The organism is Pseudomonas sp. GW821-FHT09D08 (assembly GCF_059416305.1).
In genome coordinates this window covers 559,397-601,617 of record NZ_JBWKOX010000003.1, presented here as the reverse complement: position 1 = coordinate 601,617, position 42,221 = coordinate 559,397, and the positions used below count along the sequence as shown (strand labels likewise).

Sequence of the window (42,221 nt, the reverse complement as noted above, 5' to 3'; positions counted from 1 at the left end):
GTCATCGTCAAGATTAAATTCCGAAACCCCATTTGCGAAAGCAGATGGGGTTTTGTTTTGGGCGCTCGGAAAGTGCGAAGAGGCGCCTCGGGAGGGGCTTCAGCGCTAGAGTCCATGCCCATTGAAGGAAACAGGATCTCCGCTCGAGATGCTAGCAGTACTTTGGGTGGGTCCAAGGGTAACCAAGGGGCGTTTTAGTGTTCTCGCAAGGCCTGTGAGTGGGCCTGCTGGACTTTATGCTGGGGGTTGAGGGGGAGTCGCACTATCTCGCTCTCTGGGACTGTCGCGGCCTCAGAGCGCTTTTCTGCAGACGAAAAAAAAGACCTTGAATTTCAAGGTCTTTCTTTAAGATGGTGCCCCGAGGGAGACTCGAACTCCCACTCCTTTCGAAAACGGATTTTGAATCCGCCGCGTCTACCAATTCCGCCATCAGGGCTCAATGGCGGCGAAGTATAGAGATGAGATTACCGTTGGTCAATCACGTTTCATGGTCTATTTTCACTATTTCCGCTAAACTTCCCGGCCCTGCTAGACGAACCCCATCATGCGCGTTGCTGACTTTACTTTTGAACTCCCGGATTCGCTGATTGCTCGCCACCCTTTGGCCGAGCGTCGCGCCAGTCGACTGCTGACCCTGGACGGGGTCAGCGGTACCCTCGCACACCGTCAATTCACTGATTTGCTTGAGCATTTGCATCCGGGCGATCTGATGGTGTTCAACAATACCCGGGTTATCCCGGCACGGCTGTTTGGCCAGAAAGCATCCGGCGGCAAGTTGGAAATTCTGGTGGAACGAGTGTTGGACAGCCATCGTGTGCTGGCCCATGTACGCTCCAGCAAGTCGCCGAAACCGGGTTCGAGCATCCTCATCGAGGGTGGCGGTGAAGCCGAGATGGTGGCGCGTCATGATGCGCTGTTCGAACTCCGGTTCGCCGAAGAGGTTTTGCCGTTGCTGGAGCGTGTCGGCCATATGCCGTTGCCTCCTTATATCGACCGCCCGGACGAAGACTCGGACCGTGAGCGCTATCAAACGGTCTATTCCCAGCGCCTCGGTGCGGTTGCCGCGCCGACTGCCGGGCTGCATTTTGACCAGCTGCTGCTGGATGCGATTGCCGCCAAGGGCGTCGAGACAGCCTATGTGACCCTGCACGTGGGGGCCGGCACGTTTCAGCCGGTGCGTGTGGATAACATCGAAGACCACCATATGCACAGCGAATGGCTGGAAGTCAGCCAGGACGTCGTGGACGCAGTTAGCGCCTGCAAGGCGCGCGGCGGGCGGGTGGTTGCGGTGGGCACCACCAGCGTGCGCTCCCTTGAGAGCGCGGCGCGTGATGGCGTGCTCAAACCGTTCAGTGGCGACACCGATATCTTTATTTACCCAGGCCGGCCGTTCCATGTGGTCGACTGCCTGGTGACCAACTTCCATTTGCCGGAATCCACGCTGTTGATGCTGGTGTCGGCCTTCGCGGGTTATCCCGAAACAATGGCGGCGTACAAAGCAGCCATCGACAATGGATACCGTTTTTTCAGCTACGGTGATGCGATGTTTATCACCCGTAATCCGGCGCCGCGCGGCCCAGAGGAACAACTATGAGTCGTATGTCGTTTGAATTGCTCGCTACCGACGGCAAAGCCCGTCGCGGTCGCCTGACGTTTCCGCGCGGTACGGTAGAGACCCCGGCATTCATGCCCGTGGGCACCTACGGCACCGTCAAAGGCATGCTGCCGCGTGACATCGTCGCCACCGGCGCCGAGATCATCCTCGGCAACACCTTCCACCTGTGGCTGCGCCCAGGCACTGAAGTGATCAAGAAGCATGGCGACCTGCATGACTTCATGAAGTGGCAAGGTCCGATCCTCACGGACTCGGGTGGTTTCCAGGTGTTCAGCCTGGGTGCCATGCGCAAGATCAAGGAGGAGGGCGTCACTTTTGCCTCTCCAGTGGACGGTTCCAAGGTATTCATGGGCCCGGAAGAGTCCATGCAGGTGCAACGCGACCTGGGCTCGGACATCGTGATGATTTTCGACGAGTGCACGCCGTACCCGGCCGATGAAGACGTCGCGCGGATTTCCATGGAGCTATCCCTGCGTTGGGCCCAGCGTTCGAAGAATGCCCATGGCGACAACACCGCGGCGCTGTTTGGCATCGTCCAGGGCGGCATGCATGAAAGCCTGCGCAAACGCTCGCTGGAAGGCCTCGACAAGATCGGTTTTGACGGCCTGGCCATCGGCGGTTTGTCGGTGGGCGAACCCAAGCACGAGATGATCAAGGTACTGGACTACCTGCCAGGCCTGATGCCCGCTGACAAACCTCGTTACCTTATGGGCGTTGGCAAACCCGAAGATCTCGTAGAGGGTGTGCGCCGCGGTGTGGACATGTTCGATTGCGTGATGCCAACCCGTAATGCCCGCAATGGGCATCTGTTCATCGATACAGGCGTGCTCAAGATCCGTAACGCGTTCCATCGCCATGATGATTCGCCGCTGGATCCCACCTGTGATTGCTACACCTGCCAGAACTTCTCCCGTGCTTATCTGCACCATCTGGACAAATGCGGGGAAATGCTGGGTAGCATGTTGAATACCATCCACAATTTGCGTCACTACCAAGTCCTGATGGCTGGTTTGCGCGAGGCTATTCAACAGGGTACATTGGCCGCCTTCGTCGATGCCTTCTATGCCAAGCGCGGGCTCCCTGTGCCGCCCTTGGACTGAGTTTTCCGACCCTAAGATTCACTATTTGCAACTGGAGTGCTAAATGAGCTTTTTTATCTCTAACGCCATGGCTGACGCCGCTGCGCCTGCTGCTGCCGGCCCTATGGGCGGTGGTTTCGAGTGGATTTTCCTGGTCGGCTTCCTGGTCATCTTCTACCTGATGATCTGGCGTCCACAGGCCAAGCGTGCCAAAGAGCAGAAGAACCTGCTGGGCAGCCTGCAGAAAGGCGACGAAGTCGTGACCACCGGCGGTATCGCGGGCAAGATCACCAAGGTTTCCGATGCTTTCGTGGTTCTGGAAGTCTCCGACACCGTGGAAATGAAGTTCCAGAAGGGCGCCATCGCCGCCACGCTGCCAAAAGGCACGCTCAAAGCGATCTAAGTTCCAACCTTTACCAATCGACGGGGCGCGCAAGGCGCCCCGCGTTATAAGCGGGCGGCGTGATGCTGAACAAATACCCTCTGTGGAAATACGTACTGATCCTGGCGGTGCTGGCGATCGGTTTTATTTATTCCGCTCCCAATCTTTACCCTGATGACCCGGCGATCCAGATCACTGGCGCCAGCACTTCGCTGCAGGTCAACCAGGCTGACCTGGAACGCGCGAGCAAGGCACTGGCCGACGCGGGTATCCAGGTTAAAGCGGCAACATTGGCAGCTGGTGCGAAGGGCGGGTTGTTGCGCCTGACCAAGCAAGAAGACCAATTGCCGGCAAAAGATGTCGTACGCAAGGCCATGGGTGACGACTACGTCGTTGCGCTGAACCTGGCACAGACCACCCCACAGTGGTTGCGCAGCATTGGCGCGCACCCGATGAAGCTGGGTCTGGACTTGTCCGGCGGTGTGCACTTCCTGCTGGAAGTCGACATGGACAAAGCCCTCGACGCACGCCTGAAGGTCTATGAAGGCGATGTGAAGAGCCTGCTGCGCAAAGAGAAGTTGCGTTATCGCAGCCTGCCGCAGCTCAACGGTGCCATCCAGCTGGGCTTCTCTGACGAAGCTTCCCGTGAACAGGCCCGTGCGCTGATCCGCAAGAACTTCAATGATTTCGACATCGTACCGGCCGACCTGAATGGTCAGGCGGTACTGCGTCTGGCGATGAGCCCGGCCAAAATCGCGGAAATCCGCGAATACTCCATCAAGCAGAACTTGACCACGGTACGTAACCGCGTCAACGAGCTGGGTGTGGCCGAGCCGATTGTTCAGCGTCAGGGCGCCAACCGCATCGTGGTTGAGCTGCCGGGCGTGCAGGACACCGCTGAAGCCAAGCGCATCCTGGGTAAAACCGCCAACCTGGAGTTCCGTCTCGCGGCTGAGCCGGGTGCTTCCCGTGCAACTTCCGAAGAGTTCGAGTTCCGTGAAGGCAATCGTCCTCCGGCGCTGATCGAGCGTGGCTTGATCATCACCGGTGACCAGGTGACCGACGCCAAGGCCGGTTTCGGCGAGCACGGTACCCCTGAAGTGAACATCCGCCTGGATGGCCACGGCGGCGAACTGATGAGCCGCGCCACGCGCAGCAACGTTGGTCGCAGCATGGCGGTGATCTTCATCGAGCAGCGCCCGGTGACCACCTACACCAAGCAAATGGTCAACGGCGTCGAGAAAGACGTACCGGTGCAGACCTTCAAGGAAGAGAAGAAGATCATCAGCCTGGCGACCATCCAGTCGCCGCTGGGTGCTCAATTCCGCATCACCGGCCTGAACGGCCAGGGCGAATCCTCGGAGCTGGCCCTGTTGCTGCGTGCCGGTGGCCTGGCTGCGCCGATGTACTTCGCTGAAGAACGTACCATCGGTCCGAGCCTGGGTGCCGACAACATCACCAAGGGTATCGACGCGGCCTTGTGGGGCATGCTGTTCGTGTCGCTGTTCATCATCGCCATCTACCGCTTCTTTGGCATCATTGCCACCGTGGCCCTGGCGGGCAACATGGTGATGCTGCTGGCCCTGATGTCGCTGCTGGGCGCCACGCTGACCCTGCCAGGTATCGCCGGTATCGTACTCACCATGGGTATGGCGGTAGATGCCAACGTGCTGATCTTCTCGCGGATTCGTGAAGAGATCGCCGCCGGCATGACCGTACAGCGAGCAATCAACGAAGGCTTCGGCCGGGCATTTACCGCGATTCTCGACTCCAACCTGACCACATTGCTGGTTGGCGGGATCCTCTTTGCCATGGGCACCGGCCCGGTCAAAGGTTTTGCGGTAACCATGTCCCTCGGTATCTTTACCTCGATGTTCACGGCCATCATGGTGACCCGCGCAATGGTCAACCTGATCTTTGGCGGGCGTGACTTCAAGAAGTTGTGGATTTAAGGGGCTGCCATGTTACGTACAATCAACTTCATGGGCGTTCGCAACATTGCGTTCGGCGTCACCGTGCTCCTTACCGTTCTGGCGTTGTTCAGCTGGTTCCATAAGGGCCTGAACTACGGTCTGGACTTCACCGGCGGTACGCTCATCGAGCTGACCTACGAGAAGCCTGCCGACGTCACCCTGGTGCGCAGTGAGCTGGTCAAGGCCGGCTATCACGAAGCCATCGTGCAGAGCTTCGGTGCGACCACCGACCTGCTGGTGCGCATGCCTGGCGAAGACCCGCAACTGGGTCACCAGGTAGCCGAGGCCTTGCAGAAGGTGGGTGGCGACAACCCGGCGTCGGTCAAGCGCGTCGAGTTCGTGGGCCCGCAAGTGGGTGAAGAGCTGCGCGACCAGGGCGGCCTCGGCATGCTGATGGCGCTGGTCGGCATCATGATCTACCTGGCTTTCCGCTTTCAGTGGAAGTTCGGTGTCGGCGCCATTGTGTCGCTGATCCACGACGTGATCGTGACCGTGGGTATCCTGGCGTACTTCCAGGTCACCTTCGACCTGACCGTGCTGGCGGCCGTGCTGGCGATCATTGGTTACTCCCTCAATGACACCATCGTGGTATTCGACCGGGTCCGCGAGAACTTCCGCGTACTGCGCAAGGCGTCGCTGATCGAGAACATCAACATCTCCACCACCCAGACCCTGTTGCGGACCATGGCGACGTCGATCTCCACCTTGCTGGCGATCGCGGCGCTGATGATCTTCGGCGGCGACAACCTGTGGGGCTTCTCCCTGGCGCTGTTCATCGGCGTCCTGGCGGGCACCTACTCGTCGATCTACATCGCCAACGTGGTGCTGATCTGGCTGAACCTCAACAGCGAAGACCTGATCCCTCCTGCCGCCACTGGCAAGGAGGTCGACGACCGTCCTTGATGGGCGCTTGTTGATCTGCTGTTACGAAAAGGGCGCGAGTATTGAACTCGTGCCTTTTTTTTTGCTCCAAGGCTGGGTATAGCGCGGATCTTTCGGTCCGTTTGTGATGGTCAGGAGGTTCAACGTGAACAAGTCGTTACTGGTTGGTGCGGTATTGGGTGCTGTCGGTGTGACTGCCGGGGGTGCTGTTGCCACCTACAGCCTGGTAAAAAGCGGCCCTGAGTATGCGCAAGTGCTGGCGGTGCAGCCGGTGAAAACCCAGATTAAAACACCTCGCGAAGTCTGCAAGGACGTCGCAGTAACCCGGCAGAAGCCGGTGCAGGATCAACATCAGATCGTCGGTACCGTGGTGGGTGCACTGGCCGGTGGCCTGTTGGGTAACCAGGTCGGTGGCGGTAACGGCAAGAAGCTGGCCACTGTGGCAGGTGCGGTCGGTGGTGGTTACGCCGGTAACAAGGTTCAGGAAGGCATGCAGAACCGCGATACCTATACCACCACCCAGACTCGCTGTAACACCGTCAACGACATCAGCGACAAGGTCGTTGGCTATGACGTGCGTTACACCTTGGATGGCAAGGAAGGTTCGGTGCGCATGGATCGTGATCCGGGCGGCCAGATTCCAGTCGACAAGGAAGGGCGTCTCGTCCTGGGCCAGAACCAGCAGTAAGCCTTCTCCTGTATTTGATTTGTGGTGTTGTTGGTATTTAAGCCCACATCAAGCAAATCCCTGGCATAAAAAAAGCACCCCGCAGGGTGCTTTTTTTTGCTCGCTCGCTTAGCGCTTCAGCGATGCCGGCAGGTGCGGCTGGATCGCCGTCAGTACTGCCTTGAAGCATTTGGTGTTGCCGGCAACGACGTGGCCTTTTTCCAGGAAGTCATGACCGCCGGTGAAGTCGCTCACCAGGCCGCCGGCCTCTTGGATCAGCAGGGCGCCTGCAGCCATGTCCCACTCGGACAGGCCTGACTCCCAGAACGCATCAAAACGACCGGCAGCCACATAGGCCAGGTCCAGGCTGGCCGCGCCAGCGCGACGGATGCCGGCAGTCTGGCCAACCAGGGCGCGAAACATGCCCAGGTAGTTTTCCAGGTTGTCCATCTGGTCGTCACGGAACGGGAAGCCTGTACCCAGCAGGGCGCCGTCCAGGCTGGTGCGACCGCTGACGCGCAGGCGACGACCGTTCAGTTGGGCGCCACGGCCACGGCTGGCGGTGAATTCTTCCTGGCGAACAGGATCGAGTACTACAGCGTGTTCCAAGCGGCCACGGTATTTGCAAGCAATGCTGACGGCAAAGTGGGGGATGCCGCGCAGGAAGTTGGTGGTGCCATCCAGTGGGTCGATGATCCACAGGTAGTCTTCGCCTTCGCCGCTGCCTTTGTGCAGGCCGGTTTCCTCGCCGAGGATGCCGTGGGTAGGGTAGGCCTTGCGCAGCGCGTCGATGATCTTCTGTTCAGCGGCGCGATCCACCTCGGACACATAATCCTTGGCGTCTTTTTCGTCGACCTTGATGGTATCCAGGCGCTCGATGGAGCGGAAGATCAATTCACTGGCGCTGCGGGCGGCGCGCAGCGCGATATTCAGCATGGGCTGCATGGATGTGTCACCTAAGGTTGTTAAAGAAAGCCGAGCATTCTAGCAGAAACTTTCTTCAGGTGAAGGACGACGTTAGCTTTCATGGCATAACCTTAGGCTGTTCTGTAAGATTTGCTCCCCTTTCCCGTGTCCGAGAGCGCCTACCTTGCTGCAAAACATTCGTGTCGTCTTGGTCAATACCAGTCATCCCGGCAATATCGGCGGGGTGGCGCGAGCCATGAAAAACATGGGGCTGACGCGCCTGGTGCTGGTCGAGCCGCGCGTGTTCCCGCACCACGAGGCCGATGCCCGCGCATCCGGCGCCAATGACATCCTGGAAAAAGCCCAGGTGGTCGCCACTCTGGAAGACGCCTTGGTCGGCTGCAACCTGGTGCTTGGCACCAGTGCCCGTGACCGCCGCATCCCCTGGCCGCTGCTGGATCCGCGTGAGTGCGGTACCAAGGTGGTGGAAGAGGCGGCCGGCGGTGCTGAAATCGCCCTGGTGTTCGGCCGTGAAGACTCCGGCCTCACCAATGAAGAGCTGCAACGATGTCATTATCACGTGCACATTCCATCAGACCCTGAGTTCAGTTCGCTGAACCTCGGAGCAGCGGTGCAGGTGTTGAGTTACGAAGTGCGCATGGCCTGGCTGGCCGCTGAAGGCCAGCCGAGCAAGGTAGAGAAGGATGAAGTGGCGTCGACCAAGAGTGGCGAACTGGCCACCATGGACGAGCTGGAGCGGTTCTATGAGCACCTGGAGCAAACCCTGGTGGCCATCGAATTCCTCGATCCGGAAAAGCCTCGGCACTTGATGGCGCGCCTGCGCCGCCTGTACGGGCGCAGCTCGGTCAGTCGAGCAGAAATGAATATATTGCGTGGCATCCTCACGGAAACCCAGAAAGCGGCCCGTGGCGAGCTTCTTAAGCGGAAGGATTAAAAATGTTCGAGCGTTTGCGAGAAGATATCCAGAGTGTTTTCCACCGTGATCCGGCGGCGCGCAACGCCTTTGAAGTGCTGACCTGCTACCCGGGCATGCACGCGATCTGGATCCATCGCCTGTCCGGCGCCTTGTGGAATATGGGCTGGAAATGGCTGGCGCGGCTGGTGTCGAACTTCGGCCGCTGGTTGACCGGGATCGAGATTCATCCGGGTGCCAAGGTGGGGCGTCGCTTCTTTATCGATCACGGTATGGGCATCGTCATTGGTGAGACTGCCGAGATCGGTGATGACGTGACCCTCTACCAGGGCGTGACATTGGGCGGCACCAGTTGGAACAAGGGTAAGCGCCACCCGACGCTGGAGGATGGTGTGGTGGTGGGGGCGGGCGCGAAGGTGCTTGGTCCGTTCACCGTAGGGGCTGGCGCCAAAGTCGGCTCCAACGCCGTGGTAACCAAGGCGGTGCCGGCCGGTGCCACAGTGGTGGGTATTCCGGGGCGGATCATCGTCAAGCCGGAAGTGGGCGATGAGCAGGAAGCCAAGCGCAAGGCCATGGCCGAGAAAATCGGTTTCGATGCCTACGGTGTCAGTGAGGACATGCCCGACCCGGTGGCGCGCGCCATCGGCCAGTTGCTTGACCACCTGCAAGCGGTGGACGGCAAGCTGGACGGTATGTGTGGCGCGCTGAAGGAGTTGGGCAGCAGCTACTGTGCAAAAGACCTGCCTGAGCTGCGCGAAGAGGACTTTGCCGAGATCAAGAGTGAGCCCGCAACCAAGGCTGGCTGAGATCTCGCATTTGCTGCTAGGCCCATGATGGAGGGCGCTTGCCCCCCGATGGCCGTCTGTCAGTCATCCAATATATTGACTGATCCACCGCTATCGGGGGCAAGCTCCCTCCCACATTTGATCTCCATTGGTCTTGATATCGAGCCATCACCCCCGCTGCTGCTGTTCGTCCTCGCCCCATCCTGCTATGATTCGCGCGCCCTTTTTACGGGTAATCCTGACTAAAGTACTAGGTCTTATAGTTGACTTAAATACTCGGGAATCGCATACTTGCTCCCATTCTGAAACACCTTGGTACTTGTCCATGAGACTGACTACAAAAGGCCGATACGCGGTGACCGCCATGCTTGACTTGGCCTTGCACGCGCAAACTGGGCCGGTGTCCCTGGCCGATATCTCCGAGCGCCAAGGCATTTCCCTGTCCTACCTTGAGCAACTGTTCGCCAAGTTGCGCCGCAGCAATCTGGTCTCCAGTGTGCGTGGGCCGGGCGGCGGCTATCAGCTGTCCCGCGACATGCAGGGCATCCAGGTGGCCCAGGTGATCGACGCGGTCAACGAATCCGTCGACGCGACCAAGTGCCAGGGCCTGGGTGACTGCCACGCCGGCGATACCTGCCTGACGCACCACTTGTGGTGTGACTTGAGCCTGCAGATCCATGAGTTTTTGAGTGGTATCAGCTTGGCTGATCTTGTGACTCGCCGTGAGGTGCAAGAAGTAGCCCAGCGTCAGGACCAGCGCCGTTGCAACACCAAGGCGCCGCGTCTGGACAAGATCGAAGCGTCCGCCGTCGAGTGACAGCCGAAGAGCTAACGGCACGCCAGCCAGCCTGATTTAGGAGAAAGTCCATGAAATTGCCGATTTACCTTGATTACTCAGCGACCACCCCGGTTGATCCGCGTGTCGCGCAAAAGATGAGCGAGTGCCTGCTGGTCGACGGAAACTTCGGCAACCCGGCCTCCCGTTCCCACGTTTTCGGCTGGAAAGCCGAGGAAGCGGTCGAGAACGCTCGTCGCCAGGTTGCTGACCTGGTTGGCGCCGATCCGCGTGAAATCGTCTGGACCTCCGGTGCCACCGAGTCCGACAACCTGGCTATCAAGGGCGCGGCGCATTTCTACGCGACCAAAGGCAAGCACCTGATCACCACCAAGATTGAGCACAAGGCTGTCCTCGACACCATGCGCCAACTGGAGCGTGAAGGTTTCGAGGTCACTTACCTCGAGCCAACCACCGACGGTATCGTCACCCCGGCGATGATCGAAGCCGCGCTGCGTGAAGACACCATTCTGGTTTCCGTGATCCACGTGAACAACGAAATCGGCACCATCAACGACATCGCGGCCATCGGCGAGCTGACTCGCTCCAAAGGCATCCTGCTGCACGTCGACGCCGCTCAGTCCACCGGCAAGGTCGACATCGACCTGTCCAAGCTGAAAGTCGACCTGATGTCGTTTTCGGCCCACAAGACCTACGGCCCCAAAGGCATCGGCGCCCTGTACGTGAGCCGCAAACCACGCGTGCGCATCGAAGCCACCATGCACGGCGGCGGTCACGAGCGCGGCATGCGTTCGGGCACCCTGGCGACCCACCAGATCGTCGGCATGGGCGAAGCCTTCCGCGTCGCCAAGGAAGACATGGCAGCCGAAAACGTACGTATCAAGGCCTTGAGCGATCGCTTCTACAAGCAGGTCGAGAACCTTGAAGAGCTGTACATCAACGGCAGCATGACTGCCCGTGTACCGCACAACCTGAATTTGAGCTTCAACTATGTCGAAGGCGAGTCGCTGATCATGGCGCTCAAGGACCTGGCGGTTTCGTCCGGTTCGGCCTGCACCTCGGCTTCGCTTGAGCCTTCGTACGTACTGCGCGCCCTGGGCCGCAACGACGAACTGGCTCACAGCTCCATCCGCTTTACGTTCGGCCGTTTCACCACCGAAGAGCAAGTCGACTACGCCGCGCAGAAGGTCTGCGAAGCCGTCAACAAGCTGCGCGTCCTGTCGCCGCTGTGGGACATGTACAAAGACGGTGTCGATATTTCCAAGATCGAGTGGGCGGCACACTAACTATAGAAGCCGCCACCCCAGCTCTGTAGGAACGTGGCGGAAAACGCAGGCGTTTCTACAGGGTTCCAGAGCGGCCCTGATGAGTGAGGATTCAGTACCATGGCTTACAGCGAAAAGGTCATCGACCACTACGAAAACCCGCGCAACGTCGGCAAGATGAACGCGGAAGATCCTGATGTCGGCACCGGCATGGTCGGCGCTCCGGCGTGCGGCGATGTGATGCGCCTGCAGATCAAGGTCAACGACGCCGGCGTTATCGAAGACGCCAAGTTCAAGACTTACGGTTGCGGTTCGGCCATCGCCTCCAGCTCCCTGGCGACCGAATGGATGAAAGGCAAGACCCTGGATGAGGCTGTGACTATCAGCAATACCCAGCTGGCCGAAGAACTGGCCCTGCCGCCAGTGAAAATCCACTGCTCCGTGCTCGCTGAAGACGCCATCAAGGCGGCCGTTCGCGACTACAAGCAGAAGAAAGGCTTGATCTAAGCATTTGGCGACGAGTAAGGAGTCAACGATGGCTATCAGCATGACAGAAGCGGCTGCGCGGCACGTGCGACGCTCCCTGGATGGGCGCGGTAAAGGTGAGGGGATTCGTCTGGGTGTTCGCACCACGGGCTGCTCCGGCCTTGCCTATGTGCTGGAGTTCGTCGACGAGGTGGTCGATGAGGACCAGGTGTTCGAAAGTCACGGCGAGAAAGTGATCATCGACCCTAAAAGCCTGACCTACCTGGACGGCACCGAACTCGATTTCGTGAAGGAAGGGTTGAACGAAGGCTTCAAGTTCAACAACCCCAACGTACGCGGTGAATGTGGCTGCGGCGAAAGCTTCAACATCTGAGGCTATTCGTGGGTACTCCTTGTCATTTCGCTTTATTCGAGCTGCAGCCGAGTTTTCGGCTGGATCTCGAGCAGCTTGCCACGCGCTACCGAGAATTGGCGCGTGGGGTGCATCCGGACCGTTTTGCTGACGCCTCCGAGCGTGAGCAACGCCTGGCGCTGGAGCAGTCGGCCAGCCTCAACGAAGCCTATCAGACGCTCAAGAGCCCTCCTAAACGCGCGCGTTACTTGCTCGCGATGAACGGTGGCGAGTTGCCGCTGGAAGTGACCGTGCACGACCCGGACTTCCTGATGCAGCAGATGCAATGGCGTGAAGAACTCGAAGACCTGCAGGACGAAGCCGATGTGGCGGGTGTCGCGGTCTTCAAGCGTCGTCTGAAAGTTGCCCAGGATGAGCTCAACGAAAGCTTCGCAGCCTGTTGGGACGATGCAGCGCAACGTGAACAGGCCGAGCGCCTGATGCGGCGCATGCAGTTCCTCGACAAGCTCACCTACGAAGTGCGCCAGCTGGAAGAGCGCCTCGACGATTAACCCAGTGTGCTGCCCGTGATGCGCGCCTGATAGACAGATAAGACCTGATTACCATGGCTCTACTGCAAATCGCCGAACCCGGCCAAAGCCCTCAGCCGCACCAGCGTCGCCTGGCGGTGGGGATTGACCTGGGTACCACCAATTCCCTGGTTGCTGCCTTGCGCAGCGGCCTGTCCGAGCCGCTGCCCGATGCCGATGGCCAGGTGATCCTGCCGTCCGCCGTGCGTTATCACGCTGATCGCACCGAAGTCGGTGAGTCAGCCAGGTTGGCGGCGTCTACCGATCCTTTGAACACCGTGCTGTCGGTCAAGCGCTTGATGGGCCGTGGTCTGTCCGACGTCAAGCAATTGGGCGACCAGTTGCCGTACCGCTTTGTCGGTGGCGAATCCCATATGCCGTTCATCGACACCGTCCAGGGCCCGAAAAGCCCGGTGGAAGTGTCGGCGGATATCCTCAAGGTGCTGCGCCAGCGCGCGGAAACCACGTTGGGTGGCGAACTGGTCGGCGCGGTGATCACCGTCCCGGCGTATTTCGATGATGCCCAGCGCCAGGCCACCAAGGACGCGGCGAAACTCGCCGGCCTGAACGTGTTGCGCCTGCTCAACGAGCCGACCGCTGCGGCCGTGGCCTATGGCCTGGACCAGCATGCCGAAGGCTTGGTCGCTATTTACGACCTGGGTGGTGGCACTTTTGATATTTCGATCCTGCGCCTGACTGGCGGCGTGTTCGAAGTACTGGCTACCGGTGGCGATACAGCGCTGGGTGGCGATGACTTCGACCACGCCATCGCGGGTTGGATCATCAGCAGCGCCGGCTTGTCCGCTGACCTGGATCCGGGCGAGCAGCGTAACTTGCTGCAAACGGCCTGTGCCGCTAAAGAGGCGCTGACTGACGCTGCTTCTGTTGACGTTTCCTACGGCAGTTGGTGCGCCAAGCTGACTCGCGAAGCCTTCGATTTGTTGATCGAACCGATGATCGCCCGCAGCCTGAAAGCATGCCGTCGAGCCGTGCGTGACTCCGGCATCGAGTTGGAAGACGTCGGTGCCGTGGTCATGGTCGGCGGTTCAACCCGTGTGCCGCGGGTTCGCGAAGCCGTTGCCGAAGCCTTTGGTCGCCAGCCGCTGACGGAAATCGACCCGGACCAGGTGGTCGCCATCGGCGCCGCCATCCAGGCCGATACCCTGGCCGGCAACAAGCGTGATGGCGGCGAATTGCTGTTGCTCGACGTCATCCCGCTGTCCCTGGGGCTGGAGACCATGGGTGGCCTGATGGAGAAGGTGATTCCGCGCAACACCACCATCCCCGTCGCGCGCGCCCAGGACTTCACCACCTACAAAGATGGCCAGACGGCCATGATGATTCATGTACTGCAAGGTGAGCGCGAGCTGATCAGCGACTGCCGCTCCCTGGCCCGCTTTGAATTGCGCGGCATCCCGGCCATGGTCGCGGGTGCGGCGAAGATTCGCGTGACCTTCCAGGTCGACGCCGACGGCCTGCTCAGCGTCGCCGCGCGCGAACTGGCGTCCGGCGTTGAAGCCAGCATCCAGGTCAAGCCGTCCTACGGCCTGACTGACGGTGAAATCGCCAAGATGCTCAAGGATTCGTTCCAATACGCCGGCGACGACAAGGTCGCGCGCGTACTGCGCGAGCAACAAGTGGATGCCCAGCGCCTGCTCGAAGCGGTGCAGGGCGCCCTGGATGCCGACGGCGAGCGCCTGCTGGATGCCGAAGAGCGCATGGTCATCGACCTGCAGATGCAGGAACTGGCCGAACTGATGAAAGGCAACGATGGTTACGCCATCGAGCAACAGACCAAGCGCTTGTCGCAGGTCACTGACGCCTTTGCCGCCCGCCGCATGGATCAGACGGTGAAAGCCGCACTGGCCGGGCGCAACCTGAATGAAATCGAGGAATAATTAATGCCGCAGGTCATTTTTCTGCCACACGCCGAGCATTGCCCGGACGGTATGGTTGTTGAGGCTGAGACCGGCAAGTCCATCCTCGAAGTTGCCCATGACAACCACATCGAGATCGAAAGTGCCTGTGGTGGTGTGTGTGCCTGCACCACTTGCCATTGCATCATTCGCGAAGGCTTCAATAGCCTGGAAGAGGCCGATGAGTTGGAAGAAGATTTTCTTGACCGCGCCTGGGGCCTGGAAGCCACTTCTCGCCTAAGCTGTCAGGCCAGGGTCGGGACTGAAGACATCACCGTCGAAATTCCGAAATATTCGCTCAACCATGCGGCCGAAGCGCCGCACTGATTCAAGGAAGTGTCATGAGTCTTAAATGGGTTGATGTGCAAGAGATCGCTATCCTGTTGGCCGACGGCAACCCGGATATGGATCCCTATTCCCTGAATTTTGTTGCTTTGCGTGACATGGTCATGGCCTTGCCAGGCTTTGATGATGAGCGCGATCGCGGTGGCGAAAAGGTCCTGGAAGCTATCCAGACTGCCTGGAAAGAAGAACAGGACTGACGCCTCCCTTACGCAGTTAGGCAATACCCAAGAACCCGCGTATAATTCGCGGGTTTAATTTTTCGTAAATTACCGTTTCTGGAGTTACACCATGGCTGTTCAACGTACTTTCTCCATCATCAAGCCTGACGCTGTTGCAAAAAACGTCATCGGCGAGATCACCACTCGTTTCGAAAAAGCCGGCCTGAAGGTTGTAGCTTCGAAACTCAAGCAACTGTCCAAGGCTGAAGCTGAAGGCTTCTACGCTGAGCACAGCGCTCGTGGCTTCTTCGGCGATCTGGTTGCCTTCATGATCTCCGGTCCTGTTGTTGTTCAGGTTCTGGAAGGCGAAAACGCCATCGCTCTGAACCGTGAGCTGATGGGCGCTACCAACCCTAAAGAAGCCGCTGCCGGCACCATCCGTGCTGACTTCGCTGACTCCATCGACGCCAACGCTGTACACGGTTCGGACTCCGAAGCCGCTGCTGCTCGCGAAATCTCGTACTTCTTCGCAGCTACCGAAGTAACCACTCGCTAAGCATCGGCTTAAAGAGTGAGGGTGAATCCATGACGACATCGACTGTAAAAACCAACCTGCTGGGTCTGACTCAACAGGAAATGGAAAAATTCTTCGACTCAATCGGGGAGAAGCGTTTCCGTGCCGGTCAGGTAATGAAATGGATTCACCACTTTGGCGTCGACGATTTCGACGCCATGACGAACGTCAGCAAGGCCCTGCGCGACAAGCTCAAGGCTATTGCTGAAGTACGTGGCCCCGAAGTGGTCAGCGAGGACATCTCCAGCGACGGCACCCGTAAGTGGGTGGTGCGCGTAGCGTCCGGCAGCTGCGTCGAGACTGTGTACATTCCCCAGGGCAAGCGCGGCACCTTGTGCGTTTCGTCCCAGGCAGGCTGTGCCCTGGACTGCAGTTTCTGCTCCACCGGCAAGCAAGGCTTCAATAGCAACCTCACCGCCGCCGAAGTGATCGGCCAGGTGTGGATTGCCAACAAATCCTTTGGCAGCGTCCCGGCGACCGTCGACCGTGCCATCACCAACGTGGTGATGATGGGCATGGGTGAGCCGCTGCTGAACTTCGACAACGTCATCGCAGCCATGCACCTGATGATGGACGACCTGGGCTACGGCATCTCCAAGCGCCGTGTGACCCTGTCGACCTCCGGCGTGGTCCCGATGATCGATGAGCTGGCCAAGCACATCGACGTCTCCCTGGCGTTGTCGCTGCACGCACCCAATGACGCATTGCGTAACCAATTGGTGCCGATCAACAAGAAGTATCCGCTTAAGATGCTACTCGAATCCTGCCAGCGTTATATGGCGACCTTGGGCGAGAAGCGTGTGCTGACCATTGAGTACACCATGCTCAAGGATGTTAACGACAAGGTCGAACACGCGGTCGAGATGATTGAACTGCTCAAGAACACCCCGTGCAAGATCAACCTGATTCCGTTTAACCCGTTTCCACATTCTGGTTACGAGCGGCCAAGCAACAACGCCATTCGCCGTTTCCAGGATCAACTGCACCAGGCCGGCTACAACGTCACCGTGCGCACCACCCGTGGTGAAGACATCGACGCCGCCTGTGGTCAATTGGTCGGGCAAGTGATGGACCGTACCCGCCGCAGCGAGCGCTATATCGCCGTGCGTGAATTGAACGCCGCCGACGATCTGCCGCAAATTGCTGTGAATCGAATCTGAGAGAGGATCTCTATGCCCTTGCGCCTTGCGCTGCTTTTGCTGGTTACCGGCCTCGCCGCCGGTTGTGTTTCATCGGGCCATGACAGCCCTTTGCAAACCGGCAAGGGCCGTGACGAGGCGCGGGTTGCCTATGTGCAACTGGGGTTGGGTTACCTGCGACAAGGCATGAGCGAGCAGGCCAAGGTGCCGTTGAAAAAAGCCCTTGAACTGGATAGCGACGATGCCGACGCCAACGCTGCGCTGGCCCTGGTGTTCCACGCCCAGGCCGAGCCTGAACTGGCTGACCGGTACTTCAACAAAGCCCTGGCCGCACGGCCTGCCGATCCGAAACTGCTGAACAATTACGGCAGTTTCCTGTTCAAGCAAAAGCGTTATGAGCAGGCCGCCCTTTATTTCCAGCAAGCCAGTACCGATACCCTCTATCCTGAGCGCGCACGGGTGTTCGAGAACCTTGGGGTAACCTCGATGCGCCTCGGCCAGCGCGACAGCGCACGCCAGCAGCTGGAAAAAGCCCTGCACTTGAACGGCCATCAGCCACGAGCGCTGCTCGAAATGGCTGAGTTGTCCTACGAAGACAGGCATTATGTGCCGGCACGTGACTATTACGAGCGTTTTAGCCTGCTCAGCGGGCAAAATGCACGTAGTCTATTGCTCGGCGTGCGCCTGGCGACGGTTCATGAAGAACACGACACGGCCGCACGTTTTGGCCAGCAACTCGAACGACTCTATCCCGGTACGCCGGAATATCAGCAATACCTGTCGGAGCAATGATGAAAGCGGCGCACCCGGAAGTTGTAGCAGCTAATCGCGTAAACCCAGGCGACACCTTGCGTCAGGCCCGCGAAAGCAATGGTTGGTCGCTGGCGGAAGTGGCCCTCAAGCTCAATTTGACCACCACCTCCCTGGGCAACCTTGAGGCCGGCGCATTCGACAAGCTGCCTGGGCATACCTTCGCCCGTGGCTATATCCGCGCCTACGCCAAGTTGCTGGGCATCGACCAGGCCGTGTTGGTCCAGGAGTTCGACCAGTTCACCGGCACCGACTCCCAGGGCAGCAACGTGCATGGCCTGGGGCGCATCGAAGAACCGGTGCGGGTTTCCCACACAATCCTGCGTATTGTCAGCCTGTTGCTGCTGATCGCCGTGATCGGCGGCGGTTTCGTCTGGTGGCAAGACCAGACGTCCCAGCGCAGTAAGGACCTGACCAGCAACGCCATGGAGCACGTCGAAGTCGAAAGCGCCGACGGCACCACCCAGATTCATCCGCTGGATGAGCCGGAAGACCAGGCCGTAGCCCAAGGCCAGGCTGCCCCCGAAACCCCGGCCGCCGCTGAACCGTCCGAGCCGGAAAGTGCCCCGACCGCCGCCGTACCGGCCCCAGTGACACCGACCGCGCCAACTCACACGCCCGCGGCTCCGGTTGCCCAGGCTCATACACCGGCTGCTCCGGCCCCGGCGCCAGCGAGTACTACGGCGCCAACCGCTCCGGCAGCCCCGGCGATTTCACCACCCACCACCCCTGCGTTGATCGCCGGTGACGGGCGTGTACAAATTACCTTCGTCGCTGACTGCTGGACGCAAGTCACCGATGGCAACGGCAAAGTGCTGGTCAGTGGTCTCAAGCGTAAGGGCGATACGCTCGACCTGGGCGGCAAGCCTCCTTTGACGCTGCGTCTGGGCTTCGCCCGTGGCGCGCAAGTGGCCTACAACGGCCAGCCTGTAGACGTAGCGCCGTTCACCACTGGCGAGACCGCTCGCCTGAAGTTGGGACAATAGTCATGCACGGCGAATCTCCAATCAAACGTCGCGTATCGCGCAAGATCTGGGTCGGCTCGGTGCCGGTGGGTGGCGACGCCCCCATCGCGGTACAGAGCATGACCAACAGCGACACCAATGACGTTGCCGCTACCGTTGCCCAGATCAATCGCCTGGAAGCGGCCGGGGTAGACATCGTTCGGGTATCCGTCCCGGACATGGACGCTGCCGAGGCGTTCGGTCGCATCAAGCAGCTGGTCAAGGTGCCGCTGGTGGCCGACATTCACTTCGACTACAAGATCGCCCTGCGCGTGGCCGAGTTGGGTGTCGATTGCCTGCGTATCAACCCGGGCAACATCGGTCGTGAAGACCGTGTGCGCGCTGTGGTGGACGCTGCTCGTGATCGCGGGATCCCGATCCGCATCGGCGTCAACGCCGGTTCCCTGGAAAAAGACCTGCAAAAGAAGTACGGCGAGCCGACCCCGGCAGCGCTGGTCGAGTCTGCACTGCGTCACGTTGAACACCTCGAACGCCTGAACTTCCAGGACTTCAAGGTCAGCGTAAAGGCCTCCGACGTGTTCATGGCGGTGGAAGCCTACCGCCTGCTGGCCAAGGAAATCGTGCAGCCGTTGCACCTGGGGATCACCGAAGCCGGCGGTTTGCGCTCAGGCACAGTGAAATCTGCGGTGGGTCTCGGTATGCTGCTCGCCGAAGGGATTGGCGATACTATCCGCATCTCGTTGGCGGCAGACCCGGTAGAGGAAGTGAAAGTCGGCTACGACATTCTCAAATCCCTGCGTTTGCGTTCACGCGGTATCAACTTCATTGCCTGCCCGAGTTGCTCGCGGCAGAACTTCGACGTGGTGAAAACCATGAACGACCTTGAGTTGCGCCTCGAAGACCTGCTGGTGCCGCTGGATGTTGCAGTGATCGGTTGTGTGGTCAACGGCCCGGGTGAAGCCAAGGAAGCCCATGTGGGCTTGACCGGCGGTACACCGAACCTGATTTACATCGACGGTAAGCCGTCGCAGAAGTTAACGAATGACAATCTGGTGGATGAGCTGGAAAAGCTGATCCGCGAGAAAGCGGCCGAAAAGGTCGCGGCTGACGCAGCGCTGATCGCTCGCGGCTGATTGGACGAATTTAAGGATTTGATGTGAGCAAGTCTCTGCAAGCCATTCGTGGCATGAACGACATCCTGCCGGAGCAAACGCCGCTGTGGCGCTACTTCGAGGGGACTGTCGCGCGCCTGCTGGATAACTACGGTTACAAGCAGATCCGCATGCCGATCGTCGAGTTCACCGAGCTGTTCAAGCGCTCCATCGGTGAAGTGACCGACATCGTCGAAAAAGAGATGTACACCTTTGAAGACCGTAACGGCGACTCCCTGACCTTGCGTCCGGAAGGTACCGCCGCGTGCGTGCGCGCCGTGCTTGAGCATGGCCTCACCGGTGCTGGCCAGCCGCAGAAACTGTGGTACATCGGCCCGATGTTCCGTCACGAACGTCCACAGAAAGGCCGTTATCGCCAGTTTCATCAGATCGGCCTGGAAGTGTTCAACATCGACGGCCCGGACATCGACGCGGAGCTGATCGTGCTGACGTGGCGCCTATGGGGCCTGCTGGGCATCCGCGACGCGGTCAAGCTTGAGCTCAACAGCTTGGGCACCAGTGAATCCCGCGGCCGCTATAAAGTGGCCCTGGTCGAGTACCTGTCCGCCCATCTGGACAAGTTGGATGAAGACAGCCAGCGTCGTTTGAAGACCAACCCGTTGCGCGTCCTCGATACCAAGAACGCCGACACCCAGGCCGTGCTGGTCAATGCACCGAAAATGGCCGATTACCTGGACGACGAATCCCGCATTCACTTCGAAGGCCTCAAGGCTCGTCTGGACGCGGCCGGCATTCCGTTCGTGATCAATACCAAGCTGGTGCGTGGCCTCGATTACTACAGCAAGACCGTGTTCGAGTGGGTCACCGACAAGCTCGGCGCCCAGGGTACCGTGTGTGCGGGTGGCCGTTACGACGGCCTGGTCGAGCAGATGGGCGGCAAGCCGACCACCGGCGTAGGCTTCGCCATGGGGATCGAGCGGCTGATCCTGCTGCTGGAAACCCTGGAGAAGGTTCCGGAAGAAATCTCCCGTCAGGTGGACGTGTACCTGTGCGCCTTTGGCGAGGCCGCCGAACTGGCTGCCCTGGCCCTGAGCGAAAAAGTACGTGACCAGTTGCCCAACCTGCGCCTTCAGGTCAATGCCGGCGCAGGCAGCTTCAAGAGCCAGTTCAAGAAGGCCGACAAGAGCGGTGCGCTGTACGCACTGATCCTTGGCGATGACGAGCTGGCCCAGCAAGTGATAGGTTTCAAACCCCTGCGTGGCCAGGGCGAGCAACAGAACATTGCCTTTGATGCGCTCGCTGCGCACTTGGCCACCTGCGTCGTGCAGGGTTGAAGCTGTCGAACAGCCGAATTTAGCGATTAAGGAGTATTGGGGTGTCGAGTACTGATGATGAGCAGTTGGCCGAGTTCAAGGACTGGTGGCAGCGTAACGGCAAGCCCCTGGTTACTGGCGGTCTGCTGGCTTTAGTGGTGGTGTTCGGCTGGCAAGCCTGGACAAAGTATCAGGCCAACCAGTCCCAGGGCGCCTCGATCGTTTATCAGCAATTGCTGGAAACCACCCTGACGCCGGACGGCAAGCCCGACCCCGCGCAGGTTGCAGACCTGGCAGGCAAGCTGAAGAACGAATTCGGCGGCAGCACCTACGCCCAATACGGCAGCCTGTTCGTCGCGAAAGTCGCGGTCGATACCGGCAAGCTGGATGACGCCGCCGCAGAACTCAAGGCCATCGCCGACAAGCCGACCAACCCGACCCTGGGTGAAATCGCGCGTCAGCGCCTGGCCCAGGTATTGGCGGCACAGAACAAGGCTGACGAAGCACTCAAACTGCTCGACGGCGATGCGGACAAGGCATTTGTAGCCACTCGCGAAGAGCTCAAGGGCGACCTGTTGGTCCAATTGGGTCGTACCGACGAAGCCAATGCTGCGTACAAGAAAGCCAAGGCGGCGCTGTCTGATGAAGCGGCGGTCGGTGGCTTACAAATCAAGCTGGACGACTTGGCCAAAGGGGATGCATGACGTGATCCGTTGGAAACATGCAGCATTGCTGGCTCTGGCCGTTCTGGCCGCGGGTTGCAGCAGCAACAGTAAAAAAGAACTGCCTCCGGCCGAGCTGACCAGCTTCAAGGAAGAAGTCGTCCTGCAAAAGCAATGGAGCCGCTCCATCGGTGACGGCCAGGGCGAGACCTACAACATGCTGGTGCCGGCAATCGACGGTGACAACATTGTGGCCGCTGACGTGACCGGCGTGGTGATCTCCATGGATCGCATGAACGGCGACGTGAAGTGGAAGAAAGACCTCGAATTGCCTGTATCCGGCGCCGTAGGCGTGGGTTACGGCATGGTCATGCTCGGCACGCTCAAGGGCGAAGTCGTGGCGCTGGACTCCAGCACCGGTGAAGAGAAATGGCGCGCTCGCGTGACCAGTGAAGTCCTCGCACCGCCTGCCACCAACGGCGATATCGTCGTGGTGCAAACCCAGGATGACCGTGTGATCGGCCTGGACGCCAGCACCGGCGAACAGCGTTGGTTGTACGACAGCACCCCGGCGGTGCTGACCTTGCGCGGTACCAGTGGTCCGGTTGTGACCAACAATCTGGCCGTTGCAGGCCTGTCGACCGGTAAAGTAGTCGCCTTGGACACCAGGAACGGCGTGCCGGCCTGGGAAACCCGTGTGGCCATCCCCCAAGGTCGTTCCGAGCTGGATCGCGTAGTGGACATCGACGGTGGCTTGCTGCTGTCGGGTGAAACCCTCTACGTCGCCACTTACCAGGGCCGCGTTGCCGCGTTGGACCTGCAGAGCGGCCGTGTCAACTGGCAGCGTGATGCTTCCAGTTATGCGGGTGTCGCCCAAGGGTTTGGCAGCGTCTACGTAAGCCTGGCGTCCGGCACCGTTGAAAGTGTCGACGAGCGTTCCACCACTGCACTGTGGAGCAATGACTCCCTGGCCCGTCGTCAACTGTCGGCCCCGGAAGTGTTCTCCAGCTATGTAGCGGTCGGCGACTTCGAAGGCTACCTGCACCTGCTGAGCCAGGTGGATGGTCGTTTTGTAGGTCGTGAGCGTATCGACAGCGACGGCCTGCGTGCCCGTCCGCTGGTGGTGGGCAACATGCTTTATGTTTACGGCAACAGCGGCAAGCTGGAAGCCCTGACCATCAAGTAAAGGTTTGACTATGCTTGGGGTAAAACCCAGGCGGCCCCGCTTCGGCGGGGCATGCGGCATTTGAATATGCTGCCCCGAGCACCAGCCGCTGCCTTGCAGCGGCTTTTGTATTTTCTGAAATAACGAAGTGGAGAGCCGCATGGTTCCCGTAATCGCCCTGGTGGGCCGACCTAACGTCGGCAAGTCCACCTTGTTCAACCGCCTGACCAGGACTCGTGACGCCATCGTCGGCGACTTGTCCGGTCTGACCCGTGATCGCCAATACGGTGAGGCAAAGTGGCAAGGGCGCTCCTACATTATTGTCGACACCGGTGGTATCTCCGGTGATGAGCATGGCATGGACGAAAAGATGGCCGAGCAGTCCCTGCTGGCCATTGAAGAAGCCGATGTCGTGTTGTTCCTGGTGGACGCCCGCGCGGGCTACACCGCTGCCGACCAGATGATTGGCGAGCACCTGCGCAAGCGCAACAAGCGTTCCTATCTGGTCGCCAACAAGATCGACAACATCGACCCTGAGGCGGCCCGTGCCGAATTCAGCCCGATGGGTCTTGGCGACGCGATCCCGGTCGCCGGCGCCCACGGTCGCGGCATCACCCAGATGCTGGAAATCGCCCTGCGCGACTTCCCCAAGGATGACGTCGAGGAAGAAGAAGGCGAAGAAGAGATCGTTGCCGAAGGCGAGGAAGCCAAGCGCATTCCGGGTCCAAGCGAAAAAGACGGTATCAAGATCGCAATCATCGGCCGCCCGAACGTGGGCAAGTCGACCCTGGTCAACCGTATGCTCGGTGAAGACCGGGTAATCGTCTACGACCAGCCCGGCACCACCCGCGACAGCATCTACATCCCGTTCGAGCGTAACGACGAGAAGTACACGCTGATCGACACCGCCGGTGTGCGCAAGCGCGGCAAGATCCACGAGGAAGTTGAAAAGTTCTCCGTGGTGAAAACCCTGCAGGCGATCAAAGACGCCAACGTGGTGATCTTCGTGATGGACGCCCGCGAAGGCGTGGTGGACCACGACCTCAACCTGCTGGGCTTTGCCCTCGAAGCCGGTCGGGCGCTGGTTATCGCGATCAACAAGTGGGACGGCATGACGCCGAGCGAGCGCGATTTCGTCAAGATCGAGCTGCAGCGCCGCCTGTTCTTCGTCGAGTTCGCCGATATCCACTTTATCTCGGCCCTGCACGGCACGGGTGTGGGCAATCTCTACGCTTCCGTACAGAACTCGTTCAAGTCTGCGGTCACCCGTTGGCCGACCAACCGCCTGACCCAGATCCTCGAAGACGCCGTCGGCGAGCACGCACCGCCGATGGTCAACAACCGCCGGATCAAACTGCGTTACGCCCACTTGGGTGGTGCCAACCCGCCGATTATCGTGATCCACGGTAACCAGATCGAGAAGGTACCCAAGTCCTATGTGCGTTATCTGGAAAACACCTACCGCCGTGTCCTAAAACTGGTTGGTACGCCGATCCGTATCGAGTTCAAGGGTGGCGAGAACCCGTACGAAGGCAACAAGAACACATTGACTGACCGTCAGGTGAACAAGAAGCGTCGTTTGATGACTCACCACAAGAAGGCCGACAAGAAGCGTCGCGACAAGAAATAGCAGCCGCTTCACGTTGTAAGTTACAGGCTGCAAGAGAGGGCTCCTTTGGAGCCCTTTTTTGTGCCTGGCGGTTTGTCGCTTGACCTGCTTGCAGCTTGCAGCTTAAAACTTGCAGCTCACCCGAAGGGGGCTCCCATGATCACCAGCAAGCTGCCAAATGTCGGCACGACCATTTTCACCACCATGTCGCAACTCGCTGCCGAAACCGGCGCGCTCAACCTGTCCCAGGGGTTTCCCGACTTCAATGGGCCTCAGGCGTTGCTCGATGCCGTGGGCAAACATGTTGCCAGCGGGCACAACCAATATTCACCGATGACCGGCCTGCCGGCCCTGCGCCAGCAAGTGGCGGCCAAGATTGCCCGCAGCTATGGCGCCACGGTGAATGCCGACAGTGAAGTGACCATCACCCCTGGCGCCACCGCCGCGATCTTCTGCGCGATCCAGGCGGTGATTCGCACTGGCGATGAGGTCATTGTGTTCGACCCCTGCTACGACAGCTATGAGCCCTCGGTTGAACTGGCCGGTGGCCGCTGCGTGCATGTGCAACTGAGCCTGCAAGGCTTTGCATTGGACTTCGAGAAGATCAAGGCTGCGCTGTCGCCACGTACGCGCATGATCATCCTCAATACCCCGCACAACCCAACCGGCGCGCTGATCAGCCGCGCTGAGCTGGACCAGTTGGCCGAACTGATCCGCGACCGCGATATCTACCTGGTCAGCGACGAGGTCTACGAACACCTGGTATTCGACGGCGTGCCCCACGTCAGCGTGCTGGCCCATGAAGAGCTGTACCCGCGGGCGTTCGTGGTCAGCTCCTTCGGCAAGACCTACCACGTTACCGGCTGGAAAACCGGCTACGTGGTCGCGCCCCCGGCCCTGACGGCCGAACTGCGCAAGGTGCATCAATACGTCAATTTTTGTGGCGTGACCCCGTTGCAGTTCGCGTTGGCCGATTTCATGGCCGAACACCCGGAGCACGTCGATGAACTGCCGGGGTTCTACCAGGCCAAGCGCGACCTGTTCTGCGACCTGCTGGCACCGTCGCGTTTCAGTTTTAGCCGAGTGGCCGGCACCTACTTCCAGTTGGTCGATTACTCACAAATACGCCCGGACCTGGATGACGTCGCCATGTCCCTGTGGATGACCCGCGAGCATGGTGTGGCGACCATCCCGGTCTCGGTGTTCTACCAGAGCCCACCGCAAGGCCAGCGCCTGGTGCGCCTGTGTTTTGCCAAACGCGAGGAGACGCTGCGACAAGCGGCGGAAAAACTATGCGTGATCTGACGGCATTGCCTGACTTGAATATCGCCCTGGTCCAGACCACCCTGGCCTGGCACGACCGCCAGGCCAACCTCGAGCATTTCGAGGGGCTGCTGGAGCAGGCCCGCGGCGCCGACCTGATCGTGCTGCCGGAAATGTTCACCACCGGTTTCTCCATGGCGTCGCAAACCCTCGCCGAGCCGGAAAACGGCCCGACCCATCAGTGGCTCCAGGCCCAGGCTGCGAAGTACAACGCCGTGATCACCGGCAGCGTGATTATCCAGGCCGCTGATGGCAGCCACCGCAACCGCCTGTTGTGGGCGCGGCCGGATGGCGAGGTGTTGCACTACGACAAGCGTCATCTGTTTCGTATGGCCGGTGAACACAATCACTACACCCCCGGCGAGCGCCAGGTGCAGTTCGAATTGAAAGGCTGGCGTGTTCGGCCGCTGATTTGCTACGACCTGCGCTTCCCGGTGTGGAGTCGGGATGCCCACGACACTGACTTGCTGCTCTACACCGCCAATTGGCCGGGGGCGCGGCGCCAGCACTGGAACCGCTTGTTGCCGGCGCGGGCTATCGAGAACCTGTGCTACGTAGCGGCGGTGAATCGAGTGGGCACCGACGGCAAAGGCTTTGCCTACACCGGCGATAGCCAGGTGCTGGATTTCCAGGGCGAGAGCCTGCTGAGTGCGGGGGAGGCCGACGGTGTGTTCCAGGTGTGCCTGGGCGCGGCTGAACTGGCGGCGTATCGCACCAGGTTTCCGGCGAACCTGGATGCCGATAGCTTTCAGTTTGTCTGACAGGCCGTTATCGGGGGCAATCCAAATCTGAAACTCAATAAAAAAGGCCCCTGGGTTCTCACCCAGGGGCCTTCTGTATGACGGCGAAGGTTACGCCGCTTTCGCTTCCTGCTGGCTCAACGAGCGGTTCAGCGCACTGAACAGTGCCTTGAAGCTCGCCGTGGTGATGTTTTCATCAATACCCACGCCATGCACCGGGCGTTCACCGTTCACACGCAGTTCGATATAGGCCGCGGCCTTGGCGTTGGTGCCTGCGCCGATGGCATGTTCGTTGTAGTCCATGATCTCCACCCCAATCGGCAGGCCGGCCACCAGCGCTTCCAGTGCGCCGTTGCCCTTGCCTTTCCAGTGCAGGTTGGTTTCGCCCTGGCCCTTGCCCGAGACTTCCACTTCGACAAAGCTGTTGCCGTTTTCTTCCTGCAGGCGATGGCTGACCAGCGCGTACGGGGTGTTGGCCTGCAGGTATTCACGCTGCAGCAAGGCGTAGATCTGCGGTGCGGTCATCTCCAGGCCCACGCGGTCGGTTTCGGCCTGGACCACCTGGCTGAATTCGATCTGCATGCGGCGTGGCAAGCTGATGTCGTATTCCTGCTCCAGCAGGTAGGCGATGCCGCCTTTGCCCGACTGGCTGTTCACCCGAATCACCGCCTCGTAGCTGCGACCGATATCGGCCGGATCGATCGGCAAGTACGGCACTTCCCACAGCGCATCCTCTTTCTGCTGGGAGAAGCCCTTGCGGATCGCGTCCTGGTGAGAACCGGAGAAGGCGGTATGCACCAGATCGCCGACGTACGGATGACGGGGGTGAACCTGGATCTGGTTGCACTCCTCGACGACTTTACGCACGCCGTCGATGTCGGAGAAGTCCAGCTGCGGGTCGAGGCCCTGGGTGTACATGTTCAACGCCACGGTGACGAGGTCGACGTTACCGGTACGCTCGCCGTTACCGAACAGGCAACCCTCGACACGGTCCGCGCCGGCCATCAGGCCCAGCTCGGTGGCGGCTACGCCGGTGCCGCGGTCGTTGTGGGTGTGCAGGCTGATGATCACGCTGTCGCGACGGTTGATATGGCGACCGAACCACTCGATCTGGTCGGCATAGATGTTCGGCGTGGCGCACTCGACGGTGGCCGGCAGGTTGAGGATCATCTTGTGCTCAGGCGTCGGGTTCCAGACCTCGATCACCGCATCACAGACTTCCTTGGCAAACTCCAGCTCGGTAGCGCTGAAGGTCTCCGGCGAGTATTCGAAGGTCCACTGGGTTTCCGGCTGCTGGGCAGCGTACTTGACGAACAGCTTGGCCGCGTTGACCGCGATGGCCTTGATGCCGTCCTTGTCCTGGTTGAACACGATGCGGCGGAACGACGGCGAGGTGGCGTTGTACAGGTGCACGATGGCCTTTTTGGCGCCGCGCAGGGATTCGAAGGTGCGTGCGATCAAGTCTTCACGGCCCTGGGTCAGCACCTGGATGGTGGTGTCCTCGGGGATGTGGTTGTCTTCGATCAGGGTGCGCACGAAGTCGAAGTCGGTTTGCGAGGCGGCAGGGAACGAAGCCTCGATTTCCTTCACGCCGACGGCAACCAGGGTCTTCCAGAAGCGCAGTTTTTTCACCGCGTCCATCGGCTCGATCAGCGACTGGTTGCCATCACGCAGGTCGGAGCTGCACCAGATCGGCGCGGTGGTGATGGTTTTGGACGGCCAGGTGCGATCCGGGATGTCGATGGTCGGAAACGCGCGGTACTTCGAAGACGGGTCTTTGAGCATGCTCATCGGGAAATCCTTTGTTGTAGGGGCCGAGAAAAGGCGGCCTGCCGTAGAACTGTTTTTAGGGATAAAACGTAAAGACGAGGCAGATCGATTCAGCCTGGCAGTCGTGCGCTGACAAGGCACAGGCTGCGGTGCTGGCGGAGCTGAATGAGGGTGTGAGAGGTTTTCATAAGCTCAACCCTAACCGCCGGGGTGAAAGATGGCAAGCAGTCGCTAAAAATTGAGAGAAGTTCTTTTATCTGCGTAAGAAACGGGATTTTATGGTTGTGAATTGCGCCGGGGCTAGATTAAATTGCGCGACCGTTATCGTGCGCGCAATCGCTTCATTCACGGTTGGAACGCCCCGATGAAAATCGCCGGGTCGACCCGTGCATCGTTCAGGCTCACATTCCAGTGCATATGCGGTCCGGTGGCGCGGCCGGTTGCGCCGACCTTGCCCACCACCGTACCGCGCACCAGTTGATCGCCGACTTTTACATCGATCTTCGACATGTGGCAGAACATGCTGATAAAGCCCTGGCCGTGGTCGACAAACACGGTATTGCCGTTGAAGAAGTAGTTACCGACCAGAATCACCTTGCCGTTCGCCGGAGTCTTGATCGGCGTGCCTGCGGGTACGGCGAAATCCAGGCCCGAATGCGGGTTGCGTTCTTCACCGTTGAAAAAGCGACGCACACCGAACTTGCTCGACAGCGGCCCGTTCACCGGCTTATCCAGCACCAGATTGCTTGGCAGGTTGGGGCTGAAGCTGCGATAGGCCTTGATCTGTACCGCCAGTTCCGCCTCGATGCGCTTGAGTTGCGCTGGGGCCGGGTTGACCTGGCTTTTGTTCTTCAGGGTGATGCGCTGTTCCGGGTACTTCTTGTAACCAACGATAAACGGCAGGCTGCGCCCGCCGCTGCTGATGCGCTCGTTGCCCGGCTTGACCGTCAGCGGGATGCCCACAATCGCCAGCCAGTTGTCCTGCTCCTTCACCACCAGTACCGGTTTGCCCTGGTACGTGGCTTTCGGCGCGGTAGCCGAAGAGCCGAGTTCAACCACCGCAACGCCGCCGGGCACCGGCTTGTTCAAGGTACGGCTGATATAGCTGTCGGCATGAGCGTTAACGGCGAGGCATAGCAGCAACAACACACTAAAGAAACGTGGCATCAATCAATCCAATAACGAAAGGGTGACGGGGGTCAGGTGGTTGTCTTCCACCCGCACCTGCAATTGGCCTTCACCGAGGCGCGCGGTGAGGCGCTGGCCGGTGTGGGTCTGTGCGGCGTTGCGGATGGCCTGGCCACGCTCGTCGAGCAAAATGCTGTAGCCACGGCCCAAGGTTGCCAGCGGGCTGACCACCTGCAACGTCTGCACCTGGCTTTGCAGTTGCAGGCGACGCGCCTTGAGGCCTTCGCGCATGGCGCGGGGCAGGCGCTCGGCAAGGCTGTCCAGGCGCTGGCGCAGCAGGGCCAACTGGCGCCCCGGATGCTGGCCGGCGAGGCGGGTTTCCAGGCGGATCAGGCGTTCGCGACGGGTATTGAGGTTGCGCTCGAAGGCGCGGCGCAGGCGCATATCCAGGTCGTCCAGGCGCTGGGCCTGCTGGCGCAGACGTTCGCCGGGGTGCCGCAGGCGCCGGGCCATGCCTTCCAGGCGCAGGCGGTCGTGGGTCAGGCGATTGCGCATCAGCATCACCAGGCGGCGGTGCAGGCTTTCGACCTGGCGCACCAGGTTACTGGCGTCGGGGGCCAGCAACTCAGCGGCCGCCGAAGGTGTGGGCGCGCGTACGTCGGCAACGAAATCGCTGATGGACACATCGGTCTCATGGCCGACCGCACTGACGATCGGCGTCACGCACGCGTCCACCGCGCGGGCCACGGCCTCTTCGTTGAAGCACCAGAGGTCTTCCAGCGAGCCGCCGCCACGGGCCAGGATCAGCGCGTCAAAGCCACGGGCATCCGCCAGCTTCAGCGCGCGCACAATCTGCGGGATCGCTTCGCGGCCTTGTACGGCGGTGGGGATCAACGTCAATTGCACCTGGGGCGCGCGACGACGGAACACGCTGATGATGTCGCGGATCACCGCACCGGTGGGCGAACTGATAATGCCGATGCGGCGCGGGTGCGCGGGCAGCGGCACCTTGCGTTCGGCACTGAACAGGCCCTCGGCGCTGAGTTTTTCCTTCAGGGCATCGAAGGCCAGGCGCAGCGCGCCATCCCCGGCGGGTTCGACGGTATCGAGGATCAACTGGTAGTCGCCACGGCCCTCGAACAGCGAGACCTTGCCGCGCACCTTCACCGCCAGGCCATCCTTCAACGCCTGGCGGACCCGCGCGGCGTTATTGCGAAACAGCGCACAACGCACCTGGGCGCCACTGTCCTTGAGGGTGAAGTACACATGGCCGGAGGCCGGGCGGGCGAGGTTGGAGATCTCGCCTTCGACCCAGATATTGGTGAACACGTCTTCCAGCAACACCCGCGCGCGGCCGTTGAGCTGGCTGACAGTCAGGACTTCGCGGTCCAGGCCCAAGCGGGCAAAGGGATCTTTAATCATGGGCGGCAGTTTATAGGCATTCGCGCAGGGTTTGACAGAACTGCTCCACCAACGCGCTCGGTGACTGCTGGCAGGCCAGGGCGACGGTGCTCAGGCAGTCCGGGTCGGCCAGGGGCAAAAAGTACACGTTGGCGGGGGCGATGTCCTGCATGGACTTTGGCAGCAAGGCTATACCGAAACCGGCCTGGATCAACTGCAACTGGGTGGTCTTGCGTGACATTACTCGCGCGGCCTTGGGGAAAAATCCCGCACGCATGCACAGTTCGGCCGACAGATAACTCAGGCCGCCACGCTGGGGATGGGGGATCGAGATAAACGCCTGGTCTTTCAGTTGCTCCAGTTCGATGGGCGCCTGGCTGCGTGCCAGCGCATGACTCACAGGCACGGCTAGCAGCAGGGGTTCGCTGTATAAAGGCATGACCCGCACACCTTCGCGCTGGCGCAGCACGGGTAAGCGCAGCACCCCGACCTCCAGGCGACCGTCGGCGATTTCTTCCAACTGCGCTTCGGAGGACAGTTTGCCGATATCCATCGACACCCCAGGGCAGCGCTCCAGCCAGGTGCCGATGCCTTGCAGTAAAGGCCCGCTCATCGGCACGGTGCTCGAATGGCTGAGGCGCAGCGTGCCCAATTCGCCGTTGCCCACTTGGGTCGCCATCTGGCTGGCCTTGAGCAATTCGCTCAGCAGGTTGCGTGCCCGTGGATAGAAGGCTTCACCGGCGGCGGTCAGCCGCGGCTGGCGCGCGGTGCGTTCGAACAGCGGGGTTTGCAGTTGGTTTTCCAGCTCCTTGATCTGCCGGCTCAGGGCCGATTGCGCCACGAACAAACGTTCGGCGGCCGCACTGAAGCTGCCGCTGTCGGCGATTTCGACGAAGTAACGCAGTTGGCGGGTGGAGATCACGCGTCATGCCTTTTCGAGATGGGTGGAGGGCTTTGAAGATATTAGTCGCATCCCTCACCGATGGCTAAAGTGATGGTCATCTTCAATAAGGAATTACCCATGAGCCCGGTTGAGCTGATGAGTCAGTGGTCGTTTGGTGGTATGGATTGGCTGGTGATCGGTCTGGGCATCGTCGTGGCCTATATCGTATTTGGCATCGCTGGCTTCGGTACGGCGCTGGTGGCGGGGCCGATCCTACTTGTGTTTATGCCACTGTCGAAGATCATCCCGCTGTTGGTGCTGCTGGATTTCGTCGCTGCCTTCGGCGGCCTGCTGCAAACGCGGCGTGACGTGAACAAGGCTGAGTTGCTGCGCCTGCTGCCGTGCATGGCCATCGGTTGCACCCTGGGCGTGGTGTTTCTGCTCAACCTGCATTCGGACCTGTTGCTGCTGCTGATGGGGCTGTTTATCAGCGCCTATGCGATCTACAGCCTGGCGGTGAAAACCCGGCCAACGCAGCTGGCCGCTGGCTGGTCGATCCCCATGGGCACCATAGGCGGGTTGTTCGGTGCGTTGTTCGGCAGTGGTGGCTTTTTATATGCAATCTACCTCAACAGCCGCTTGCCCAAGGACGCGGCGCGCGCCACCCAAAGCGCGTTGATCAGTTGCAGCACGGTGGTGCGCTTGAGCCTGTTCCTGATCGCCGGGGTGTATGCTGACTGGCCGCTGCTGATGTTGGCGCTGTGCCTGCTGCCGGCGATGGCCCTGGGGCTGTGGTGTGGGCGCAGGCTGACCATGCGCATGTCCCGTGAGGCCTTCGTCCGGCTGGTGACGTGGTTGGTGCTGGCCAGTGGCATTGCGTTGATTGGGCGGTATTTGAGCACTTGACCTGATTTCTTCAGGGATTAAGCTGCCGTCCTCCCGGGCCTCATCGCGGGCTTGTCCGCGATGAGGCCAGAAGCCACGCCGCAGGTCCCCCATGAATTCCCAAAGCATCCTTGTCCCGAAAATCTCCACCTTGCCCGTCCACGAACCCCGCGCCCGGGCGATCGTGCGGTGGCTGGTGCGCAAGAACATCATCAAGGAAGAACTGACCACCTGTGGCCGCACCGGCAACCGCATGGCCTATGCCCTGGCCGACGGCGCCCGCGCCGTGGTGCTGCACCCCGAGGCGCTGCCGTTCAACGAGCCGATCAATGGCCTGGAGATCATCTACAAGCGCTGCATCTATACCCCGGCCAAGGGCTTTCTCGAAGAAGCCGGCTGCCCGGAATGCCTCAAGGAAGTCGGCGAGGCGCTGTTCGAAAGCCTGGAAGACTGGATGCCCGGCCACACCGACAACTTCACCTGCCCGCTGTGTGGGCATGAAGATGACATCAACGGCTTCCTGTTCCTGCAGGCGTGCGGGTTTTCCAACCTGGGGTTCATCTTCAACAACTGGGCGGAGGCGGGGTTCAAGCAGAGCTTTATCGACGAATTCGCCGATTGGCTGGACCAGAAGATCAGCTGGGTCAAAGTCGAGCTGTAGTCCTTCTATCACTATTCCCAAATATGTCAGAGTTTTACATTGAGACCTGGGGGGTGTCTGAGTATAATGGCGCGCTTCCATTTTCCCGCTCGGGAGCCCCCGCGATGCTGCGTATCAGCCAAGAAGCTCTGACATTCGACGACATTCTCCTAGTGCCCGGTTATTCCGAGGTGCTTCCTAACGAAGTCAGTCTCAAGACCCGCCTAACCCGTGGCATCGAGCTGAATATTCCCCTGGTTTCCGCTGCCATGGACACCGTCACCGAAGCCCGTTTGGCAATCGCCATGGCTCAGGAAGGCGGCATCGGCATCATCCACAAGAACATGACCATCGAGCAGCAAGCTGCCGAAGTGCGCAAGGTCAAGCGTTACGAAGCCGGTGTGGTGAAGGATCCGATCACCATCGAAGCCGACGCTACCGTGCGTGACCTGTTCGACCTGACTCGCCTGCACAACATCTCCGGCGTTCCGGTACTGCACGATGGCGACCTGGTCGGCATCGTCACTTCCCGTGACGTGCGTTTCGAGAACCGTCTTGAAGTCACCGTCCGCGAAGTGATGACGCCTAAAGAGCGCCTCGTGACTGTCAAGGAAGGCGCCGACAAGAACGACGTGCGCGAACTGCTGCACAAGCACCGTATCGAGCGCGTGCTGATCGTCGACGACAAATTCGCCCTCAAGGGCATGATGACCGTCAACGACATCGAAAAAGCCAAGGCTTACCCGCTGGCCAGCAAGGATGACCAAGGTCGTCTGCGCGTCGGCGCTGCGGTCGGTACCGGCAAAGACACCGGCGACCGCGTAGCGGCCCTGGTGGCGGCCGGTGTTGACGTGGTGGTGGTCGACACCGCCCACGGTCACTCCAAAGGCGTGATCGACCGCGTTCGCTGGGTCAAGCAGAACTTCCCTGAGGTGCAGGTGATCGGCGGCAACATTGCCACCGGCGCTGCCGCCAAGGCCCTGGCCGAAGCCGGTGCCGATGCGGTCAAGGTCGGTATCGGCCCTGGCTCGATCTGCACCACGCGTATCGTCGCCGGTGTGGGCGTGCCGCAAATCAGCGCCATCGCCAACGTCGCCGCTGCCCTTGAAGGCACTGGCGTACCGTTGATCGCCGACGGCGGCATTCGTTTCTCCGGTGACCTGTCCAAGGCCATCGTTGCCGGTGCTTCCTGCGTAATGATGGGCTCGATGTTCGCCGGTACCGAAGAAGCGCCGGGCGAGATCGAACTGTTCCAGGGCCGTTCCTACAAGGCTTACCGCGGCATGGGTTCGCTGGGCGCCATGTCCCAGGCGCAAGGCTCTTCCGACCGTTACTTCCAGGACTCTTCGGCAGGCGCCGAGAAGCTCGTACCGGAAGGCATCGAAGGCCGTGTGCCGTACAAGGGCACCCTGAGCGCCATCATCCATCAACTGATGGGCGGCCTGCGCTCCTCGATGGGCTACACCGGCAGCGCCGACATCGAAGAAATGCGCACCAAGCCAGAGTTCGTACGGATCACCGGCGCCGGCATGGCTGAATCCCATGTCCACGACGTGCAGATCACCAAGGAAGCGCCAAACTACCGCGTAGGTTGAGGCTTCCAGCAAAACGTTAAGTAACCGGGGCTGTTCTTTCAGCCCCGAGTTGTTTCTGATTCATTAGACGAGACTGACTTCATGGCCCTCGACATTCACGCCCACCGCATCCTGATCCTCGACTTCGGTTCCCAGTACACCCAGCTGATCGCCCGCCGCGTGCGTGAAATCGGCGTGTATTGCGAACTGCACCCGTTCGACATGGATGACGAAGCGATCCGCGAATTCGCACCGAAAGGCGTCATCCTCGCCGGTGGCCCCGAGTCCGTGCACGAAGCCAACAGCCCGCGTTGCCCGCAAGCCGTGTTCGACCTGGGTGTTCCTGTCTTTGGTATCTGCTACGGCATGCAGACCATGGCCGAGCAACTGGGCGGCAAGGTTGAAGGTTCCGAGCTGCGTGAATTCGGTTATGCCCGTGTCGACGTGGTCGGCAAGAGCCGCCTGCTGGACGGCATCGAAGACCACATCGACGCCGATGGCCTGTTCGGCCTCGACGTGTGGATGAGCCACGGTGACAAGGTCACCAGGATGCCGGAAGACTTCCACATCCTGGCCAGCACCCCGAGCTGCCCGATCGCCGGCATGTTCAGCGACGAGCGTCGCTACTACGGCGTGCAGTTCCACCCGGAAGTGACCCACACCAAGCAAGGCGGGCGCATCCTGTCGCGCTTCATCCTCGACATCTGCGAGTGTGAAGCCCTGTGGACCCCGTCGAAAATCGCTGAAGACGCGATCGCCAACGTGCGCGCCCAGGTCGGCACCGACAACGTGCTGCTCGGCCTGTCCGGCGGCGTTGACTCCTCCGTGGTTGCTGCGCTGCTGCACAAGGCCATCGGCGACCAACTGACCTGCGTGTTCGTCGACAACGGCCTGCTGCGTCTGCACGAAGGTGAGCAAGTGATGGCCATGTTCGCCGAGAACATGGGCGTCAAGGTGATCCGCGCCAACGCCGAAGAGCAGTTCTTGAACAACCTGGCCGGCGAGTCCGACCCGGAGAAGAAGCGCAAGATCATCGGCCGCACTTTCATCGACGTGTTCGATGCCCAGTCCAACAAGCTGGACAACATCAAGTACCTCGCCCAGGGCACCATCTACCCCGACGTGATCGAGTCGGCCGGCGCCAAGAGCGGCAAGGCCCACGTGATCAAGTCCCACCACAACGTGGGTGGCCTGCCTGAGGAAATGAACCTCAAGCTGGTAGAACCGCTGCGCGAACTGTTCAAGGACGAAGTCCGCCGTCTGGGCCTGGAGCTCGGCCTGCCGTACGACATGGTCTACCGCCACCCATTCCCAGGCCCGGGCCTGGGCGTGCGCATCCTCGGTGAAGTGAAGAAGGAATACGCCGACCTGCTGCGTCGTGCCGACCACATCTTCATCGAAGAACTGCGCAAGGCCGACTGGTACCACAAGGTCAGCCAGGCGTTCGTGGTGTTCCAGCCGGTTAAGTCCGTAGGCGTTGTAGGCGATGGCCGTCGTTACGCCTGGGTTGTGGCCCTGCGTGCGGTAGAAACCATCGACTTCATGACCGCCCGTTGGGCACACCTGCCGTACGAACTGCTGGAGACTGTCAGCGGCCGTATCATCAATGAGATCGAAGGTATTTCGCGCGTTACTTATGACGTGTCGAGCAAGCCGCCTGCGACGATTGAGTGGGAGTAAGGCTGATCCGCAACCACCTGACGCATAGGTAAAAAACCAGGTGGCTGCGATTTTTCCACGTCATCAATGGCTCGGTTCATGGTGCGTGGTGCGGGTCTCATCTGAAACAACAAAGCCCGCATTGGCGGGCTTTGTTGTTTCAGACGAACACGTTAATCAGAAGTCGTAACGCACGTTCGCAGTGAAGGTGTCGGCGTCGAAACCGCTGCTGGTCAGGTAGTTGTACATCCCTCCCACGCTCCACGCGCCCACGCGGTAGTTCGCGCCCAGTCCCAGCTCGTAGCTGTCGCGCGCGGGTGTCGCACCGGTGGTGGTGAACGGGGTGCCGCCGAGCACGAAGGTGGAGGTGGTACCGGCCTTGTCGCCGATGAAATCGTGCCAGGCCATCAGCTTGGCTTCCGGTTCCAGGCTGCCCACGCCTACGTCAAAGGCGGCCGCCAGGCGAGCGCCCAGGCCCATTTCGCCGATTTCATAACGCTGGCTGCCGACGTTGAGGGCGGCTGAGCTGCCTTTTTCACGGTACGAATCAATCGATACGTTGGCATAGCGCGCACCGACCTGTGGTTCCAGCAGCCACTGTTTGTCGAGTTGGAACGTGTAGCCTGCCAGTGCGTTGACGCCGAAGATCTCACTGTCGTAGTCGGCCTTGGCGCGGGTGCCGGCGATGTAGCGTTTGGACTCGTTGTCGTTCCAGCCATACATCAGCGAGGTGTCGACGAAGAAGTTGTCACGGGCCCAGTTGCCATACAGGGTCAATGCATGGCCGCTGACGTCGGTTTTGTTGCCCAGGTCGGATTTGACGTCGCTGGTCAGGTAGCTGTAAGCCAAGCCCACGGTGGTATCGGTGTTGAGTTTACCGTCGGCACCCACGGCTATGCCGTTGCTGTTGGCGTCGTAGCCGTCGATACCGTGGCGGCTGTCCTGGTTGGCATCGCTGGACAGCGCTTGCAGCCATACGCCTTGTTCTGCCAGGACGTCACCGGAGGACAGGCCGCTACGTGCTTTGCTGGCGCGGCGGTTGATGGCACTTGCGACCAGGTTCTGGCTGTTGGTGGCGGCGTTGATCGCCCCACGGCTGACGTCCGGGGCCAGGGTTTCGGCAAGCTTGGCCAGCTCTTCACTGGTGGCGGCGTTGGCGAAACGCTGGAATACCGGGTCGCTTTCGTCCATCTGGCCCAGGGCCGTGTTCTTGAGCGGCGTGATGGCGTTCACCGCATTGCGCGAACCGCGGGCACCCAGCAGGTCTTGTGTGATCACCTCATCACTGCGGGTGGCAACCAGTGCTTTCACGTCCTGGCCTTCGATGCCGAAGTTCCTCACTTCAAGCAGCGCTGAGGAGGAAACCACGGACAGGTTCTGCGGGTCTTCCCAAGTGCCAGAGTTAATGAGGGTGTAGCGGGTGCCCTGGGCCGACGTGCGGAAGTCGTCGGAGCGAGCCTGCAGTTCGACCTGGCTGCCTGGAGAGAAGAAGGTATTGCCGGTGACTTTCAGGATCGGCGTGTTGGGCTGCGTGTTGTTATCCAGCAGCAGGCGCAGGCGCGCAGTGTCGCTGTCCATGTCGAGGTCGCCCACAATCGTGGTCTGCGGGCGAAGCAGAGTCAGGCGGCCACCGTCGATATCGACGTAACCGGCGCGGATGGTCGAGCCATCGAACATCGCGTCCCCTCGCACCAGCACACCACTCAGGCCCAGCAGGTCACCCTTGACCTGACCACCCTGCCAGTAGAAATACGAAGGGGAGGTATTGTCGTCCGCCAGAATGGCTGCGGTGCCGCCTTCGATGAGGCCACCTGTCTGCCTGATGGAGAGCATGTCGAAACCGCCGGAGGTGTCGAGGCTGCGAAAGCGGATACCGACCCCGTCAGCGGAGATAGTCCCGCTGTTGTTGATATCACTCTTGAAGGGAGCGCCTGCCATCTGGCCGGTAAAGTGTGCTTTCTCGATGTCGATACCCACAGAGTCGATGCCACGCGCGGTGATAGTGCCCGAGTTATTGATGCGCGCCTGGGTCGAGGTGATCAGCATGCCTTCGGCATTTGTGCCAGTCACAGTGATGTTGCCGTTGTTGTTCACTTCACCAGCGATTTTTGCCAGATACAGGTCCAGCCCGACGGCGGCGTTGCCGCTCACCGTAATGTCGCCATTATTTACCAAGTCGCCACCGACGTTGGAATTGAGGGTCATGGCGATACCGGACGGGAAGTCGGTAGGGGTCGCAGCCGTCAGGTTGATTTTGCCCTGGTTGACCAAGTTACCCGCCAGGGTCACATTCATCAGATTTACACCTGCGTTTTGCGACGTCCCGGTGAAGGTGGCGTTATTGAAAACCTCATCGGAGCTGCTGTACGCCCCTGTACTCAGGTCGTAGTTGAGGTCGGGTGCGGCTGCGGCATGGACCGTGGCAGTGGCAGCCGCGACGGACAGCGCCAACAACGAGCGGCGCAGGTGGGAAATGTTCAAGGCAGTATCCTTACAGGGCAAAAACTGACAGGGAATAACGCACGCGTCAGCGTCAGTTTTTAGGCATCCCTGCCAGCTTGTCAGTGAGTGCTGATTCAAGCGCGCTCGAATTTACACGATGCCTGTAGGACAATTCATCATAAAAATAATTAATGCCGAACAAAAAGCTAAAAAATGCGACGTCCCAGTTGTTTTTTGAAGTTTTACGGGAGCATTCAGCAATAATCGGAACTTTAAAGTCGCTATTGCAGTCCCGGGCGGGTCAGGCACTAGGGGGAAGGGGATTCGGATGTTTTTAAACGGACCTTCCCGCCCTCAATCTGAGGATTCTCATGTGCCAACGGGGTTTTGACCCATCGGCTCCAAGTCGCTTCCCACCCACTGTCGTGGTTTGCTCCTGGTACAGGAACGTATTGGGAGAGGGGGGAGTCAAGCGCCTGTTGGTACTTATCAGCTAGCTTACCGGGAATAATCAGGTCTGCTTCTCCGACGAGATGACGCTGGGGTACTAAGGCGAGTCGATCACGGTAGTCCAGCGGATCCAGTGAACCGTCGAGCGGCGACAGCCCTTTCATCGTCGCCCACAGGCGTGGACTGAGATTGCCAGCAAGGGTCTGCACCTGGGTAACATCATTGCGCTGCGCCGCTAACAATAATGCGAGAGCGGCACCACCTGAATACCCCACCAGTTCGAACTCACTATTGCCATATCGCTGTTTTAGTTGGTCCAACGCCTGGCTGAGGCGGGTGACCACTTCCTGGGAAAATCGTCGGTTGGTCCAGAGTGCTGGCTGACAGGCTGCGGTCATGACGAACTGGCAGGGGCGTGCCAGGTACGCATTCGGTGTCGGATCATCGACCGCCAGCCGTGGCACTAACAGATTGTGCGGGCTCGGATCCAGGCTGGGTTGAGTGACCGTCGCCCAGGAATGGCCATCGCCTTCCAGGTAGACACGCAGGCGAGTCATCTTTTCTGCCGTGCGCGGCGCAAGTATGAAGAGGGGGAAGGTGTGTCCCGGCAGGACCTCCAATTGTCGTCCGTGCTCTTCAGCCAGTTGTTGCAGCGCCTCGCGCGGCGATTGGCAGGCGATGAGAAGCGCGCTGACCATCACCATCCAGGCTTTATAGAGGCAGGCTAATGTCCGACGACAGGGAAAGTGTTTATTCATAGGAAAGGCAAAGTCTGAGTCTGATGGCGGGGGCATCGACACCCTCCGCTAGAGTGAGTAAAAAACCTGGCCTCGGCCAGGTTTTTTATTACCTGTCAGGCAGGAAGCCGACTTTGCAGACTCATGCCCATATTGGTGAGGGCGCTGGACAGCTGTTCCAGCGTGGGGAACCGTATGTCATGCACGCCTGCCCAGGCCGGGCGGTCGATGTAAAAGCTGCCGTCGGCCAGCCGATTGATGGGTGTCGCAACGATGCCCCTGTCTCTGCTGTGATGCCGCAGGGTGTAGTTGCCCTGGTTTTCGTCGATCAGGTACATGCCCTTGCGAAACAGCAGCCTCTGCTGTTGCTCCAATGTCCTGTGCACCGGCGGTGCTTCCACTTGTACGCGCAGGTCGGCATGCAAGGTGTCGAAGCTGTCACCGATGCTTTCATGACTGGGGGCGCTGTCGCGATCAATGGCGATGCCGGGGTCGATACGCACCTCGTTGCCTTGCCCCGGAAAGACCTCTTCTATACGTAGACCGATACCTCCTTCCAGTTCACTGAGACCGGCGAACCCATTGAAGGTGTTGATGTTTCTGGCGCCGGTCAGTACCAGCCATTTACCGCCGCCGTTCAGCGCTCTGTCGGCTTGAACAAGGATGTGGGCGAGGTAATTGCTCATCACCTGCTCTGAAAGATCGGCGATAGGGGTGGGGTATTTGTAATGGGCTGCGCAGTCGATAGCCTGCACGCGTATGCCATTGGCCCTGGCGGTCTTGACCAGTTCCAGTTCGTTGAACCGCCCGGATGGATCGGTGCCCAGCTTGCCAAGGTAGCTTTCCAGGTCCTCCGGCATCTCGCCGGTCTGGAAGTAGTGGTTCAGATCATCCTGGGCGAAGTCGTTGAGCAGGCGCCGCATATACAGGGTTTTCACGCCTTTGCGCGCGAAGAGCGGCATGTTGTTGATCACCAGGCGGGTGCTGGTGATGCGGTCCAGGGTTTCACCGATGACGTAGCCCGGTAGGTCTTCGGGCAGGCGTTCGAGGACTTCTTCGAAGACCGTTGTCGGTTCAAAGGCGGGGATGTCCGGACGAGGTGGCAGGCGGGTCCAGGACAGTTCCTTGTAGAAGTCTTGTGCTGATTGCAGCAGTTTGCGCTGAGTTTCGCCGAAGTAGTAGGTGAAGCGGTCAATGCGGCCGAAGCGGCTGTGAACATGGGTTTCAGTGAGGCCCATTGCCCAGCGTTTCACTTCCGGGCGGGTGGATGGCGGGGTATCGAAGGGGCTGGTCACCCTGCGCAGCGAGTGGGGTGGCGTGGTCATCGCTTGTGGCGGTGGCGGGACCTGCGAGGGGGCCGGCCTACGGGCGCTTTTGCTGGAGTTTCCCCCGCCGCCTTTCAAACCGTTGCCGTGGGGCACAGGTTCCCATTCGTTGAGTTCGTTCAGGCGCACCGGCAGCGCGCCGGAAAAGCCATGGGGGTTGTTCGGGTCGACAATCGCCCAATGCCCACGACCGTTGGGGTCGGCTTCGTAGCGCACGTAATAGGCTTGGTCGTTCATCAGGATGGCTTGCTGAGGCATGCCGTCGGAGGTCCGCAGGCTATAGACCTGCTGGAACTTTCCGGGGGCGGTATCCAGGTGTTCTCCTTCCAGTATCAGGTTGGCCTGGTAGGTGGCAGGTACCACAGGCTCAGGCACCGGCGGTGCGCTGGCGGGCGCTGTGGGCGGCGTCAGCTCAATGGGCTCCGTTGCGAGGGTATCGGCTGCTTCGGCGATATCGGGCATGACCCCGTCGGCTTTCAACAGTGCCAGGTTAAACAGCGTATCGATGGCACTGAATATCGCGCCCAGCTCCCCGGCGTGGCGTTCGGCCGGGGTCTTGCCGTTGATGGCCTGGTCGATGTTCAGGCCAAGATTTGCCGCACTGGCCCCCACGACCACCAACGCCACCGGCCAGCCGACCACGGCCATCGGGCCGAAGGTTTTGCCAAAGGCGTTGAGGTAGCCAATCCAGAGTTTCTTGCGCAGGTCGCCATTGCTGCGCAGGGAAAAATCCGCGTCGTTGCGCATGCGCGTCTGACTCGATTGCGCCAGCCAGGTAAAGGCATCGTCCTCGATGGTCTGGTCG

Annotated in this window: 39 protein-coding genes and 1 tRNA gene (1 of these 40 cut by a window edge); 31 read left to right on the top strand and 9 right to left on the bottom strand. The window is 60.2% G+C overall.

The features are described 5' to 3' along the window. Window positions 1-351: 351 nt before the first annotated feature. Window positions 352-436: transfer RNA gene (locus AC07OP_RS08975), tRNA-Leu, on the bottom strand. 108 nt (window positions 437-544) lie between these two features. Here AC07OP_RS08975 and queA point away from each other — a divergent pair. The 6 genes from queA (at window position 545) to AC07OP_RS08945 (ending at window position 6,619) form a co-directional block, all read left to right on the top strand. After that, entirely contained in the window at window positions 545-1,594 is a 1,050-nt protein-coding gene (queA, locus tag AC07OP_RS08970) for a tRNA preQ1(34) S-adenosylmethionine ribosyltransferase-isomerase QueA (RefSeq protein ID WP_098478810.1), read from the top strand. A gap of 5 nt (window positions 1,595-1,599) precedes the next feature. Next, entirely contained in the window at window positions 1,600-2,715 is a 1,116-nt protein-coding gene (tgt, locus tag AC07OP_RS08965; protein WP_003175976.1) for a tRNA guanosine(34) transglycosylase Tgt, read from the top strand. A 43-nt stretch (window positions 2,716-2,758) separates the two neighbouring features. After that, complete coding sequence (gene yajC, locus AC07OP_RS08960; protein ID WP_003175975.1) at window positions 2,759-3,097, top strand: preprotein translocase subunit YajC; 339 nt, start codon at window positions 2,759-2,761, stop codon at window positions 3,095-3,097. 62 nt (window positions 3,098-3,159) lie between these two features. After that, the gene (gene secD, locus AC07OP_RS08955; RefSeq protein ID WP_027605408.1) at window positions 3,160-5,028 is read left to right on the top strand and encodes a protein translocase subunit SecD; all 1,869 of its coding nucleotides are present in this window, start codon (window positions 3,160-3,162) and stop codon (window positions 5,026-5,028) included. A gap of 9 nt (window positions 5,029-5,037) precedes the next feature. Next, a complete protein-coding gene (secF, locus tag AC07OP_RS08950) occupies window positions 5,038-5,952 on the top strand; it encodes a protein translocase subunit SecF (RefSeq protein ID WP_495100469.1) in 915 nt (304 codons plus the stop codon). Window positions 5,953-6,076: 124 nt separating this feature from the next. After that, window positions 6,077-6,619, top strand: coding sequence for a glycine zipper 2TM domain-containing protein (locus tag AC07OP_RS08945; RefSeq protein ID WP_015885750.1), 543 nt, complete (start codon window positions 6,077-6,079; stop codon window positions 6,617-6,619). 108 nt (window positions 6,620-6,727) lie between these two features. On the opposite strand, the gene suhB is transcribed toward AC07OP_RS08945, so the two are convergent. Next, window positions 6,728-7,543: a type III secretion system regulator SuhB gene (gene suhB / locus AC07OP_RS08940; protein ID WP_003175971.1), complete on the bottom strand. Its 816-nt coding sequence runs from the start codon at window positions 7,541-7,543 to the stop codon at window positions 6,728-6,730. A 145-nt stretch (window positions 7,544-7,688) separates the two neighbouring features. Between suhB and trmJ the strand changes: the two genes are divergently transcribed. The 21 genes from trmJ (at window position 7,689) to AC07OP_RS08835 (ending at window position 26,543) form a co-directional block, all read left to right on the top strand. Beyond that, on the top strand, window positions 7,689-8,459 hold the full coding sequence (gene trmJ, locus AC07OP_RS08935) for a tRNA (cytosine(32)/uridine(32)-2'-O)-methyltransferase TrmJ (RefSeq protein ID WP_003210307.1): 771 nt from the start codon (window positions 7,689-7,691) through the stop codon (window positions 8,457-8,459). A gap of 2 nt (window positions 8,460-8,461) precedes the next feature. After that, window positions 8,462-9,244, top strand: coding sequence for a serine O-acetyltransferase (gene cysE, locus AC07OP_RS08930; protein WP_065924871.1), 783 nt, complete (start codon window positions 8,462-8,464; stop codon window positions 9,242-9,244). 304 nt (window positions 9,245-9,548) lie between these two features. After that, window positions 9,549-10,040: a Fe-S cluster assembly transcriptional regulator IscR gene (iscR, locus tag AC07OP_RS08925; RefSeq protein WP_003194020.1), complete on the top strand. Its 492-nt coding sequence runs from the start codon at window positions 9,549-9,551 to the stop codon at window positions 10,038-10,040. Window positions 10,041-10,090: 50 nt separating this feature from the next. Then, complete coding sequence (locus AC07OP_RS08920) at window positions 10,091-11,305, top strand: IscS subfamily cysteine desulfurase (RefSeq protein ID WP_017530022.1); 1,215 nt, start codon at window positions 10,091-10,093, stop codon at window positions 11,303-11,305. A 99-nt stretch (window positions 11,306-11,404) separates the two neighbouring features. Then, a complete protein-coding gene (iscU, locus tag AC07OP_RS08915; RefSeq protein WP_003175965.1) occupies window positions 11,405-11,791 on the top strand; it encodes a Fe-S cluster assembly scaffold IscU in 387 nt (128 codons plus the stop codon). Window positions 11,792-11,819: 28 nt separating this feature from the next. Beyond that, entirely contained in the window at window positions 11,820-12,143 is a 324-nt protein-coding gene (iscA, locus tag AC07OP_RS08910) for an iron-sulfur cluster assembly protein IscA (protein WP_024077295.1), read from the top strand. A gap of 8 nt (window positions 12,144-12,151) precedes the next feature. Next, window positions 12,152-12,673: a co-chaperone HscB gene (gene hscB / locus AC07OP_RS08905; protein WP_027605413.1), complete on the top strand. Its 522-nt coding sequence runs from the start codon at window positions 12,152-12,154 to the stop codon at window positions 12,671-12,673. Between the two features lie 53 nt (window positions 12,674-12,726). Beyond that, window positions 12,727-14,589: a Fe-S protein assembly chaperone HscA gene (hscA, locus tag AC07OP_RS08900; RefSeq protein ID WP_495100470.1), complete on the top strand. Its 1,863-nt coding sequence runs from the start codon at window positions 12,727-12,729 to the stop codon at window positions 14,587-14,589. A 3-nt stretch (window positions 14,590-14,592) separates the two neighbouring features. Next, window positions 14,593-14,934: an ISC system 2Fe-2S type ferredoxin gene (gene fdx / locus AC07OP_RS08895; protein ID WP_027605415.1), complete on the top strand. Its 342-nt coding sequence runs from the start codon at window positions 14,593-14,595 to the stop codon at window positions 14,932-14,934. 14 nt (window positions 14,935-14,948) lie between these two features. Further along, window positions 14,949-15,149, top strand: coding sequence for a Fe-S cluster assembly protein IscX (gene iscX, locus AC07OP_RS08890; protein WP_017846180.1), 201 nt, complete (start codon window positions 14,949-14,951; stop codon window positions 15,147-15,149). 91 nt (window positions 15,150-15,240) lie between these two features. Continuing rightward, window positions 15,241-15,666 carry a nucleoside-diphosphate kinase gene (ndk, locus tag AC07OP_RS08885; protein WP_017846179.1) on the top strand — a complete coding sequence of 142 codons (426 nt, stop codon included), beginning with the start codon at window positions 15,241-15,243 and terminating at the stop codon, window positions 15,664-15,666. 29 nt (window positions 15,667-15,695) lie between these two features. Beyond that, on the top strand, window positions 15,696-16,844 hold the full coding sequence (gene rlmN, locus AC07OP_RS08880; protein ID WP_027605416.1) for a dual-specificity RNA methyltransferase RlmN: 1,149 nt from the start codon (window positions 15,696-15,698) through the stop codon (window positions 16,842-16,844). Between the two features lie 12 nt (window positions 16,845-16,856). Further along, window positions 16,857-17,615: a type IV pilus biogenesis/stability protein PilW gene (pilW, locus tag AC07OP_RS08875; protein WP_115487246.1), complete on the top strand. Its 759-nt coding sequence runs from the start codon at window positions 16,857-16,859 to the stop codon at window positions 17,613-17,615. Beyond that, on the top strand, window positions 17,615-18,619 hold the full coding sequence (locus AC07OP_RS08870) for a RodZ domain-containing protein (protein ID WP_495100471.1): 1,005 nt from the start codon (window positions 17,615-17,617) through the stop codon (window positions 18,617-18,619). Before pilW ends, AC07OP_RS08870 begins: the two co-directional genes overlap by 1 nt. Window positions 18,620-18,621: 2 nt before the next feature. Then, entirely contained in the window at window positions 18,622-19,731 is a 1,110-nt protein-coding gene (gene ispG, locus AC07OP_RS08865) for a flavodoxin-dependent (E)-4-hydroxy-3-methylbut-2-enyl-diphosphate synthase (protein WP_003175952.1), read from the top strand. 23 nt (window positions 19,732-19,754) lie between these two features. Continuing rightward, a complete protein-coding gene (hisS, locus tag AC07OP_RS08860; protein WP_092489908.1) occupies window positions 19,755-21,044 on the top strand; it encodes a histidine--tRNA ligase in 1,290 nt (429 codons plus the stop codon). 41 nt (window positions 21,045-21,085) lie between these two features. Continuing rightward, window positions 21,086-21,727 (top strand): YfgM family protein, encoded by a 642-nt coding sequence (locus tag AC07OP_RS08855; RefSeq protein ID WP_027605420.1) that lies wholly within the window; start codon window positions 21,086-21,088, stop codon window positions 21,725-21,727. Beyond that, on the top strand, window positions 21,720-22,871 hold the full coding sequence (bamB, locus tag AC07OP_RS08850; RefSeq protein ID WP_027605421.1) for an outer membrane protein assembly factor BamB: 1,152 nt from the start codon (window positions 21,720-21,722) through the stop codon (window positions 22,869-22,871). Before AC07OP_RS08855 ends, bamB begins: the two co-directional genes overlap by 8 nt. Before the next feature lie 139 nt (window positions 22,872-23,010). Then, window positions 23,011-24,480 carry a ribosome biogenesis GTPase Der gene (gene der, locus AC07OP_RS08845; protein ID WP_005791167.1) on the top strand — a complete coding sequence of 490 codons (1,470 nt, stop codon included), beginning with the start codon at window positions 23,011-23,013 and terminating at the stop codon, window positions 24,478-24,480. A gap of 135 nt (window positions 24,481-24,615) precedes the next feature. Next, window positions 24,616-25,764: a pyridoxal phosphate-dependent aminotransferase gene (locus tag AC07OP_RS08840; RefSeq protein ID WP_115487244.1), complete on the top strand. Its 1,149-nt coding sequence runs from the start codon at window positions 24,616-24,618 to the stop codon at window positions 25,762-25,764. Then, window positions 25,752-26,543 (top strand): amidohydrolase, encoded by a 792-nt coding sequence (locus AC07OP_RS08835; protein WP_092358464.1) that lies wholly within the window; start codon window positions 25,752-25,754, stop codon window positions 26,541-26,543. Before AC07OP_RS08840 ends, AC07OP_RS08835 begins: the two co-directional genes overlap by 13 nt. A 90-nt stretch (window positions 26,544-26,633) precedes the next feature. On the opposite strand, the gene leuA is transcribed toward AC07OP_RS08835, so the two are convergent. The 4 genes from leuA to AC07OP_RS08815 form a co-directional block, all read right to left on the bottom strand. Further along, window positions 26,634-28,313, bottom strand: a complete 1,680-nt coding sequence (leuA, locus tag AC07OP_RS08830; RefSeq protein ID WP_027605424.1) for a 2-isopropylmalate synthase — start codon at window positions 28,311-28,313, stop codon at window positions 26,634-26,636. A 324-nt stretch (window positions 28,314-28,637) separates the two neighbouring features. After that, entirely contained in the window at window positions 28,638-29,459 is an 822-nt protein-coding gene (locus AC07OP_RS08825; protein ID WP_495100472.1) for a peptidoglycan DD-metalloendopeptidase family protein, read from the bottom strand. 3 nt (window positions 29,460-29,462) lie between these two features. Then, on the bottom strand, window positions 29,463-30,842 hold the full coding sequence (xseA, locus tag AC07OP_RS08820) for an exodeoxyribonuclease VII large subunit (RefSeq protein ID WP_027605426.1): 1,380 nt from the start codon (window positions 30,840-30,842) through the stop codon (window positions 29,463-29,465). Between the two features lie 10 nt (window positions 30,843-30,852). Further along, window positions 30,853-31,743 carry a LysR family transcriptional regulator gene (locus AC07OP_RS08815; protein ID WP_092489912.1) on the bottom strand — a complete coding sequence of 297 codons (891 nt, stop codon included), beginning with the start codon at window positions 31,741-31,743 and terminating at the stop codon, window positions 30,853-30,855. A gap of 99 nt (window positions 31,744-31,842) precedes the next feature. On the opposite strand from AC07OP_RS08815, the gene AC07OP_RS08810 reads away from it, so the two are divergent. From AC07OP_RS08810 to guaA, 4 genes are all read left to right on the top strand, one after another. Next, entirely contained in the window at window positions 31,843-32,610 is a 768-nt protein-coding gene (locus tag AC07OP_RS08810) for a sulfite exporter TauE/SafE family protein (protein WP_115487240.1), read from the top strand. A gap of 91 nt (window positions 32,611-32,701) precedes the next feature. After that, the gene (locus AC07OP_RS08805; RefSeq protein WP_141155945.1) at window positions 32,702-33,250 is read left to right on the top strand and encodes a sugar ABC transporter ATPase; all 549 of its coding nucleotides are present in this window, start codon (window positions 32,702-32,704) and stop codon (window positions 33,248-33,250) included. Window positions 33,251-33,354: 104 nt separating this feature from the next. Then, window positions 33,355-34,824 carry an IMP dehydrogenase gene (gene guaB, locus AC07OP_RS08800; RefSeq protein WP_017478674.1) on the top strand — a complete coding sequence of 490 codons (1,470 nt, stop codon included), beginning with the start codon at window positions 33,355-33,357 and terminating at the stop codon, window positions 34,822-34,824. An 81-nt stretch (window positions 34,825-34,905) separates the two neighbouring features. Further along, window positions 34,906-36,483, top strand: coding sequence for a glutamine-hydrolyzing GMP synthase (gene guaA, locus AC07OP_RS08795; RefSeq protein WP_027605430.1), 1,578 nt, complete (start codon window positions 34,906-34,908; stop codon window positions 36,481-36,483). A 156-nt stretch (window positions 36,484-36,639) separates the two neighbouring features. Here the strand turns inward: guaA and AC07OP_RS08790 are convergent, their stop codons facing one another. The 3 genes from AC07OP_RS08790 to AC07OP_RS08780 form a co-directional block, all read right to left on the bottom strand. Next, window positions 36,640-38,943 carry an autotransporter family protein gene (locus AC07OP_RS08790; RefSeq protein WP_495100473.1) on the bottom strand — a complete coding sequence of 768 codons (2,304 nt, stop codon included), beginning with the start codon at window positions 38,941-38,943 and terminating at the stop codon, window positions 36,640-36,642. A 269-nt stretch (window positions 38,944-39,212) separates the two neighbouring features. Beyond that, a complete protein-coding gene (locus AC07OP_RS08785) occupies window positions 39,213-40,052 on the bottom strand; it encodes an alpha/beta hydrolase (RefSeq protein ID WP_495100721.1) in 840 nt (279 codons plus the stop codon). Between the two features lie 155 nt (window positions 40,053-40,207). Continuing rightward, on the bottom strand, window positions 40,208-42,221 hold the 3' portion of the coding sequence (locus AC07OP_RS08780) for a membrane-targeted effector domain-containing toxin (RefSeq protein WP_495100474.1). The gene runs 1,046 nt beyond the window's last position; the window shows 2,014 of its 3,060 coding nt (coding positions 1,047-3,060); the start codon falls outside the window, past its right edge — the gene reads right to left on this strand; the stop codon is at window positions 40,208-40,210.

Excerpts from the sequence above, each read along its gene's own strand:
- AC07OP_RS08870 (WP_495100471.1), top strand. The coding sequence starts at position 17,615 with ATGAAAGCGGCGCACCCGGAAGTTGTAGCAGCTAATCGCGTAAACCCA.
- iscX (WP_017846180.1), top strand. The coding sequence starts at position 14,949 with ATGAGTCTTAAATGGGTTGATGTGCAAGAGATCGCTATCCTGTTGGCC.
- AC07OP_RS08920 (WP_017530022.1), top strand. The coding sequence starts at position 10,091 with ATGAAATTGCCGATTTACCTTGATTACTCAGCGACCACCCCGGTTGAT.
- AC07OP_RS08825 (WP_495100472.1), bottom strand. The coding sequence starts at position 29,459 with ATGCCACGTTTCTTTAGTGTGTTGTTGCTGCTATGCCTCGCCGTTAAC.
- AC07OP_RS08785 (WP_495100721.1), bottom strand. The coding sequence starts at position 40,052 with ATGGTCAGCGCGCTTCTCATCGCCTGCCAATCGCCGCGCGAGGCGCTG.
- iscR (WP_003194020.1), top strand. The coding sequence starts at position 9,549 with ATGAGACTGACTACAAAAGGCCGATACGCGGTGACCGCCATGCTTGAC.
- hscA (WP_495100470.1), top strand. The coding sequence starts at position 12,727 with ATGGCTCTACTGCAAATCGCCGAACCCGGCCAAAGCCCTCAGCCGCAC.
- secD (WP_027605408.1), top strand. The coding sequence starts at position 3,160 with ATGCTGAACAAATACCCTCTGTGGAAATACGTACTGATCCTGGCGGTG.
- yajC (WP_003175975.1), top strand. The coding sequence starts at position 2,759 with ATGAGCTTTTTTATCTCTAACGCCATGGCTGACGCCGCTGCGCCTGCT.
- leuA (WP_027605424.1), bottom strand. The coding sequence starts at position 28,313 with ATGAGCATGCTCAAAGACCCGTCTTCGAAGTACCGCGCGTTTCCGACC.
- AC07OP_RS08840 (WP_115487244.1), top strand. The coding sequence starts at position 24,616 with ATGATCACCAGCAAGCTGCCAAATGTCGGCACGACCATTTTCACCACC.
- rlmN (WP_027605416.1), top strand. The coding sequence starts at position 15,696 with ATGACGACATCGACTGTAAAAACCAACCTGCTGGGTCTGACTCAACAG.
- iscA (WP_024077295.1), top strand. The coding sequence starts at position 11,820 with ATGGCTATCAGCATGACAGAAGCGGCTGCGCGGCACGTGCGACGCTCC.
- xseA (WP_027605426.1), bottom strand. The coding sequence starts at position 30,842 with ATGATTAAAGATCCCTTTGCCCGCTTGGGCCTGGACCGCGAAGTCCTG.
- tgt (WP_003175976.1), top strand. The coding sequence starts at position 1,600 with ATGTCGTTTGAATTGCTCGCTACCGACGGCAAAGCCCGTCGCGGTCGC.
- AC07OP_RS08810 (WP_115487240.1), top strand. The coding sequence starts at position 31,843 with ATGAGCCCGGTTGAGCTGATGAGTCAGTGGTCGTTTGGTGGTATGGAT.
- pilW (WP_115487246.1), top strand. The coding sequence starts at position 16,857 with ATGCCCTTGCGCCTTGCGCTGCTTTTGCTGGTTACCGGCCTCGCCGCC.
- bamB (WP_027605421.1), top strand. The coding sequence starts at position 21,720 with ATGCATGACGTGATCCGTTGGAAACATGCAGCATTGCTGGCTCTGGCC.
- queA (WP_098478810.1), top strand. The coding sequence starts at position 545 with ATGCGCGTTGCTGACTTTACTTTTGAACTCCCGGATTCGCTGATTGCT.
- suhB (WP_003175971.1), bottom strand. The coding sequence starts at position 7,543 with ATGCAGCCCATGCTGAATATCGCGCTGCGCGCCGCCCGCAGCGCCAGT.
- cysE (WP_065924871.1), top strand. The coding sequence starts at position 8,462 with ATGTTCGAGCGTTTGCGAGAAGATATCCAGAGTGTTTTCCACCGTGAT.
- secF (WP_495100469.1), top strand. The coding sequence starts at position 5,038 with ATGTTACGTACAATCAACTTCATGGGCGTTCGCAACATTGCGTTCGGC.
- fdx (WP_027605415.1), top strand. The coding sequence starts at position 14,593 with ATGCCGCAGGTCATTTTTCTGCCACACGCCGAGCATTGCCCGGACGGT.
- AC07OP_RS08805 (WP_141155945.1), top strand. The coding sequence starts at position 32,702 with ATGAATTCCCAAAGCATCCTTGTCCCGAAAATCTCCACCTTGCCCGTC.
- ispG (WP_003175952.1), top strand. The coding sequence starts at position 18,622 with ATGCACGGCGAATCTCCAATCAAACGTCGCGTATCGCGCAAGATCTGG.
- ndk (WP_017846179.1), top strand. The coding sequence starts at position 15,241 with ATGGCTGTTCAACGTACTTTCTCCATCATCAAGCCTGACGCTGTTGCA.
- AC07OP_RS08835 (WP_092358464.1), top strand. The coding sequence starts at position 25,752 with ATGCGTGATCTGACGGCATTGCCTGACTTGAATATCGCCCTGGTCCAG.
- guaB (WP_017478674.1), top strand. The coding sequence starts at position 33,355 with ATGCTGCGTATCAGCCAAGAAGCTCTGACATTCGACGACATTCTCCTA.
- der (WP_005791167.1), top strand. The coding sequence starts at position 23,011 with ATGGTTCCCGTAATCGCCCTGGTGGGCCGACCTAACGTCGGCAAGTCC.
- guaA (WP_027605430.1), top strand. The coding sequence starts at position 34,906 with ATGGCCCTCGACATTCACGCCCACCGCATCCTGATCCTCGACTTCGGT.
- iscU (WP_003175965.1), top strand. The coding sequence starts at position 11,405 with ATGGCTTACAGCGAAAAGGTCATCGACCACTACGAAAACCCGCGCAAC.